Genomic DNA, 57671 nt, shown 5'->3' on the forward strand with positions numbered 1-57671 from the left:
TTCGGCGGCGGAGGCGGCGACATGGGCGGCGGCTGGGGCGGCGACTCCGGCGGCGGCGGGGACTTCTAGCCGGCCCACAGACTAGGCGGCGGCCGGTCTCGCCGGCCGCCGGGTAGAAACGGTACATCAACTGTTCACTGAATTCAGTGGCGACCACTGAGCAGGATGAAAGGCAACACCATGGTTAAGCAGTCCATTTTCGGCCGTATGGCGCAGCTGGCAAAGGCTAACATCAACTCTTTGCTGGACCAGGCCGAAGATCCGCAGAAGATGCTGGACCAGATGGTCCGGGACTACACGAACAACATTGCTGAGGCTGAATCTGCCGTAGCGCAGACCATCGGCAATCTGCGGATGCTCCAGGACGACTACAACGAGGACGTCAAGAACGCCCAGGACTGGGGCAACAAGGCCCTCGCAGCGTCCCGCAAGGCGGACGAGTACCGGAGCAGCGGCGACACCGTCGACGCCCAGAAGTTCGACAACCTGGCCAAGGTCGCCATCCAGCGCCAGATGGCGGCCGAGAACGAGGCCAAGGCTGCCGAGCCCAGCATCGCTTCGCAGACCGAGGTTGTGGACAAGCTCAAGACCGGCCTGGACCAGATGAAGGGCAAGCTCAACGAGCTGACCAGCAAGCGCAATGAACTGGTGGCCCGCTCCAAGACCGCCGCTGCGCAGTCCCAGGTGCACGATGCCCTCAAGAGCATCGACTTCATGGACCCCACCAGCGAGGTGGGCCGCTTCGAAGAGAAGATCCGCCGCGAAGAAGCGAAGGTCCGCGGCCAGCAGGAGCTCGCCGCTTCCAGCCTGGACGCACAGTTCAACCAGCTCGAAGACCTCGGCGAACAGACCGAGATCGAAGCCCGGCTCGCGGCTTTGAAGTCCGGCGGCGCGAAGCCTGCCATCGGATCGTCGGCCAATTCTTCGGCTGCTGGCTCCACTGTCGAAGAAGCTGACTTCGACAAGCTCTAGGAAGCTCATCGGTTGATACGACCGGACAGACAAAGGCCGGGGTCCCGCGAAAGGACCCCGGCCTTTCTGCGTTAGCGCATGCAGGCCGGCCTAGCTGACGGTGACAGCAGGTTCTCCTACCGACGTCAGCCCGGCCCCTGCAGCCGTGCAGCTACCGGAACGGACGTCGCCGTCGTTGTAGACCTGGCGCAGGCAGCTACGCAGGGCGAGCTGACCCCAGTAATTGGGGTGCAGCGATTCCTGGATGTAGTAGTCGCTGAAGGCCGTGCTGGCGGTCCGGACCTCGTTGATCCATTCGCTGACGTCCGCGGCGCCTGCGCTCCGCCAGTCAGTCAGCGCCGTGTTATTCAGCTTCTTCGTTGTGTCCGCACACAGTTCGTGACCGGTGAAGAGCGCGGCCACGTTCAGCGTGTGAACGCCGTCCAGACCCGAAGCGGCGATGCCGGCTGCAATGGTGGAGTTGATGGCGGGGACGGCAGTACCCGAAGCCCAATCCAGGTCCGCGTTCCAGAAACCGCAGCCGTAGGTGCTCTGCCTGCCGTACCCCGCTTCGGAGTAGGCGATGCGGGAACTCCGCGGCAGGGGCGAGACGTAGTTCTGCACCACCAGGCTGTATTCACCAGGCGAGTACCCGGCGCCGGCCATGGCCTTGGCCACGTTTGTGAGGGAGGCGCCGATCCGGGATGCCACTGCGGCCCGGTTGGTGGCCGAAAAGTTCGTGGCCACCATGGTGGAGTCCTTGCAGTAACTCGGTGCCCACGACGGGCTGGTCATGAACTTGGAGACACACGTGGCGATGATGCCGGCAAAACCCAGATCGTTGCCGCCCACCGAGACCACCACCATCCTGACCCGGTGGGCCGATGCGAAGTCCTGCAGTGCCAGTGCCTGGCCCTTATTGCCGGCAGCATCGCTATAGAAATCCAGCCCCGGCTTGAATTCCCCGGACGAGTTCCAGGACGTGGCCGTCTTGGCACCGGAACACGCCAGATTCACTGACTGTGCCTGCCCGATCCTGATCTCCGCCGAGGAGGAGCGGTGGCAGCCGGCCGTGCTCTCGGACCGGCCGGCATCAAGATAGGCCGCGTCGCCCAGCGCATCAGTCTGGCGGGAGTCACTCGAGTTGCCGGCCCAGCGGCCCGCCTCACCCGAAATGTAGGAATCCCCCACGCTGACCACCCAATCATCACCGCCGGCGGGCGCGGCGTGGGCCGGAGGGGCAATGAAAGCGGAGACGGTGGCAGCGGCTGCGATTGCCGCAACGAGCGCCCTGGTGGCTGCCAGCCACGGGTGAGCTGTTCCGGGCCGCGTGGCCGGGGAAAGGAATAGCTTCATTGGTCATCCTTTTTCTGCGCGCGGCAACATTGCGGCGAACAGGTGGCCGGCATCCGGCCGCCTCCAGCCGGGTGCCGATGTCAACAGGAAAAAGCCTGATCCGAACGGAACCGTCCGTGCGGAGAGTGAACGCAGGGGACGACTGGAGCGAGTCTACGGCCAAAGTTACCCGCCGGTAAATAGCGCTCTGCGGCGTGTACCGTGGAACCATGCCTTCCACCATTGTCTGGCTCCGCGACGACCTTCGCCTCGATGACAATCCGGCCCTTGCCGATGCGGCGGCCCTGGGCCACCCGCTGACCGTCGTCTACATTCTGGATGAAGAATCACCAGGGGTGCGTCCTCTCGGCGGGGCGGCCAAGTGGTGGCTGCACCATTCACTGGTGTCCCTGGCCGGTGCCCTTGAAGCGGCGGGCTCCCGACTGGTCCTTCGACGCGGGAGCGCGGCCGGTATCATCCAGCAGCTGGCTGCCGCCACCGGAGCCACCCACCTCAGGTGGAACCGCAGGTACGGTGGCCCCGAACGCAGCATCGATGCCGGCGTCAAAGCGTGGGCAGGAGACCAGGGACTTGATGCGGCTAGCTTCCAGGCCAGCCTCATGTTCGAGCCGTGGACCGTCCGCACCGGTGCGGGCGGGCCGTACAAGGTCTTCACGCCCTTCTGGCGCGCATGCCTCGAAAGCGGAGAGCCGCGGATGCCCTCCGACGCCCCCGGCACTCTGCCTCATCCAGCCGGGCACAGCGACGGCCAGCTGCCCCAAAGCGATGATCTGGACAGCTGGGCACTGCTCCCCCGCACGCCCGACTGGAGCGCAGGACTCGCCGAACAGTGGACGCCCGGCGAAGCGGGCGCCGACAGCCGCCTGAAGGACTTCCTGGACGGCCCTGTCGAGGAGTATGGAACCGGCCGCGACCGGCCGGGCATTGAAGGCACCAGCCGCCTCTCCCCGCACCTTCGCTTTGGTGAGATCAGTCCCTTCCGCGTCTGGCACGCGCTTCGTGAGCGCTTCCCGCGCCGGGCTCCTGCCGACGTCGGGACCTTCCGCTCCGAACTGGGCTGGCGCGAATTCTGCTGGCAGCTTCTGTACGAGAACCCGGAGCTGGCCACCCGAAACTACCGTCCCGACTTTGACCGCTTCGAGTGGCAGACGCCGTCGGACGGTGAACTGGAGGCCTGGCAACAGGGCCGGACAGGCTACCCGCTGGTGGACGCCGGGATGCGCCAGCTCTGGCAGACGGGGTGGATGCACAACCGTGTCCGCATGGCTGCCGCGTCGTTCCTGGTGAAGAACCTGCTCGCGGACTGGCGGCTGGGGGAAGCCTGGTTCTGGGACACGCTGGTGGACGCCGACTCAGCAAGCAACCCGGCCAACTGGCAGTGGGTGGCCGGGTCCGGAGCGGATGCCTCCCCCTATTTCCGGATCTTCAACCCCGTGACGCAGAGCAAGAAGTTCGACGCCGCCGGCCGCTACCTGCGGGAATTTATCCCCGAAATCGCAGGCATGGATGACAAAACCATCCATGAACCGTGGAAAGCCCCCGAACAGGCAGCCGGGTATCCCGCTCCTGTGGTCGGCTTGCCGGAGTCACGTGAGCGCGCCCTGGAGACGTACCAGAAGCTCAAGGACGGCTGAAGTCGCGAGGGGCCGGGAGCCCGGCCGGCAGACCGGTTAGCGGCTGCTGACCTTGCCCATCAGGGAAGCTATGGGGCTCAGGAAGAGCGGCCGGGCCAGGAACCACGCGGCGACCATCGCGGCGACTGATGCCGCGAAGATGCCGAATCCTACCCAGCTGACGTCGTCACTGCCGCCGTACATGTGGTTGAGGTTCCGGAGGGCGCCGGTGGCCAGCACCAGGAACACGTGGACCACAATGAACGCGACGAAGTAGATCATCACCGGGAAGTGCACGGCGCGGGCGGCCTCGATCGGGTACGCCTTGTTCAGGCCCTTGGCGTTCTTCGGCCAGGCCGAGGACATCCGCAGGCCCGTGATGAACGCCAGGGGCGCCGCAATGAAGACGGTGAAGAAGTAGGTCAGTAGCTGGAGGGCGTTGTAGTTGACCCAGCCGTTCTCAGTGGGCCAGTTCAGCGAGGCATACTGCAGCGCGGCCGAGAGCGCGTTGGGGAAGACATCCCAGCTGGTGGGCACGATCCGCGCCCACTGGCCGGTGGCGAAAATCAGGATGGCGAACACAACGCCGTTGAGGATCCACAGTGCGTCCAGCACGAGGTGGAACCACAGCGCCAGGCTGATCTTCGTCGGGGCGTTCCGGGTCCGGATCAGGCCTTTGTTGTTCCGGGTCCAGTAGGCAGCCGGACGCGTCTGCGTGCGCACCTGCCAGCCGGAACGGATAATCAGCAGCAGGAAGAAGCCGTTGAGGAAATGCTGCCACGCCAGCCAGGCCGGGAAGCCCACAGGAGTTCCCTCAGGCAGCTCCGAATGGCCAGGGTACGCCGCCATGAAGTCCTTCACCCCGGTAAGACCCGTGACCCACTTGGCGAGCAGCACCACGAGAAGCAGAGCAACGAGGGCGGCCGGCACTGCCCAGTACAGCTTGGCCCATTTGCTCTTCGCAGTTCCGGACTTCTTCTTGGTTGGTAGTGACATCGAGCAGCATTCCTCTCGAGAATGATCGACTAGTGACGTAGGCGGATCCATCCCTGCCGGGTACACCGGCAGGAGCGGCGGCTGGGTTAAGTGCGCCTTAATAGCTTGAATCATGAACAGCGGAAGAGCGAACCCGTAAGAGGCGGCGGTCATGCCCCGCAACATAGGACGCGTGTCCCGGGAGCCACGGCCTGCCCATGCCGTGATCGCCCGATCGCGGTGATCGCCATCGAACTGCCCGGTGGCACGGTAGGACGTTGCTCCCGCGAATGAGAATACTAGGAAATGCTAGTAGTTGGAGCGCCGCAGACAAGAAAAGAGGCCCTGACCGGCAATTTCCCGGTCAGGGCCTCTTACATGGTTGCGGGGACAGGATTTGAACCTGTGACCTCTGGGTTATGAGCCCAGCGAGCTACCGAACTGCTCCACCCCGCGTCGCTTGATCAACACTACCCTACTTTTCGACCCGCCCCGACCACTCCCCTGCCGGGCCGCGGACTGGTCTGCTGACCGGGCCCGCTGACGGGGTGCCGGACCCGGCCGCCGGCCGGGCAAGCACCGACGCGTCTGGCGGCAAAGCGAAAGGCCCGGAATTCTCTGTCGAGAATTCCGGGCCTTTCCTTCAGTTGCGGGGACAGGATTTGAACCTGTGACCTCTGGGTTATGAGCCCAGCGAGCTACCGAACTGCTCCACCCCGCGTCGCAAGAACAACATTACCTGCCGGTGAACTTCAGACCAAATTGAGGGGACGTGATCTGCGTCTCCGCACCAATACCTGCCTTCCGTACGGGCGGAACCGGCCCCGGGAACCGGTAAACCCGCTGGAAGCGGCAAAGGCCGGCTCCCCGTCCTAGCGGAAGGGAAACCGGCCTCTGTGGGCGGGCAGCTTACGGCGTGCCCGCCCTCCTGATCAATTGCTCGGAGACGGCGACGGCGTCGCGGCCGCCGACGGGGTTGCCGTGGGAGCCGTGGTGGCTCCCGGCGTCGGTGATGCACCTTCGGCACCGAGCTTGGCTTCGGCGTCGATCGCCTTCTGCAAGGCCGCGGACAGCTTCTTCTGCTGCTCGCCGTAGGCCGCGAAGTCGCCCTTGGCCAGGGCCTCCTGACCGGCCCGGATGGCTGCGTTCGCCTCGTCCAGCGCGGCCTTCAGCTCCGCCTTGGCGTCGGTGCCGCCGGTGGCCGGCGGCGTGCTGCCTCCGGTTGCGGGCGGCGGCGTCCGGCCGTTGTTGGCAGAGTCACCGGCCGTTGCCCCCGAATCTCCGCCAAAGAGCTGGTTCAACGCTTCATCAAGTGTCGGCGCGAACCCGATCTTGTCACCGAAGGCAACCAGCACACGCTGCAGCGTGGGGTAGGACGTTTCGCCCGTGGACCGCAGGTAGACGGGTTGCACGTACAGCAGGCCCCCGCCCACCGGGAGGGTCAACAGGTTGCCGTTGAGGACGGCGGACGCGCCTTGCCGGAGCAGGTTCAACGCCTGGGACACCGTGGGATCCGAGTTGAACTTGTTCTGCGCCTGGCCCGGGCCGGGAACCTGCGCTTCCGGCGGGATCTGCAGCAGCCGGAGCTGGCCGTAGCTTTCCGCCTTTACGCCCTTCTGGTTGCCGGCATCGGAATCCGCGGCCAGGAAGCCGTAGAGCACGTTACGGGCGGTGCCGTTGACCACCTGCGGAATGAACGACGACGTGAGCTGGAAGGCGGGCTTGGTCTGGTCCGGCATCTGCAATGACATGTAGAACGGCGGCTGCTTGACCTCTTCCTTGACCGTGGGATCGTTCGGCACGGACCAGGCGTCATTGTTCGTGTAGAAGTTGTCCGGCTGGGTGACGTGGTAGCGGCCCAGCAGTTCGCGCTGGACCTTGAACAGGTCCTCGGGGTAGCGGACGTGGCTCATAAGCGCACCGGACATCTCCGAGTACGGCTTGAGGGAGGTGGGGAAGACGTTCTGCCATGCCTTCAGCACCGGGTCCTGGTCGTCCCAGGCGTACAGCGTCACCGAACCGTCGTAGGCGTCAACCGTTGCCTTCACGGAGTTGCGGATGTAGTTGACCGAGCTGTTCGGCAAGGCGACCGTGCGTCCGGCCGTGGTCTGCGAATCAGCGGTGGCCGCGGAAAGCTGCTCCTGCTGCGAGTACGGGTAGTACTGGCTGGTGGTGTAGCCGTCAACGATCCACTTCACGCGGCCGTCCACCACCGCCGGGTAGGCGTTGCCATCGACGGTGAGGTACGGGGCGACCTTTTCGACGCGGTCCCGCGGGTTGCGGTCGTAGAGGATCTGCGACTCGTTGTTGACGCCGTCGGACAGCAGCAGGTCGGAGGACTGGAACTTGATCGCGTAGAGGACCTTGTTGAAGAAGCTGCCCACGTTCGGGCCGCCGTTGCCGGTGAAGGTGTACTGGGTTTCGCCGTCGCCTTCCTTGCCGGCGGGACGGTCCTGTTCACGGTGCGGCGAACCCTCCGGTGCCCCGACAATTGAGTACTCGGGCGAGTTTTCGCCGAAGTAGATCCGGGGCTGGTAGGTCGAATCGTTGCCGAGCACGCCGGTGGACGGGATGCCGGCCTGCAGGAACTCCGGCTTGCCGTCGGCGGTGAACTTGTTGCCCTTGGCAGCCACCACGCCGTAGCCGTGGGTGTAGACCACGTGACGGTTCAGCCAGGACTGCTGGTTGGCGCTGAGGCCGTCCGGGTTCAGCTCGCGGACGGCAATCACGGTGTCCTGCACCTTGCCGTCAACTTCATACCGGTCCACGTTGAGCGCGCTCGGGAACTGGTAGTAGGGACGGTACTGCTCGAGCTGGGAGAAGGCGTCCGAAATGAGGTTCGGGTCCAGGAGGCGGATATTGGCAGTGGTCTGCGCATCCGGAGCCAGGGCTCCCGTGGTGGCGTTGGTGGTGGCGTTGTACCGCTTCTCCTGGATCTTATCCAGGCCGTAGGCGGCACGGGTCATGCTGATGTTCCGCTCGATGAACTGCTTCTCAAGGGTCTGTTCCGAGGGGCGCACCTGGAACTGCTGGATGACCCACGGGTAGACACCGCCGGCGAGGATGGAGGTGATGACCAGCATTGCCGTGCCGATGACGGGCAGGCGCCATTTGCCGATCACTGCGGCGACGATGAAAAGGATTGCCACCAGGGCGGCGGCTACAGCCAGGATCGACTTGGTGGGGATCACGGCGTTGACGTCGGTGTAGAGGGCACCGGCCCAGCGTCCGTTGCTGTTCTGGACTGAGGAATAGCGGTCAAGCCAGAAGTTCACGCCGAGCAGCAGCAGGAACACCGCGCCGGTGACGGCGAGGTGGATTTGGGCGGCACGGCTGGTGAAGATGCCGCGTTCCATGATCCGGATACTGCCGTAGAGATAGTGCGTAAGGATTCCCGCGATACCGGCCACCACAACAACGCTGATGAGGAAGCCGGTGACGAAGCCCAGGAACGGCAGGGTCATCAGGTAGAAGCTGATGTCCAGGTTGAACTGCGGATCGTTCTGGCCGAACTGCTCCTGGTTCAGGAACAGCAGCACTTTCTGCCACTGGCTGGCGGCGGCGCTTCCGGCAAAGAGGCCGAACAGCACCGGCAAGCCGATCATGACCACCCGGCGGACGGGTTCCAGCTGGGCCTGGTAGCGGTTCAGGTTATCCCTGATCTCCGAGTCCGGAGCGTACACGGGACGCGCGTGGTAAGCGATGCGGATGGCATAGAACATGGCGAGGAACATCAGCGCGAAACCGGCCAGGAAGATGATAATCCGGGCCAGGTTCTCCGTGAGGAACACTTCAAAGAACCCAAGCTGCTGGTACCAGAGGACATCTGTCCAAACATTGGCGAAGAAGATGAATCCGACCACAACCAGTGCGACGACGATCAACGTCGGCGTCAAGGCACCTCGCCTTGGCTGGGGTCTTCCGGGCGGAGTGGAGCTGGCGGGACGGGACAAACTGGGTACCTCATAGCTGGTTGTCAGTTACTGGTCTTGTCAAAAAATCAAGGTGCGCGTGATCATGTACTGCCGGAACTGCTGCCCGCCCCCGGCAGGAGGCTCAGCAGCAGTCACTAGTGCCACGAGCGGCGCTAGTGCTTAGTTCCTGCAATTAGTCTAGTTGCTGGTGCACGCGGGAAGCCCGGATGTGTCCCCGCCTGAACCAATCACGTTGACGGCTTCCCGCGCCTCAGCCAGGTTCTCGACTTTGACCACCTGCAACCCGTCCGGAATGTGTCCCACCACTTCGGGGCAGTTGGCCGCCGGCGCCAGGAACACCTCCGCGCCGTCTGCCCTGGCCCCATACATCTTCTGACCGATCCCGCCGATGGATCCCACGACGCCGTCTGGCGTGATGGTGCCGGTCCCTGCGATGTGTTTGCCTCCGGTCAGGTCCCCCGGAGTGACGGTGTCGATGATGCCCAGGGCAAACATCATGCCCGCGCTGGGGCCACCCACCTTGTCGAGGGAAATCTTGACGTCGAACGGGAACTTGAATTCGTACTGCAGCAACACCCCGAGGATGAACTTGCCTGCCGCGTTCTCGGTGGGGGTGATGGTTTCGGTCACCGGCGTGCCGTTCCGGTCGACGACGACGGTTGCCGGCTTTCCCTGCCCGGCGGCAAGTTCCTCCTGCACTACGCTGAGCGACGTCACGGGCTTGCCGTTCACAGTGTTGAATACATCGCCTGCCTGCAGCTTGCCGGCCGACGCCGACCGCTCCGCAAGGTCCGCCACCCGCAGTTTCTGCTCAAAGGGAATATCGAGTTCCTTCAGCGCGGAAGCCGTGGCGTTCTCCTGCGAGGTGGTCATGGCGACGGCACTCTCCTGCTGGGACTCTTCCTTCGTGACCCCGGTGGGAAAGATGAGCTCTTCCGGATAAACGGCCTTGGACTTGTCCAGCCAGGCCGAGAAGGCCTCGAAGACGCTGACCGGGCCGTTAGGTCCGCCGTCGACATAAACAGTGGTGAGGTCCAGGTGGCCTTTCGCCGGAAAGGTCTCTCGGCCGGTCACGCTGATGACCGGCTTGCCGTTGTCATTGGCGAGGGTGTTAAAGGTGGGTCCCGGCGATTCCACGACATAGGGCACGGGAAGGCTCCCGGCGGTGATGCCCAGCGCCAGTGCCACCAGCCCTGAGGTCATCATGGCGGCGTAGCGGTTGTCGCCTGTTGCGGCCCGGCGCGGCTTCGTCCTGCGCGAAAGCCTGCCGCGTGTGGTCCCGCCGCCGCTTCCCGGTTCCGCGGGATCCCCCGGAACCTGCCCACCCTGAGTGATTGTCAATGAAGGACCTCTCCGTACCTGCGCCCGCGGACGCGGCACTGTGGCTGAACCGGATCGCGCTAACGGCAGCCTGCAAATATTCCGATGACTAACACTACGCGGTGAGCAGGCGGTGCCGCTCTTTGCCGACAGCGAACGGGGCCGGATTCGGCAGACAGCCGCCAACGCACCGGGGTACCGTGAAGGTGATCAACAGTCACACCGACGATCGGCGGGATCATGACCTCCAACCCACTCAATCCGTCCAATGGCGACGACGACACCCCCAAGGATCCGCTTGCGGAAATGCTGCAGAACCTCATGGGTGGCAAGGGCATGGGTGACATAGACCCCGCTGAACTGGCCAAGGCTGCAGGCCTTCCCGACGATCCGAACCTGCTTGCCCAGATGTTCTCGCAGGTGCAGGCCATGATGAGCGCGCCCTCCGAGGGGCCCGTCAACTGGCAGCTTGCCCACGACAATGCGCGGCGGGTGGCAGCGAGCGGCTCCGACCCATCTGTCACGGCGCAACAGTCGCGTGAGGTCGATGAGGCACTCCGCCTGGCCGAGCTCTGGCTTGACCAGGTCACGGACCTCCCCGCCACAGGCCTGATCGGCCGGGCGTGGTCCCGGGCCGAATGGGTCGAGGAAACCCTTGGCACGTGGAAGCGGCTCACCGAACCGGTGGCGAACAGCATCGCCAACGCGCTGTCCGCCGCCATGACGGAGCAGATGCCCGAAGAAATGAAGTCCATGATGGGCGGCGCTTCATCCATGCTGCAGAACATGGGCGGTGCCATCTTCGGCATGCAGCTCGGCCAGGCCATCGGTGCCCTGTCTGCGGAAGTAGTGAGTTCAACGGACATCGGTGTACCGCTGGCAGATCTTGAAATGGCCCTCCTCCCGGCCAACGTGGCCAAATTCGGCGAAGGCCTGAGCCTGCCTGAAAACGACATCCGGCTTTTCCTTGCCGTGCGGGAAGCCGCGCACGCCCGGCTCTTCGTCCAGGTGCCCTGGCTCCGTGGCCACCTCCTGGGGGCCATCGAGGCCTACGCCCGCGGCATCCACATTGACACGTCCAAGATCGAGGAACTGGCCCGGGAGATCGACCCCGGCAACCCCGAAGGCATCCAGGAGGCATTGTCCCAGGGCGTGTTCATGCCCCAGCGGACCCCCGCCCAGGAACAGGCACTGGAGAAACTCGAAACGGCGCTGGCGCTGGTTGAAGGCTGGGTGGACGAACTGACCGCAGCGGCCACGGAGAAGTTCCTGCCCTCGGCATCGGCACTGCGTGAGACAGTCCGGCGGCGCCGTGCCACCGGCGGCCCCGCAGAGCACGCCTTCTCATCCCTGGTGGGACTGGAGCTGCGTCCCCGCCGCCTCCGCGAGGCCGCAGCCCTCTGGGCTTCCCTCAAGGAAGAACGCGGCACCGAAGGCCGGGACGCCATCTGGCAGCACCCGGACCTCCTGCCCACCGGCGAGGACCTGGACGACCCCCAGGGGTTCAGTGCACGGCGCAAGCTCGCCGAAGCGAGCGACACGGAGGTGGACGACGCCCTGCAGAAACTGCTGAACGGCGGATTCGACGAACCGGGCGCGGACGATGCCGTTTCCGACGATAACAACGACGGCCCCGGCACGGACAAGGGCGGTTCCGGCAAGGACGACGGCGGCACGCCCCAGGCCTGACCTGCCGGCTGTGCGGTCAGTTGGCTCCGGGCACTGACGGAACGCTGGTTCCGTCAGTGCCTGTGCTTTCTCCGTCAACGTCCGGTGCCATTCCACGGGACGTGGCGAACGCTACGCCCTCAAGGAACGCCTTCGCCCGCTGGGTTTCGGGGTAGGCCTCCAGGAGGCGCCAAAAGGCGGCGTTGTGTCCGGCGACGAGCAGATGCGCCAGTTCGTGCAGCAGCACGTAGTCGATCACCCATTGCGGCATGGGCCGCAGCTTGTCCGAAAGCCGGATGGTTCCGTCCGCGGGTGTGGCCGAACCCCAGCGGGAGTTCTGGTTGCTGACCCAGCGCACGGACGTCGGCACGGAACGGCCTCCCAGGTACTTGGCCGACAGTTCGGTTGCGTGCGCGGCCAGAGCCGCGTCCGTGGCCGGCCTGCGTTGTCCTGCCCCGCGCGACCGCCGGACTCCCTGCAGCCGGAGTTTCTCCAGCATCCGGTGGACCCATTCGCTTTCCTGTGCCTTGCTGAAATGCGCCGGGATGGCCACCACGGCCGTGCCGTTCTCCCAGAACGCGGCCACGGTCCGGCGACGGCGGGCGGAGCGGCGGACCACCACCGGGGCGCCGTCGGATGTGGTCAAGGGAACCGCTCCAGGCTGCGCGCGCCCGGCCATCAGGCGCTGCCGCTTTCTGTTAGGACTCCCAGCACGGCTTCGCCATACTTCTCCAGCTTCGAGGGACCGATTCCCGCCAGCTGGGACAATTCTTCGAGGGACGCCGGCCGCGCCTCCGCAATCGCCGTCAGCGTCGCATCGGTAAAGACCACGAACGCCGGAACGTCGGCGGCAAGGGCCACGTCCTTCCGCCACTGGCGCAGCGCGTCGAAGGTCTGTTCCTCATAGCTGGGCGGGCACTGGCTGCAGCGGCCCACTTTGCGTTCCGCGCCGGTGGACAGCATGCTCCCGCAGACCCGGCACATGGCAGGTGCTGCCGCCTTCCGCCGCGGGGCGGGGCCCTTGCCGCGCGCCGTCGAACTGGCCACTGAGTCCGGCCGAAGGCCGTCCAGGAAGCGGGACGGTTTCCGGTTGGCCCTACCGCCGGGGGTCCGGGCCAACGACCAGGACAGCGACAGATGCTCGCGCGCCCGGGTGATGCCCACATAGAGCAGCCGGCGCTCTTCGTCCACATCCTCCGGGGAGTCGGCGAATGAAATCGGCATGAGTCCTTCGCAGAGCCCCACGAGGAAGACGGCATCCCATTCGAGCCCCTTGGCGGCGTGCAGTGACGCCAGAGTCACCCCTTGCACGGTGGGGGCATGCTGGGCAAGGGAACGTTCCTGCAGTTCGTTGACAAAATCCGAGAGGCTGAATTGCGGGCCGCGGCTCACCACCAGCTCATCCGCCAGTGCAACCAGCGCGGCCAGCGATTCCCAGCGTTCCCGCAGGGCTCCGCCGTTGTGCGGGGCGGACTCCGTGTAGCCCAGGGATGCCACGATGTCCCGGACCAGCTGGCCCAGGGGCTCGGGCTCCGCGGTCTCCGCAGCCGCCCGGGTGGCAGCCCTGAGCTGCAGGATGGCGTCCCGGACTTCCTTGCGGGCGAAGAACCGCTCTCCGCCGCGCAGCTGATAGCCGATTCCGGCGGAAGCCAAAGCCTGTTCATAGGCCTCGGACTGCCCGTTGGTGCGGAACAGTACGGCGATCTCGCTTGCCGGCGTGCCGGCGTCGAGCAGTTCGCGGATCTTGATCGCAACGGTGGCGGCCTCGGCTTCGTCGTCCGCGCACTCGGTGAACTGCGGGGGCGGTCCGGGCTGCCGTTGTGCGACCAGTTTGAGCGGCGCCGCCCAGGCGGCATCCGCCACCGGGCCGCCGCTGCGCCGCCCCGCGAGCAGGTCATTGGCTAGCTTGACCACCTGGGGCGTGGAGCGGTAGTCCCGGATCAGCTTGACCACATTGGCGCCGGGGTACATGGCCTTGAAACCGAGCAGGTGTTTGGGTGAGGCGCCGGTAAACGAGTAGATGGTCTGGCTGGCATCACCCACGACGCACAGCTCGTCACGTCCTCCCAGCCAGAGTTCCAGGAGCCGTTGCTGCAACGGCGAGACGTCCTGGTATTCATCCACCACGAAGTGGCGGTACTGCTCGCGGACAGTGGCTGCCACCTTCGGGTCCTCCTGCAGGATCCCGACAGTGATCAGCAGTACGTCCTCAAAGTCGATGACATTGCGGTCCGTCTTGACGTCCTCGTACGACTGGAACACCCGCGCCACGGCTGTCAGGTCGAACCCGCCGGGGTTGCCGCGGTCCTGCGCATTCTCCAGGTAGTTCGCCGGCGTCAGCATGGACACCTTGGCCCACTCGATCTCCGAGGCGAGATCCCGGATGGAGGCGCGGTCCGTGCTGAGCCGCAGGCGGCGGGCAGCTTCGGCGATCATCTGCGCCTTGTGGTCGAGGAGATTCGGCAGCGCGCCGCCAACGGCCTGCGGCCAGAAAAATTGCAGCTGCCTCAGCGCGGCGGCGTGGAACGTCCTCGCCTGGACGTTGCCGACCCCCAGGTCGCGGAGCCTGCTCCGCATTTCCGCGGCCGCCCGCGCGGTGAAGGTCACGGCCAACAGCCGCTGCGGGCTGTAGACGCCCGAGTGCACGCCATAGGCAATCCGGTGGGTGATGGCACGGGTCTTGCCGGTGCCTGCGCCCGCGAGCACGCACAGGGGTCCGTTCAGCGTGCTCGCTACCTCGCGCTGTTCGTCGTCCAATCCGCCGAGAATGCGGTCTTCCAGGGACCGGCTGTCCAGCGGGGCGGCCTCGGGGGACGCGACGTCGCCGGTTCGTTCAAAATTGTCAGTTGTCACTTGTTGCTCATGTCACTTGGTGCTCGGTGGATCGGTGGTGTCAGTCGGCGGGGCTTTGTGCAGTGGAGTCATTCGTCCGCGGGGCGGTCCTGGATAACGCCGCCGTACCAGTGCTCAATCAGGGAACGGGCAATGGACAGCCGGCTGGAAATGACGATCTCCCCGCTCAGCACAGCGGCCTGGAGTTCAGCGCGGCTGAACCAGCGCGCCCGGGTGACCTCCACGCCGTCGGGCGTTGCCTCGGTGTCCGGCGTCCTGGCCGTGAACCCCAGCATCAGGGAGGCGGGAAAGGGCCAGGACTGCGAACCAAGGTACTGTGCGGCCGTGATCCGGACACCCACTTCCTCCTGGATTTCACGGACCACCGCCTGCTCGAGGGACTCGCCCGGCTCCACGAATCCGGCCAGGGTGGAATAGTTCTTCGCATCGAGGGGTCCGCCGCCGCCCAGCAGGAGCCGGTCATCCGGGCCGACCACCGTCACAATGATGGCAGGATCCGTGCGCGGGTAGTGTTCGGAATTGTCGGCAGGACACCGCCGGACCCACCCCCCGGCTTCCACGAGCGTCGCCGCGCCGCACCGCGGGCAGTGAACGTGCGTTGCATGCCAGTTGGCGATGGCACTCGCTTCGATGAACAGTGCGGTGTCGGTGGGATCCAGGCGGGCAGCCACTTCCCGGAACCCCGTCCACACGGCGTCCGGCGGTATCCCGGCGATCCCGCGTTCAAACTGTTCCGCCCTGACCTCAAACGGCTCCGGCAGGACAAAAAGGACGATTTCCGTACCTTCGTCCAGGTGCGAACCGGCGAGGGTGGAACCGAGGTAGATGGTCATCGACGGCGGCGATCCGGCCTCGGCCAGGCTCTGCGCGAGCACGGCGGCGTCCGTCAACAGGAGGCTGTCGCCGCGGACCAAAGCCTGGCGGTGCGAGAGGACCATGGCCAGCGCCCGTCCTGAGCTGACCACGGAGTCAACCATGCCCGGTTTCATCCTGGCGCCCGATCCCCTGTCAATGAGGGCAGGACGGACCGGGAGGACTGTATCCATGAGGTGGTTCGCCGGAAGCCGCGTCAACGGCGGCGTACCGCCCCGGGACGCATTTTCTGTTAACTGGTTTTTGGATGCCGGGGACTCCGCAAGACTCATGTACCCACCGTACTGACTCCGGCTGACAATTGACATTTGCTCCGGCCGCTACAGCCGCGCGGGGAAGCGATCCCGGTGCTGCTTCGGCAAGGGAAATCGTCACGATCTGGAGACTCGCCGTAGTACATCGCCATGTTGGGCGCCAGTCAATCTACCGTGGATGGGTGAGAAGAAAACCGATCGAACTGGCAGCTGTAGCAACCGCGGCAGTCCCCGGACTGACGCCCACCGCCGTGAGTTCCGCCCCCGACGATCCGGCGGACTTCGATTCGGCCCTTCTCCTGGACTCCGAGGGGAAGCAGTGGCGGGTACGTTCGCCGCGCCACGCGGAGGCCAGCGCCCGGCTGGAAACGGAGTTCATGGTCCTCCGCGCGTTTGCCCCGGGAATCAGGGCCGAACTGCCCTTTCTGATGCCCACGGTGGCCGGCACCGTGCGGCAGGGAGCACTCAGCACCTTTGTGTACTCGCATCTGGCGGGCACCACCCGCAGCGTCGAAGAGCTGACTGCAGGACCGGAAGGCCTCGCTCGGGAGGTGGGCGCGGCGCTGGCTGCGATCCATGACCTGCCGCGGACTTTGGTCAGCAACGCCGACCTCCCCAGCTACACACCCAACGAGTTCAGGCAGCGCAGGCTCAATGAACTCGACCAGGCCGCGACCACGGGGAAGATCCCTCCCGTGCTGCTGCGCCGCTGGGAACATGCTCTGGAGGACGTGTCCCTGTGGCGCTTCAATCCCTGCGTGGTCCATGGCGACCTGCACGAGGACAACATCCTGGTTGACGGCCAGCGCGTGACGGCTGTGACCGGGTGGACCGACTTGCGCATTGGCGATCCCGCCGACGACATGGCCTGGCTGGTCGCTTCCAATGAACAGGGCTTCGTGGACGCCGTGTTGCGTCACTACACGTCGAGCCGCAGGGATGCACCCGACGCCCACCTGCTGCGCCGCGCCGCGCTCTCAGCCGAGTTCGCGCTGGCCCAGTACCTGGTCAAGGGGCTGGCTGCCGGAGACCAGTCCATGATCGGCGAAGCCGAAGAAATGCTGGCATCGCTGGCCGAGGACATCACTGAGCACGGCGGACAGCCTATCAGCGTGGAACCTTTGCCGCAGTCCGTCCCGGCCGTCCACGTTGAACCCGTGCCGCTGGACGAGCCGTCCAGTGCGGCCGCCATGCCCTCGGTGCACGTGACGCCCATCCCGGTTGAACAGCCGGCTGATCAGGCCGCCGAAAAGGCCGCCGGATCTGATGCCTCCGCTCCGGCAGCAAACGTCAGCGAAGCGGGCCAGGCGGCCGGCGGAGCAGGGGAAACCTTTCCCCCGGCCCCGCCTGCAGCCGATGACACGTCCACCGCAGCCCTCAAGATTGTGGACGCGAAGTCCCACTAGCGGAAGCTGTTGCTTTTGCCAGGGCGGTGGTTCCGCCGAGGGCGGCTGTCACGATGTCTTCGAGCTGTTCCGCCGTACCAAGATCATGGGGGCGGACCACCTGGTTTTCGCCCACGTAGTAGAAGGCTGCCCGGACACTGTCCAGCGGAACGCCCTTGAGCCGTGCCCAGGCAAGACGGTAGACGGCCAGCTGGACGGCCTTCACCTTCAGCTGTCCCGCGGCGGGGCGGCGGCCTGTCTTCCAGTCCACGAGGTCCCAGCCGCCGTCGGTGTCCCTGAACACGGCATCGATCCGGCCGCGCACCACAACGTCACCGATGCGCGTTTCCACCGGAACCTCCACGTGGGCAGGCGCCCGGTGCGCCCATTCCGAATTCCTGAAGGTCTCCACCATGGAGTCCAGCCCGTACGCCTCGTCAATGTGGTTGTCCGAACCGGGTGCCTCATCCAGCTCCAGCATGCCTGCTTTGCCGAAGTATTCTTCCACCCAGGCATGGAAGGCCGTGCCTTTGCGGGCGGACATGCCTGGTTCCCGGGGAACCGGCCGCCGCAGCCGCGCCAGCACCGATTCGGGGTCGTCGCCCAGATCCACGAACGTCGAAGCGGAAATGTGGCCGGGCAGGTGGACGTCCTGTACCGCGGCCCTGCGGAATCGGCGCTCCAGCAACAGCTCAGCTTCCTGCGCCCAGTTGGCGGCGACGCCCCGGAGCTGCCGGGGCCCCTCGCCCGCAGCTGGATCTGCCGGGGCATCACTTGCCGGGTCCGTGGACATGGCCTCGCGGACCCGTCGTGCTGCCGTTTCCATCGCTGCACGGCGCCCCGGAACCAGCCTGAGCCTGACACCTGTCCGCGGATCGGCAGGCCCTTCCAGCGGATCATACGGCCACAGGGCCACTTCGAGGTCCTGTGTCAACGGACTTTCGGCAGGCAGCGCCGGCTCCTCCACCGATGCGGGATGCACGACGGCGGCGCGTCCGGCGGCCGCTTCCGCCGGCCCCCGGGCCTGCTCCTCCGCTGCGGCGGCTTCACCGTCGCCTGCCCCGACACCTGCAAGAGGTGCCAGCTCCGAGAGGAACGGAGACATCTCCGCCATTCCGGCCCGGGAACCGACCCAGGCCGCACTCGAAACCCACAGCACGAATTTGGCCCGGGTGTACGCCACATAGGCCAGCCTGCGCTCTTCGGCTTCGCCGTGCGCCTGGACGTCGGCTTTGAAGTCTTTTTCGGCGTCCAGCCAGCCTTTTTGATCCGGCTGGTCCGTGTCCCACTGGGGCAGGTCGGCACGGTCTCCCCGCAAGGGCCAGGGCAGGGCAGCGCTTCCGCTGCTCCAGCGCGAATCCCGGCTGCTGGGAAACGCTCCCGCGTTCAGGCCGGGGACGAAGACAACATCCCACTCCAGGCCTTTTGAAGCATGCACTGTCAGCAGCTGCACCGCTTCATGATTGACGTCCGGGGCAGCGACGTCCAGCCCGCCCTCCTCCGTTGCCGCGGCTTCCAGCCAGGCCAGGAACGCCAGGACGTCAACCCGGTGCGAGGTGTGGAGGAATCCGGCCGCGGCATCGTGGAATGCGTCCAGGTTTCGCCGCGCCTGGTGGATGCTGATGCCGGGACGGGCCGCCACTTCGATATCCAGTAGCATGGCCCGTTCCACTTCGCCCAGCAGAGTGGTGAGGTCATCGCCCATAAACCCCCTGAGCTGCCGGAGTTCAGCCGAGAGGGCATCCAGCCGGTCCAGGGCGTCGCGGCTCAGCGTCCGGCCGTGGGCCGAGGTCCATCCCTCCCGGGGCAGCCAGTCCAGGGCTTCCACCAGGCTGGCGGAATCGGTGATGTCGCTCTCGATGACCGCAGCGTCCGGATCGTCAGCCTCATCCCCTTCCTTGCCCGGGTGCCCTCGGCGGCGGGCCAGGAAAGATGACCAGTCCCGGAACGCCATGAGGTCGGCCGGGCCTATGCGCCATCGTGCTCCGGCGAGGAGCCGCATGAGGGAATCCGAACGTCCCGGATCCGCGAGTACCCGCAGCGTGGCGACCAGGTCCACGATCTCCGGGGTATCCAGGAGTCCTCCGAGGCCCACGATTTCGTAGGGGATCCCGCGCAGCTCAAACTCACGCCGGATGCATTCCATCTGTGCACGGCGGCGGCATAGGACCGCCATGGCAGGAGGTACGCGGTCGGCGCCGGCGGGTTCCTCGAAGTCCGTGACGCGGTACCGCAGGACATCCGCCGCGATGGCCCTGGCCTCGTCTTCGTCCGTTGCAAAGCGCCCGATGACGACCTTCCCGTCGGCTGCAGCCGGACTCGGCCGCAGCGGCGGGACCTCCACGGAATCCGCGGACTCCCGCTCCCCCGCCGGACCGGCGTGCATCGCGGCGGCGCTGAGGGGCGCCGAAATGACGTTTGCCGCGGAAAGGATGTTGCGCCCGTTGCGCCACGCGGTTGTCAGGTAAGAGGTTGGCGCGACCGCAAACGAGCCGCCGACCTGGACCGGAAATTCCCGGACGAAATGGAAGAGCTGGCCGGCGGAAGCCCCGCGGAACCCATAGATCGACTGGTTGGGGTCGCCCACCGCCGTCACGGCATGGCCGCCGCCGAAGAGCCTGGAAAAGAGCACCAACTGGGCGTGCGAGGTGTCCTGGAATTCGTCGAGCAGCACCACTTTGAAGCGCTGGCGTTCCACCTCGGCGGCCAGCGGAATCTCGCTGGCTACCCGCGCGGCAAGCGCCACCAGGTCGCCGAAGTCCAGCGCGCCGCGGACCCGCTTCGCGTCCGCATACCTGCCCACCATTTCGGCAACGCTGGCCCTGGTGCGCAGCATGGCCCCGAGTTCGCCGGCAGCCTGCGTCGGGTTCTTTTTGGCTCCGGCCACGTAGGGCAGGGCTTGAAATTCCGCCACCCGCTCCATTAGCCATTCCTGCACCTCGGCCGGATCACGGAGGTGTTCAGCACATTCGCCCGCGAGCTGGATGACGGCCTTCACCAGAGTCGATTTGGCAGCACGGAAGTGTTCGTATTCGCCGTCGAAGGCCTCAACAACTTCGCTCGCCAGCTGCCAGGCCTGCGCTCCGCCTAACAGGACAACATCACGTTCGACGCCGAGCCGGAGCCCGTAGTCGGACACAATGCCGCTGGCGTAGGAGTGATACGTGGAAACCTTGGGTTCCAGGGCATCCTCGCTGAGCAGGCCTGCGGGGAAAATCCTGTGTTCGGAGTCCTCCGCCGCGATCCGTTGAAGCGCCGACAACTTGGACCGGATCCGGCTGGCCAGTTCACCGGCTGCTTTGCGCGTGAACGTAACGCCCAGGACTTCTTCCGGCCGGACCCAGCCGTTGGCAACGAGCCACACCACACGGTCCGCCATAGTGGCGGTCTTGCCGGATCCGGCACCGGCAATGACCAGCCGCGGAGTGAGCGGCGAGGAAATAATGGCGGACTGCTCTGCGGTGGGGTTGTTGCGTTCGCCCAGCATGGCAGTCAGCTCTTCCGGGGAAAACCGCGGGGCCGGGACGTCGGGGGGCGTGGTCATTCAGTAACCTGCTTTCCGCGCGGACAAAGGGGACAAACCTCCGGCAGCCGGCAGCCATGGCCGCCGTGACCCGATTTTGCCGGATCGTGGCGCGCCTCGAAAGCACTGCCGGACATGAGCCGGGCGGCGTCATTCACCATGTCGAGCGCCCAGTTGTTATCGGAGCCCTCCAGCGGCTCCTGGACCTGGATGCCGGGGCTCTTGTTGCTCGTGCCAAGCTGGGCCAGCACGGCACCGCCGGGCTGAACAACGCCCGGCCGGATGTCGCCATCCGCTGTGCCGGGTTCCGTAAACCCTCCGGCCAGTACCGCGGCCTGGTAGGCACCCAGCTGGGGGTGGCGGGCCAGGTCTGCCTTGGACGGCTGGCGTTTGCCGGTTTTGAGGTCCACGATCACCAGGCGTCCTTCGGAATCGATCTCCAGCCGGTCCACCTGTCCGCGGAGTACCGCGGACCTGACCTCGGGCTCAGCATCAGTTGCCGCCGGTACCAAGGTTTCCGGCTGCGGGATGTCCACGATGTCAGGCAGTTTCACTTCGAAGTCCCGCTCTACGCCGACAAGGCTCCGGCCTTCGCTGCGCATGACCAGGATGTACTGTGCGAGCTTCCGGACCATGCTTTCGGCGCGCTGGAAATCCAGTTTGCCTTCCCAGTTGTCCTTCATGCCGAGGGCCGGCCACCGCCGGACCAGTTCCGCAAGGTATTCCGCGCCGGAAGCGTCCGGGAGATCCTGCGCGATGGCGTGGACCAGCGTTCCCAGGCTCCTGGCGAAGTCGGTGGCTGCTTCACCGCCGGCAGCCTGGATGAACCAGTCCAGCGGCGATTTCTGGACGGATTCCACCTTGGACGGCGAGACGAACACTGTTCCTCCGGGCGGAACGATCCGTTCTCCGGAAGAGAGCGGCGCGAGCCCCCACCAGGAATCGGGATGGGCACCGGGGACGGGCGGTTCGGCTGCGGCCAGGCCGGCTAGGACCCTTGCCGCTTCGACGGATTCAGCGGCGGACCCCCCGTCCAGTTGCGCATGCTGCCGAAGCTCGGCCACGAGGGCACGGAGGGTCATGGGCCGTTCCACAGGGGTGAACGTACGCCGGTCCTGCCCGGGATGAAGCGGCGCGACATAGTCGAGGAAAGAGGACGGCTGTTCGTCCTCCGATGAAACGGCGGTGCAGATCAACACCTCACGGGCCCGGGAAACCGCCGTGGAGAAACTGCGGAGTTCGTCGTACCGGATTTCCCGCAACCTGCTGATCGGCCCGAGTTGCAGGGCGTGCTCCACCCCGTGCTCCACGGCATCGGCGAAGAGCGTGCTGCCCAGGAGCTCCCCCCGGAGCCTGGTGTTGGGCCACACTCCTTCCTGGAGGCCAGCGATGATGACGACGGGCCATTCACGTCCGGCGGCACTTGCCGGCGTCATAAGTTCCACTGCATCTTCCAGCTGCGCGCGGGCCGCCAGGGTGTCCATGGGCAGTTCCTGGCTGAGCAGGTACTCAAGGAACTGGTCCGGGCCCGAGCCCGGCAACTGGTCCACATAGCGCTCGGCGGTATGGAAGAGGGCCATCATGGCGTCCAGGTCCCGGTCTGCCCTGGCCCCCGCCGCGCCACCGGCCAATGCGGCGTCAGTCCAGCGTGCGGCAAGACCTGTTGAGTTCCACAGCGCCCACAGCACTGTCTCCGCGTTTCCTCCCGGTGCCCGCGCCGCCGCCCGCCCGGCCTCGATCATGCGCGCCACACGCCTGGCAGAACGGCCTTCGATACCGGTGGTGGCCAGGGCGCCCGGCTCCAGCAGCGACTCGACCAGCAACGCATCGCTGGTGCGTCCGCCGCCGCCGAGGATCTCCTCGCGGCGCAATGTCTGGCGCAGCCGGCGCAGCTCAATGGAGGTTGCTCCGCCGATCCGGGAGGTCAGCAGTGCCACTGCCGCTTCAGGGGTCAGCGCGGCGGGATCCAGCGCCACGGCATAGGCATCAAGAAGGGGCCTGACTGCCACTTCGTCCCGGACGGCGGATTCCGCCACAGGAACCCGGACGGGAATGCCGTGGCCGGCCAGGTGGCGCTGCAGCTGGTTCAGTTGCCCGCCGTTCCGCACGATCACCGCGATGTCGCCCAGCTCGCGACCGTGGTTCAGGTGTGCATCCAAAATCCGCTGCGCCACATAACGCAGTTCCTGGACCGGCGACGGAAGGACGTGGCCCTCAACACCGCCGCCTGCCGGAACCGCGCCCGCGTCGGGGCCGTTGGCCTCCGGCCCGACGCCCTCCAGCCTGCGCGCGGACTGGCTGCCTGCCCGCTGGGAGATCCGTCCCGCCACCGAAAGCCAGGCCTTGGCGACTGCAGGCGTGTGGCGGTGGGTGTACCAGAGCGGGCGCTCCAGGACCGCAACCGGGACGGCAGCGTCCCGGGGGGCGCGTCCGCTCGCATCTGCAGGAGCCAGCAGGTGCGGCAACTCGGCCGTGAGGTCGGGCCGGGCACCGCGGAACCCCTGGACGACGGTGTCCGGCGAGGATGCCACATAGACATCCTTGCCTGACGCGATATCCGCCAACAGTTCGAACACGGCCGGGTTGGCTTCCTGGATGTCGTCCACCAGGATCAGCTGAAGGCGTTCCCGTTCGGCGGCCAGGAATTCGGGGGCATCCTGGAAGATTTGGCGGGCCGCAGTGATGATTCCCGCGGGGTCGAATGCCTCCGGCATCCGAAGGTCCAGTACGTCGCGGTATTCGGCGTACAGCGCGGCGGCAGCGATCCAGTCCGGACGGTTGCACTGCCGGGCCAAAGCCACCAAATCGGCGGGCGTCCGGCCGGATTCGATGATCCGGTCAAAGAGCTGGCGTACCTCCTGGCGGAAACCACGGGTCTCCAGGGCGGCACCGAGGTCTTCCGGCCACGGCAGCTCAAGACCAGGCAGGGCATGGCCCTCGAGCAGTTCCTTGATGATGAGGTCCTGCTCGGGTCCGGACAGAAGCCGCGGCGGCCGCGGCAACGGGAGGATGCCTTCCGCCTTGGCGCGCCGGATCAAGTCAAAAGCGTACGATGCCCAGGTGCGTGCCGGCGTAGTGCTGAGGCTCCGGTTAAGCCGGGCCGTGAAGCGGTCCCGCAGGGTGTCGGCAGCGAGGCGGCTCGGAGCCAGCACGAGCATTCTTTCCGGATCAAGGCCGTCGCGCTCTGCCCGGCGCACTGCCGCTTCGATGAGCACGGTGGACTTTCCTGTTCCCGGAGCACCCGGAACCAGCACCGGGCCGGAGCCGTGCGGAACGTCCACGGCCGCCTGCTGGTCCGGTGTCAGCACCGGAACGATGCTGTGGACCTGGCGTGGAGGGAGGAGTCTCAGGCCGGCGGCCGTTCCGGCAGGCCTGGCAACCGTTAGCTGCCCGGACTGAACCTCCGGGGAATCGCTGGTAAGTGTCACACAGTCATTTCATCATTGGGGGCGGACATTTTATGGAGCCGCCGCTCCAGCCGCTCGGCAATCAGGTCAATGAGGTCAAAGTCACCGTCTACCGGGGCCCAGCGCGCCTCGGCCAGGTCAACGCGCCACCGTCCTTCGCCGGTCCGGAGGAAGTCCAGGTAGCGGCCAAGGAGCGGAGTGTCTTCCTGGAGGTAGAAAGTCAGGGCTTCGCTTGCCAGCCCCTGGGGTGCTTCCCCGGTGGCCCTCAACACGCGCCACCAGGGAACTGAACTGCCGTGGTGGCTCATCACGGACCCCACCTGCCTCGCACCGCCGGAACCGAGGAGCTCAGCAATATCGCCGTAGGCCACTGCTGATCCCGGAGGGACGAGTTGGACTACGGACAGCACCGCCTCGACATACTCCGTGCGCATGAACCCAGCGTAGCGGTTCCCGTGCGGCGGCACGCCACGGCCTGGCACAAACACGCCACGGCCTGGCACAAAACTGTCGGTGGCAGCAGGTAGTTTTGAATCATGAGCAGCAGGAACACCAGCACCACCAGCACCGTCGGCAGCATCGTCGGCAGCACCGTCACCGCTTCCGGCACGTGGGACACGCGGCCACGTGCTGCGTTCGACTTGGAGACCACCGGCCGCAACTCGCGCGCCGCCCGGATCGTTACGGCGTCGGTCACGGTGGTGGATGCCGATGGAACTGTCATCAAGGAGCACGAGTGGCTCGCGGATCCTGGAATCGAGATCCCCGCCGAAGCCAGCGAAGTCCACGGCGTCACCACCGAAAAAGCCCGTCAAGAGGGCCGTCCGGCCGCAGAAGTGACCCGGGAACTGGCCTCCGTGCTGCAGGGGTTGTTCGACGACGGCGTCCCGGTCATTGCATTCAACGCGAGCTATGACTTCACGGTGCTGGCTGCCGAGTCAGCCCGCTACGGGATACCGCAGCTGGAGCGCTTTCCCGTGCTGGATCCCTACATCATGAACAAGCAGGTGGACCGGTACCGCAAGGGCAAGAGGACACTGACCGCGCTGTGCGAGGAATACAACGTTAACCTTGATAATGCCCACACCTCCGCCGCGGACGCTTTGGCGACGCTCCGGATGCTGGATGCCATGGCGGGCAAGTTTCCCAAGCTGCGCATGGCTGCCGGCCAGCTCCACCAACTGCAGGTCGGATGGGCGGCCCGCCAGGCCGCGGACTTCCAGACCTATCTGCGCAAGACCAAGCCCGCCGCCGTGATTGAAGGCGAGTGGCCCGTCCTCCCCCCGGAAGACGCCAGCAGGGGCGATTTCTAGCCGCCGCCCCGCACCGGGCCCCGGGGGGAGGCCCGCACTCTGGGATAAGGATCACAGTTGCCGACTGGTCCACGCTCCGGCAGGTTGGTTCGTGGCAATTTTGCCTATCGCCACGAGGCTGCACGAGCACCGCCGCAATTGGCCCTAGGCGGAACTTCCTGCTGCGGTAAGTGCCTCGCGCCGAACATTATGCGGAAGTGACTCACCTAAGGCTCCGCTGACATAATTAAGTTCAAAAGCGTGCTTGTGCTATGCCCTGCCCGAGGCCGACCTCCTGAGGATAAATGATCACAGTTACCGACCTTCGAAAGGTCTACCGCCAGGGGAAAAAGGAAGTAGTGGCCCTCGACGGCGTCACCCTTTCCGTTCCCAAGGGTTCCATTCACGGAATCATTGGCCATTCAGGCGCCGGAAAATCCACCCTGGTGCGGTGCCTGACGCTGCTGGATCGTCCGACGTCCGGGTCCGTCAGCATTGACGGCACAGAACTGAGTTCCGTGCGGGCCTCCGAAATCCGTGCGGCGCGGCGCCGTATCGGCATGGTTTTCCAGCACGCCAACCTCATGGACGCACGCACTGCCGCGGGCAATGTGGCCCACCCCCTGGAGCTCGTGAAGACGCCGAAGGACAAGATCCGGGCCAAGGTTGCGGAGCTGTTGTCCCTCGTGGGCCTCGAGGGGTTCGAAAACGCATACCCCTCCCAGCTCTCCGGAGGCCAGCGCCAGCGCGTGGGCATTGCCCGGGCCCTGGCTGCCGACCCCGATGTGCTGCTGTGCGATGAGCCCACCTCGGCACTGGACCCGGCGACCACTGACGAAATCCTGGACCTGATCCAGGACCTCACCAGGCGCCTCCAGCTGACCGTGCTCATCATCACCCACGAAATGAACGTCGTGAAGCGCGTCTGCGACTCCGTCTCCCTCCTGTCCAAGGGCCGCATCATCGAGCACGGCGCCCTGAAGGACGTGGCCGGAAACCTCGAGAGCAAACTGGCCAAGGCGCTCCTGCCGCTGCCGGCGTCCGAGCCCCTGAAGGGCGCCCTTCAAGGCGGAACGGTCCTGGAGATTCTGTTCGCGGGTGACAACGCCAAGGAGCCTGTGCTTACCAGCGTTGCGCGGCACTTCGACATCGACCTGAATGTCCTGGCCGGCAGCGTCGAAACCCTGGGCGGCCAGCAGTTCGGGCACCTCCGCGTCCAGCTCGCCGAGAATGCGGATGCTGACGCCGTCCTCGCCTACCTCCACCAGCGCGGAATAGGCGCAAAGGTGGCCGCGGCCAACACACCTGCCAGCGACCCCCTTGAATTGGATTCTGCGGAATCGGACGCTGCCGAAGCGAACGCTGCTGAATTCAACGACGTGACGGGAAGGAACTCATGAACGACATCTTTAGCAACCCCGTCCTTGCCAAGGCCCTGCCCGAGGCCATCGTGGAAACCCTGCAGATGGTCGGAATTTCGGCCTTCTTTACGGTGCTGGTAGGTCTGCCCCTGGGCGTCTTCCTGCACGTCACGGCGCCGGGCGGCCTGCGTCCGATGCCGGTCACCAACCGGATCATGAGTGACGTCATCGTCAACATCACCCGCTCCATCCCGTTCGCAATCCTGATGGTGGCCCTCATCCCGCTGGCCCGTCTGCTGACCGGCACGAGCCTTGGACCCGTTGCGGCATCAGTTTCCCTGTCCATCGGCACCATCCCGTTCTTTGCCCGCCTGGTGGAAACCTCGCTCCGGGACGTCCACCATGGCAAGATCGACGCGGCCCAGGTCATGGGTTCCACCAAGATGCAGGTCATCAACAAGGTGATGCTGCGCGAGTCACTCCCGGCCCTGGTAGCCGCCACGACCACCACCGTGGTCACCCTGGTGGGGTACTCGGCCATGGCCGGCCTGGTGGGCGGTGGCGGACTCGGGAAGCTGGCGTACAACTACGGCTTCCAGCGGTTCGATGTCACCGTCATGATCGTGACCATCGTCCTGATCATCGTTCTGGTGCAGGTCATCCAGCTGGTGGGCGAACGGATCTCCCGCAGCCTTGACCACCGCTAGGCAATCGCCACCGCCAAGCCATACCACCCATCAGCCGTTGTCCAACGGCCACGGCAATCTTCACCGCAGCAGGTAGCCGCCCGCTGTATCTGTGCCGGAGCGGACGCCGGGCGCAAGCCCGCCGTCGAACTCCATGCAATTCGAAAGGAACGCATCCGATGCGTAAATCACTCTCCCTCCTGGCCGCCGGCATTGTCACCGCCCTGGCGCTGACCGCCTGCGGCGGTTCGTCCAGCCCGAGCGCCGAAACCACGACCCTTGACCCTGCCAAGCCCGCCACCCTGACCGTCGGCGCAAGCCCGGTCCCGCAGGCGAAGATCCTGGAGTTCATCAACCAGGACCTCGCGCCCAAGGCCGGCCTGAAGCTGGACATCAAGGAGATCGAGGACTACCAGACGCCGAACACTGCCCTGAACGACGGCTCGCTGGACGCCAACTACTACCAGCACCTGCCGTGGTTTGAGGACCAGGTCAAGACCAAGGGCTACAAGTTCGGCCACGGTGAAGGCGTCCACATCGAGCCTTACGCTGCTTTCTCCGAGAAGATCAAGGACATCAAGGACGTCCAGGACGGCGCCAAGGTTGCCATCACGAACGACCCCTCCAACCAGGTCCGCGCGCTCAAGGTCCTCCAGGTGGCCGGACTGGTGAAGGACATCAAGGATGATTCCTCCGTGCTGACCCTTACCGACGAGCAGAACCCGAAGAAGCTGAAGTTCTCGGAGAACCAGCCGGAACTCCTGATCAACGACCTCAAGGACCCGTCGGTGGACCTGGCGCTGATCAACGGCAACTTCATCCTGAAGGCCGGCCTGAGCACCAAGGACGCCCTCGCTGTGGAGTCCGTGGAGAACAACCCCTACGCGAACTTCCTGGCCTGGCGCGAGGACTCCAAGGATGACGTCCGCATCAAGAAGCTGGACGAACTGCTGCACTCCCCCGAGGTCAAGGCCTTCATCGAAAAGGAATGGCCCAACGGTGACGTGACGGTGGCTTTCTAAGCCTTCCGCTACTCAGCATCAGCAAAAAAATCCCCGGCTCCCGGACATTTCCCCTTCGCTTTTGGCGGGGATTCGTCCGGGAGGCGGGGATTTTTGTTATGAGCCGTTATCCCGCCGGCACCGCTGCCGCCCCAGCCGCCTTGGCTGCGGCGGGGAGGGCGTCGAAGATCCTATTCATGGCGGCGTCGTCGTGAGCCGCGGAAAGGAACCAGGCTTCGAAGACCGACGGCGGCAGGTAGACGCCTGAGTCCAGCATCGAGTGGAAGAACGGCGCGTAGCGGAACACTTCCTGGCCCTGGGCGTCGTCATAGTTGTGGACGCCCCGCGCCGAGGTGCCGAAGGCCACCGAGAACAGGTTTCCGGCCCGCTGGATGGAGTGGTCCACCCCGGCTGCGTCCAGCGCCGAGGACAGCGCAGCAGAGAGCTCCAGCGAGCGGGCGTCGATGAACGAGTAGACCTCGGGGGTGGCGTGCGTCAGGGTGGCGACGCCGGCTGCCATGGCCACGGGGTTTCCGGACAGGGTGCCCGCCTGGTAGACGGGCCCGAGCGGCGCCAGGTAGTCCATGATGTCGGCACGGCCGCCGAGGGCCGCCGTCGGCATGCCGCCGCCAATCACCTTGCCGAACGTCAGCAGGTCCGGCCTCCACGGCTCGGCGGCATCCGCCGCGCCGCCGGTGAGGCCCCAGTAGCCCGAGTAGCCGGTACGGAAACCGGTGAGGACTTCGTCCACGATGAGCAGGGCGCCGTGTTCGCGGGTAATCCGTGACAGCCCGGCGTTGAAGCCTTCGCCGGGCGTCACCACACCCATGTTGGCCGGCGCCGCCTCCGTAATGACGGCGGCGATGTTGCTGCCGTGGGCGGCGAACGCGGCCTCCACGGCGGCGAGGTCGTTGTAGGGCAGCACCAGGGTTTCGGCGGCGGTGGCAGCTGTGACCCCCGCGGAACCGGGCAGCGCCAGGGTGGCCACGCCGGATCCGGCCGCGGCCAGGAGTCCGTCGAGGTGGCCGTGGTAGCAGCCGGCAAACTTGATGACCAGGTCGCGGCCGGTGAAGCCGCGGGCCAGGCGGATGGCGGTCATGGTGGCTTCAGTCCCGGTGGACACCATCCGGACGCGCTCAGCGGCCGGCACACGTTCCTTGACGATCGCGGCCAGGTTGGCTTCGTCCGGCGTGGAGGCACCGAACGAGAGTCCGCGGTCCACGGCGGCGTGGACTGCCTCGAGCACGGCCGGGTGGGCGTGGCCCAGCAGCGCCGGACCCCAGGAGCACACCAGGTCCACGTATTCGGCGCCGTCGGCATCCGTCAGGTATGCGCCCTTGGCGGACACCATGAACCGGGGGGTCCCGCCCACGGAACCGAAGGCACGGACGGGCGAGTTGACGCCGCCCGGCATGAGCTGGCGTGCACGGTCGAAGAGTGCCTCATTGCGAGGAGAGCTGGAAGTCATGGTTCCTATTCTTTCAGTTTCCGGCTGCGTGCCCGGACAGGAGCTCGGCCACCCGGGGGGCCACCGCCGTGCCAAGCAGTTCAATGGACCGCATCATGGCGGTATGGGGCAGTGAGCCGCTGCTGTACTTGAGGTCGAAGCGGTCCACGCCGAGGTTCCGCTTGAGCAGGACGATTTTGCGCGCCACCGTCTCCGGCGACCCCACGTAGAGTGCGCCTTCGGGGGTGCACATGGCGTCGAACTCATGCCGGCTTCCCGGGCCCCAGCCGCGTTCCGCTCCGAGCCTGTTCCGCAGCCCCAGCCAGTGCGGGAAGAACTCCTCGCGCGCTTCCTCGTCCGTCTCGGCAACATGCCCGGGCGAATGCGTGGCCACCTGCTGCATCGGGTGGCCGTACTTGGCCATGGCTTCGCGGTAAAGGTTGGCCAGCGGAGCGAAGGAACGCGGTTCGCCGCCGATGATCGCGAAAATAATGGGGTAGCCGTATTCCGCGCAGCGCAGCACGGACTCCGGGGTTCCGCCCACGCCGATCCAGGCTGGCAGCAGATGGTGCTCCAGCGGCGGATAGACGCTTAGCCCGTTAATGGCCGGACGGGTCCGGCCTTCCCAATGGACGGGCTTCTGCGCACGGACCTTGTCAAAGAGCTCCAGTTTTTCCTCGAACAGGATCTCGTAGTCGGCGAGGTCCAGGCCAAACAGCGGAAAGGATTCGATGAAGGACCCGCGGCCCAGCATGACTTCCGCGCGGCCGCTGGAGATGGCATCCACCGTGGAGAAACGCTGGAAGACGCGGATGGGGTCATCCGAGCTCAACACGGTGACGGCCGACCCCAGCCGGATGTGCTTGGTCCGCGCTGCGGCGGCGGCCAGGAACACTTCGGGCGCCGAGACGGCGTAGTCCTTGCGGTGGTGCTCCCCTACCCCAAAGGCGTGGAGGCCGACGTCGTCCGCCAGTTCCGCCTGTTCGAGCAGCTGGCGAAGAACTTGGGCATGCGGCACCGGGTGCCCGTCGGGGTACACCCCGACGTCGCCGAAGGTGTTCAGCCCGAGCAGGACCTTCCCGGGTCCGACTGGAGCGGTAGGACTGTCACCGTGCGCGGCGGCGGGAGCCACGGGTACGCCGGCTCCTGTAAGGGGCGCCTCGCTCATCAGGATTCCTTCAGCCAGCCGGCGAGCTCGGACGCCCAGTACGTCAGGACCATGTTCGCTCCGGCCCGCTTGATGCCGAGCACGGATTCGGTAACGGCCGCGCGCCGGTCGATCCAGCCGTTGGCGGCGGCGGCCTCGATCATGGAGTACTCCCCCGAGATCTGGTACGCAGCCACGGGCACGGGGCTCATGGCGGCGACGTCGGCGAGGATGTCGAGGTAGCTCATGGCGGGCTTGACCATCACCAGGTCGGCGCCTTCGGCCAGGTCCAGCTCCACTTCGAGGATGGCTTCGCGGCGGTTGGCGGCGTCCATCTGGTAGGTACGCCGGTCACCCTTGAGCTGCGAATCCACGGCCTCGCGGAAGGGGCCGTAGAACGCTGACGCGAACTTTGCGGCGTAGGCCACCACGGCGGTATTGACGTGCCCTGCGTCTTCAAGCGCCTGCCGGATCACGCCGATCTGGCCGTCCATCATGCCGGAGGGGCCCAGCATGTGGGCGCCCGCGTCCGCCTGGGCCACGGCCATCGCCGCGTAGATTTCCAGCGTTGCATCGTTGTCCACGTAGCCGTCGGCATCCAGCACACCGCAGTGTCCGTGGTCGGTGAATTCGTCCAGGCAGACATCGCTCATGACCACCAGGTCATCGCCCACTTCAGCGCGGACATCCCGGATGGCCTTGTTGAGGACACCGTCGGGATCCAGGGAGGCGGTGCCCCGGGCATCACGTTCGGCCGGGATGCCGAAGAGCATGATTCCGCCCACGCCGAGCTCCACGGCCTCGGCCGCAGCCCTTTTCAGCGAATCGGTGGTGTGCTGGACCACGCCGGGCATGGAGGCAATGGGGTTGGGTTCGGTGAGCCCCTCGCGGATGAAGGCCGGAAGGATCAGTTCGGGCGCCGCCAGCCGGTTTTCGGCCGTCATCCTGCGCATGGCCGGCGTGGTGCGGAGGCGGCGGGGGCGATGGTTCGGGAAGCTCATGTTCTGTCCTTCACGGGTGTCTCGGGGGCGGGCGGTGGTGTGGATTGTCCTGGTGCAAGGGCCTGGATGACGGCGGACACCAGGCCGGAAGCTGTGGGCTCCTCGGCGACGGCGGCCACCGGCAGCCCGAGCGATTCCGCCTCGGCCGCAGTTGACCGCCCGATCGCCACGAACCGGCAGTCTCCCAGCGGTGACAGTCCGGCATGGATGCGGCGTGCGGCGCTGGGTGACGCGGCGACGACGGCGTGGAGCCGCCCGGCGTCCAGCTCGGCTTTCGCTTCGGCGGGGGTGAGCACTTCCGTTCCCGCCTGCGCGACGGCGGAGGAGGGTTCGGGGGGAAAGCTGCGGGCCGGATCGGCGGGGTAGTCCACCGTGTGGTAGGCAGTGACGGCCTGAACCCTGGCGCCAAGTGACTCGAGTCCCTCGGCAAGCCTGCTGTCGGCGATGTCCGCCTGCGGCAGGAACACACTGCCCTGGCCCTCCGGCCAGATGTCCAGGAGCCCGACGCCGGACTGGAGGCGGGCCGGGGCCAGGTCAACAGTGATTCCCCGCAGCTCCAGTTCGCGCCGTGTGGCCGGTCCGATGGTGGCCACCTGGACGGAACCGGGCAGCCACCGGCTCAGCGTCACGCCCCGTTCCCGGGCCAGTTCCTCGAGGGCCTGCACCGTGGTGACGCTGCTGATGACCAGCCAGGTGTACGCGCCGGCGCCCAAGGCGTCGAAGGCGACTTCGAGGGAATGCAGGTCCCGGGCCCGTTCGAAGTCGATCAGCGGCAGCAGCAGCGGTTCGGCCCCGGTTTCCCGCAGGGCCGCTAGCAGGGCCCCGGCCCGGTCCGGGCTCCGCGTGACCAGGACACGGGCACCCTCGAGCACGCGCGGCCCGTGCCGGCCCTCAACGCGGGCACTGCGCCGCCCCATCATCTGCCCGGCTCCGCCGGTTCAGGAAGCGGCAAGGTCCGCGATGTCGGCTGCGCCGGCCGCCAGCAGGGCCTCGGCCAGTTCGATGCCAAGAAGCGTCGCGCCTACCTCGGTGAGCCCGTCAGTTGCCCGCTTGTCGCGGACCGAAGCTGTCCCATCGACGGCGCAGACGGCGGCCTCCAGGTACAGCAGGCTTCCCTTGCGGAAGGCGTAGGCGCCCACCGGGGCGGCACAGCCCGCCTCAAGCCGGGCCAGGAGTGCCCGCTCGGCCGTGACTGCGAGCCTGGTGTCCGTGTCGTCCAGGGCTGCCAGCGCCTGGGCCAGCGGCCCCTGGGACCCCGCGGGGGATCCGGGCCTTCCCGGAGCGTCGGCGGTGCGGCATTCGATGGCAAGCGACCCCTGGCCGGCGGCTGGAAGCATGACATCGGTTTCGAGGTATTCGCTGACGGTGTCCAGCCGGCCGATGCGCTCAAGGCCGGCAGCCGCCAGCACGACGGCGTCGAGGTCGCCGGATTTGCCCTCCACCACGGCGTCCGTAACGTTGCCCGGCAGGCCGGGGACCCGGCCCAGGCGGGTATCCACGTTTCCGCGGATGTCCACGACGTCCAGGTCGGGACGGGCCGCACGGAGCTGCGCCGCGCGCCGAGGGGAACCGGTTCCCACCCGGGCGCCCTGCGGAAGGTCGGCCAGCTTGAAGCCATCGCGCGCGCAGAGCACATCCCGGACGTCGACGCGCTTGGGCGTCGCAGCAAGGGTCAGCCCGGGAGCGGCGCCGGTGGGCAGGTCCTTGAGCGAGTGCACGGCAACGTCGCACTGGTCCCTCAGGAGCGCGTCGCGGAGGGCCGCAACGAACACGCCCGTGCCGCCCATCTGCGAGAGCGAGCCGGTGAGGACGTCGCCGTCGGTCCTGATGTGCACCAGTTCCACAGGGAAGCCGCCAATAGCGGCAAGCTGGTCCCCTGTTTGTTGGGTCTGGGTCAGTGCCAGCTTGCTGGCACGCGTCCCGATGCGGACTGTCACAGGGAGTCCTGTCCCGCCGCCTGCGCAGCCGGGGCGTCAGCCGAACCCGAAGGGTAGGGGTCGTGGCCCGTACCCACCGAGGTGTCCGCTCCTGCGATGGTGGGCTTCTCGCCGCGGAAGTTGGCGCAGCAGCCCGGACGGCAGATGTCGTACCAGGGGCCCAGGTCGGTCAGGTGGGGCCGGTCGGCAATATTGTTCGCGGCGGTGCGCTCAGAGATGAGGTCCACGATGCCGCTCACGAATTTGCGGTGGGTTCCGGGCGTGGGCACGCGCGTTGCGGACAGGCCCAGGTTTCGGCAGGTCTCCAGTGCTTCGGTGTCCAGATCCCAGACAACCTCCATGTGGTCGCTGACAAAGCCAAGGGGTACGATCACAATTCCCTTGACCCCCTCGCCGGCGAGCTCTTCGATGGCGTCGTTGATGTCCGGTTCGAGCCACGGCACGGACGGGGCACCGGAGCGGGACTGGTACACGAGGGACCATGGCGCGGTCAGGCCCGATTCTTCCTCGACCCGGCGGATGACCTCGGCGCCGGATGCCAGGTGCTGCGCCACGTAGGCCGAGCCTTCTGCAAATGTGCGCGGCTCGCCCTCGGAGCGTCCTGCGGCTTCGGCGTCGCGCGTGGGAATGGAGTGCGTGGCGAACAGGATGTGGACCGGCGCATCCGGGGTGCCGGCCGCGGCCAGCTGGGCGCGGACGTCGGCAAGGCCGGCGGCGGTACCCTCGACGAAGGGCTCCACGAAGCCCGGGTGGTCGAAGTACTGGCGGACCTTGTCCACCTCCAGCTTCCCGTCCAGGCCGGTTTCGGTCAGGGCCATGCCGATGTCTTCGCGGTATTGCCGGCAGCTGGAGTAGCAGGAGTAAGCGCTCGTGGTGACCATGAGGACCTTGCGGTGGCCGGCGTCGTACACATCCTGCAGGGTCTGCGGGATGTACGGGTCCCAGTTCCGGTTGCCCCAGAAGACGGGCAGGTCAATGCCGCGGGCGGAAAGTTCCGCTTCGATCCCGGCCTTGAGATCGCGGTTCTGCTGGTTGATCGGGCTGATGCCGCCGTTGGCGCGGTAGTGGTGCGAGACTTCCTCAAGCCGCTCGTCCGGAATGCCGCGCCCGCGGGTCACGTTGCGAAGGAACGGGATGACGTCGTCCTGGCCCTCGGGGCCGCCGAATGAGGCGAGGAGGACGGCGTCGTACTCCTTCGGAGCCATCCGGCCGGATTCCGTAACGGGGTTGACGGCCGTCACCGCTGCCGGTGCTTCCGGTGATTCAAGCGGGCTCATGCGAGGACCTCGGCGATCTCGGCGGCGGTGACCCGCCGGCCGGTGTAGAAGGGAATTTCTTCGCGGACGTGGTGCCGGGCCTCTGTGGCGCGCAGGTGGCGCATCAGGTCCACGAGGTCCACCAGTTCGGGTGCCTCGAGGCCCAGGATCCATTCCCAGTCGCCCAGGGCGAAGGAGGAGACGGTGTTGGAGATGACCTGCGGGAAGTCGCGGCCCAGCAGTCCGTGGTCGCGCAGCATGGCACCGCGTTCCGCATCGGGAAGCAGGTACCACTCGTAGGAGCGGACAAACGGGTACACGCACAGCCATTCGGCCGGTTCCACGCCACGTGAGAATGCCGGGGTGTGGTTCTTCGCAAACTCCGCCTCGCGGTGAACGCCCATGGCGGACCACGCGATTTCGGTTCCGGCAAAGAGCTTGCTGCGGCGGATGTCGCGGACGGCCTGCTGCAGCGCTTCGGGCTTGGGGCCGTGCAGCCACACCATGATGTCCGCGTCTGCACGCATTGCCGAGACGTCGTAGCTGCCCCGGTGGACTACTCCGGAGTCCGCCAGGCGGCCCAGCAGTGCTTCGAAGTCCGCGGCAGCATCGTCGCTGCGGGTAACGTCGGAGGAGCGCTTGAACACCGTCCAGAGGGTGAAGAACTGCTCTGTTTCTTCGGCTCCGGAATTTTCGGTTTTACTGACAGATTCGGCAGAAGTGTGGCTCATGGATACCAGTCTGCCCCTTCAATGCCTCCTAAGTCGAAACAGCGCACTTCTACAACGTGTAGAAGTGCGCAATTTCACATCCGGCCCCGATGAAGCGCCTTGGGCGGCACCAGTCCCTAGATCCGGCGCATCCGGACATAGGCAACCCCTGCGGCGCACGCCAGTGCCACGAGTCCGGCGCCCCACCAGACCTGGGGCGACACGTCGCCCATGGGCGAAACGCTGACGGCAGAGCGCATCACCGGCGCACTGGAGACGCCGTAACCGGGGCCCGACAGCGGGACGACGCCGGCCGACGTGAGGACGGCCATGTTGGCAGGACCGAACATGTTCGTGGTGGTCCACGCGGACGCCGGAGCGGCGCCCGCTGCGGCTTTGCTGCCTGATGGCCGCGACGTTCCAACCGAAGCGGGCACATCAGCGGACGGGCCGGGAGCGGTTGCTCCGGTTGCGGGAGCACCAGGAGCGGCAGTTCCGGGGAGCAGTGACGGCGGCGCCGCCGGAGTGCCGGCCGGAACCGTTCCGGTGGCCGGTGCAGGTGTGGCGGGCGCCTGCGCCGGATCTGTGGACGGAGCCACGGAACCGTCGGCGGGCGGCGGTGCCGGCGTGCTCGACGGCGGAACGGTACTCCCGCCAGGAGAAGGGGCCGAAGGCGACGGGGAGGGTTCAGACGGCGACGGGGAGGGCGACGTTGGAACGGGAGAGGGCGAGGTCCATTCCGGCTCAGTCGTCGGAGACGGTGACGGCGTGGGCTGCGTCCGCTGTCCGGGGGGCGTCAGCTTGCCGGTGCCCGGTGCGGAGGGGCGGGTGGGATCCGGCTTGGGTCCCAGGACCACGGATGCCCAGGCGTCCAGCGCGGGAACACCCGCTTCCACGGACGTCGTGGCGGCGGCGTCAGCGCCGTCAGTGGTGTCCGGAGCCGGGACGAGGGAGGCAGCGTTGGATGCAGGAACACCTGCGGAAAGGACTAGTACCGCTCCGAGCGCCGCTGCTGCAGTGCCGCGCCGAAGACCCCCATGGAAACCAGTCAGCGTTCGAGTTTCTTCGGACTTCTGAATGACCATAGTGATCGACCCTAGCCAGAATTCCTTGCCATTAGAAACTTGCAAAGAAGCCCTGCACGCGGTACTCGCGGGCTAGCGGAGAATGTCCGCAATCTGCCTTTTGGTGTCGTCAATGACGGCGGCCAGGCCGTTGCCCGCCAGCCACCCGCCCACCATGACGAGCCTTCCGTCCGCGGCGCAGACCCTGCGGACCTCCGCTACCCGCTGACGGTGGCCCACGGCGGCAAACGGCAGCACTCCGCCCCAGCCGACAACGTCCCAGTCGAGCACGTCATTAGCCGTGACAGGCACTGTCAGGAGCGCGGAAGCATCCCGTAAAGCGGCCGCAAAAAGTTCCTTGTCATCCGGCCCCTGCCCGCCGCGGCCGGGCAGGGCGGCGGACGCATCCTGCCCGTCGAAGCCGCCGGTCCTCCGCGGGCCCTCGCCCCGGCCGTAGGACAACCGGACAATGTGGGTGCCGGGCCCTGCCGCGGCCGCCAGCCAGTCCCATTTGGCCGTGGCGTGGGTCAGCGCCTTGGCCTGGATGCCGGGAGTCTGCGGAGCCACCAGGATGCCTGTTCCGCGAGGCCGCCGGTCCAGTTCCGGAAGGTCAACAACGAGCGTCACAAGCTTTACATCCGGACCGGCGTCCGGCCGGTGCGCGGTCAAGCGGGGGACGGCGTCCTGCAGCAGCCGGACTGCGGAAGGTCCGTCAAGGGCCACCACCAGCAGGCCGGCGTCGTACGTCCGCTCCCCCGCCGATACCCGCCAGCCGTCCGCAGTCCTGGCCACGGACTCGGCCCGGGTAACGGAGGAGAGCGTGACGCCGCGGTGCCGCAGCTCGGCCACGAGCGCAGTGATCAGCGTGTGCATGCCGCCCTGCAGGCCGGCGACGGCGGATCCGGCTTTGGCGCCCTCGGGGGCGGTCCCCCGGCGCTGGGCGGCGACGGCGGCTGCCAGGGAGCCGTGGGCACGGATCCCGGCGCGGAGTCCGGGCGCCACCATGTCAACGTCGAGCAGTGCGGGATCGGCCGAATGCACGCCGCCCACCACCGGCTCCACGAGGCGTTCCAGGACACGGCGCCCCATCCGCTGCCGGACCAGGGCCGACACGCTGGTGATGGCGGCACTGGTCCCCACGGAGGACGGCAGGAACCTGTCCAGGGAGGCGCGCAGGGAGCCGGCGAGTCCCAGGGTCCTTCGAACTTCGGGATCCCACGGGTTGGCCGGAATGCCCAGGACACCGGTTTTGGGCAGTTCCCGGGCGCCTTCCGGGAGCTGGACCCAGGCTCCGCCCGGGTGGGGCGCAACAATCGAGCCGGCGATGCCGAGCTCAGCCGCGAGGTCCGCCACGGCACTCGAGCGGGTGGCGAAGGACTCCGCTCCGCTGTCCAGCGTCAGGCCTCCCACCACATGGCTGCCCACGCAGCCGCCCCAGGCTTCGCCGGCTTCCAGGACGGTCACCTGCCGGCCGGCTTTGGCAAGCTCGAGGGCAGAGAGCAGGCCGGAGATGCCGCCGCCCACCACCACGGCCGTGGTAACGGACGGTTCCGGCGTGGCTGCGCTCACCGGTTTACTCCGGGGAAATGGAGTGAATGAGTTCGACGACGCGCGTCAGGACGTCCGGGTCGGTTTCCGGCGGCACGCCGTGCCCCAGGTTCAGGACGTGGCCGGGCGCGACGGATCCTGCCTTGATGACGTCACGGACGTGAGCCTCGAGGACGGCCCACGGCGCGGACAGCAGCGCGGGATCGATGTTGCCCTGCAGCGGAACGGTTCCGCCCAGCCGGCGGTTCGCTTCGTCCAGCGGCAGCCGGTAGTCCACCCCCACGACGTCGACGCCGACGTCGCGCATCGCCACCAGGAGCTCCGAGGTGCCGGTACCGAAGTGGATCAGGGGCGCCCCCAGGTGCCGGACATGGTCCAGCGCGCGGGCGGAGGCCGGGGCCACGAAGCGTTCGTAATCGGCCAGCCCCAGCGAGCCGGCCCAGGAATCGAACAACTGGGCAGCGGAAGCGCCGGCCTCGAGCTGGGCGCGCAGGAACATGCCGGAGGCGTCGGCGGCCCAGTTTGCCAGCGCGTTCCAGGTTTCCGGATCGGCGTGCATCATGGTGCGCGGGCCGAGGTGGTCACGGGAAGGCTTGCCTTCCACCATGTACGCGGCCAGGGTGAACGGCGCTCCTGCGAAACCGATCAGCGGGGTCTTGCCGAGCTGGGCCACGGTGAGCCGCACGGCTTCGCGGATCGGCTCAAGTGCCTCCCAGGTGAGCTGCGGGAGTGCCGCCACGTCCTCCGCCGTCCGGACCGGCTTGTCCAGAACCGGGCCGACGCCCGGAACGATGTCGACGCCCACACCGGCGAGCTTCAGCGGAATCACGATGTCCGAGAAGAAGATGGCAGCGTCGACGTCGTGCCTGCGCACCGGCTGCAGCGTGATCTCTGCGGCCAGCTCGGGGCGCAGGCAGGAATCCAGCATGGCAACGCCCTCGCGCACCTTCAGGTACTCGGGCAGGGAGCGGCCGGCCTGGCGCATGAACCAGACCGGACGGCGGGACGGCTTGCCGCCGCGGTAGGCGGTGATAAGCGGTGAATCAGCCGTGCGGCCGTCCATCAGCGGGTGTCCTGCATCCAGGGGGGCATCGGAGAACGGGACGTCGGAAGCCGTGCCGTTGGACGTTGCAGCGCTTGAAGTCATGACTCCGATTGTCCCTAAAATCGCCTCCAAAAGATAACGACAGGCTGTCATCCGCGGCCCGTTGCAGCCCTCCGTGGCGGGAATCACAGCCCGCCGTGGCGTTTGCCACCGTGCATAGTTGTTCTACGCCGCGACGCAAAAGCTATGATTGTGATGCTGTGGTTCTTTTTTCATTGGTGGCTACACACGCCGACATCGACCTCGAGACCGTTGCTCAACTGAGCACCGGTGCTTCCGAGCTAGCTACATCCGCACTCTCCGGGTCGCCGGCAGTGACGGGTGCGGTGGTGCTTGCCACCTGCAACCGCTTCGAAATTTATGGTGAAGCGCCCCATCCGGATGACGTGGAAGCGGCCCGCGCCGCGCTCGTCGCCCAGATCAGTGAACGCACCGGCCTCAACGAGCAGCTGGTCTCGCGGTCATTCAATACGCGCACGGGCGGCGAGGTCAGCCAGCACCTTTTCGCCGTGAGCTCCGGCCTTGACTCCGCCGTGGTGGGCGAACGCGAAATCGCCGGGCAGGTTCGCCGGGCGCTCATCAACGCCCAGCATGAAGGCACTGCCAGCTCAGGCCTCGTCCGGCTCTTCCAGGCTGCGTCCAAGACCGCCAAGGATGTCGGCGCCCAAACGGCCCTGGGATCACGCGGGCTGTCCATCGTCTCGGTGGCCCTGGACCTGGCCACGGACCTTTCCGAAAACCCCGACTGGTCCGCCAAGAAGGCCGTCATCTTCGGTACCGGCGCTTACGCCGGCGCCACCATGTCCTTGCTCCGCGAACGCGGCTGCACGGACATCTCCGTTTTCTCCTCCTCCGGACGCGCTGAAGGATTCGTGGCCACGCGCGGAGGAACGGCCCTCGACGCCGACTCGCTCCCCGCCGCTGTTGCCGCCGCGGATGTCATGATCGGTTGCAGCGGTTCCGACACCCGCGTTGAAGCACAGGACCTCGCCCGGGTGCGCGCCGGGTCCCCCCAGACCCTGATCGCCATCGACCTTGCACTCACCCACGATTTCGATCCGGCCGTCGGAGAGCTCGACGGCGTTGAGCTGCTGACGCTCGAATCCGTGCGGCTCGCGGCTCCCCAGGAGCAGGCCGAATCACTGGCGCAGGCCAGTGGCATCGTCACCGGCGCCGCCGCAGCTTTTGAGCAGGAGCGCGAAGCCAGGTCCGTGGACTCGGCCATCGTCGCCCTGCGCCGCCACACCATGAACGTCCTCGACGCCGAAATGGAGAAGGTCCGGGCACGCCACGGCTGCACGGCCGCCGCAGAGGAAGTCGAGTTTGCGCTGCGCCGGATGGTCAAGCAGCTGTTGCACGTGCCCACGGTCCGCGCACGGGAGCTGGCCTCCAACGGCCAGCAGGAGCAGTACATCGCGGCCCTCGATGCGCTCTACGGGATCACCGTGGAGCAGCCCGCCGCGGCCGCGGCCGCCGAATGCCCGGTGGACCACAGCCAGGCCCGCCCGGCCGCAGCCGACACCCGCCGGGAAACCGCCTAACACCCCGGCACCCCGCCCGGCAAAAGCATCAACCCGGCAAAAGCATCAACCGAAGGCGTTTACGCCGGTCATCTCCGCCGAGAGCGTCCACAGGCGCGCGGCATCCGACGGATCCACCGCGTGCGCGTCCACTCCCCTGATCCGCGCTTCAGGGCTTCCGGTCCGGGTGGGTTCCGCAATGTCGCAGTCCTCGCAGTACACCCCGCCCATGCCACGCAGCGCCGGGGACGTTGCGGCCCACACGGACGTTGCGGCGCCCTGTTCCGGTGTCTTGAACCGGGCATCGACGTTACCGTGGTCATCCATCCAGCCGGCGGCCACCATCTCGGCGCGCGGCAGGTGGCGCTGCAGTTCAGTCATGATGCCGCCCGGATGCACGGCGAATGCCCTCACGCCGGAGTCCCTGCCGAGGAAGTCCAGGTGCACGGCAAAGAGCGAGTTGGCGGTCTTGGCCTGGCCGTAGGCCTTCCACTTGTCGTAGCCGGTGTCGAAGTTGATGTCGTCGAAGCGGACGGGCGAGAGCTTGTGTCCGGTGGAGGACAGCGACACCACCCTGGCGCCCTCCCCGGCCGAGAGCGCGGGCCACAGCAGGTTGGCCAGGGCAAAGTGCCCCAGATGGTTGGTGGCGAACTGGGACTCCCAGCCGGGGCCGACCCGCAGCTCGGGGCAGGCCATCACTGCGGCGTTGTTGACCAGGATGTCCAGGCCCGCGCCGGAGCCCCCGGACCCAAGGGCCAGGAAGCCGTCCGCGAAGCTTGTCACGCTGGCCAGGTCGGCCAGGTCCAGGGCGGCCACGCCCACACTCCCGCCCGACGTTGAGCCAGCAGGTGAGCGTGCTGTTGAGCCCGGCTCCCGGGCGGTAATCCCGGCGGCCTCCAGCACCTGCCGTGCGTGGTCCGGCCTTCGGGCCCCGACCAGGACGCGGGCCCCGGCGGACACCAGCGCCCGGACCGTCTCCAGCCCGAGGCCGGAATACCCGCCCGTCACAATGGCCGTCTTCCCGCTAAGGTCGACGCCGGCAATGACGTCGGCGGCCGTCGACTCCTTGCCGAATCCGGAGCCCGTCTTTCGCTGCGGGGTCCTGCTGTGGTCCTGGTTCATGCCGGGGCCTTCCTAGGGCGGTGGTTCGGCTGTTCAGTCGGCTGCCCGGTGATCCGCTCAGTAAACCGGCTTGCCCGGCTCCACTTCCCGGACCCAGGCGAGGATACCGCCGTCGAGGTGGCTGACCCGCTGGTAGCCCGCCTTGCGGGCCGCGGCCAGGACGGCTGCCGAGCGTGTGCCCGCCTTGCAGTGGAACACAATGTCCTTGTCCTGGGGCAGCTCCGTCCAGGCCTCTCCTGCCAGGATCCTTCCCTGCGGGATGAGGACGGACCCGTCAATCCTGACGATGTCGTGCTCACCCGGCTCCCGGACGTCCACGAGGTCGAAGTCCTTCAGCCCGGCTGTGCGCGATGCCAGCATGGTGGCCAGCTGCGTGGCCGTCACAGTGTTCTCCTTGGCCGTGGCTTCCTCCGGAACTATTCCGCAGAACGCCTCGTAATCAGTAAGTTCCGTGATGCGCTCGGCCGCCGGATCGCGTGCCACCTTGATCTCCCGCCAGCTGCCGCCGAGGGCGTCGAACAGCGCCACGCGCCCCAGCAGGGAACGCCCGACGCCGGTGATCAGCTTGACCGCTTCGGTCACCATGAGGGACCCCACGGCCGCGCACAGCATCCCGAACACGCCGCCCTCGCCGCAGGACGGCACCGAGCCGGCCGGCGGCGCCTCCGGGTAGAGGTCGCGGTAGCTGGGCCCGTGCTTCTCCCAGAACACGCTTACCTGGCCGTCGAAGCGGAAGATGGAGCCCCACACGTAGGGCTTTCCGAGGATGGCTGCGGCGTCGTTGACCAAGTAGCGCGTGGCGAAATTGTCCGCGCCGTCCAGGATGAGGTCGTACTCGGCGAACAGTTCCAGTGCGTTCGAGGCGTCGAGCCGGACGTTGTGGAGCCGGACGTCTACCAGGGGGTTCAGCGCGGCAATGGAGTCGCGGGCTGACTCGATCTTGGACCGGCCCACGTCCGCGACGCCGTGGATGACCTGCCGCTGCAGGTTACTCAGGTCAACGGCGTCGTCGTCGATGATTCCCAAGGTTCCCACCCCCGCCGCGGCGAGGTAGAGGAGTGCCGGCGAGCCCAGGCCCCCGGCCCCGATGACCAGTACCCTGGCGTTCTTGAGCCGGCGTTGGCCCAGCGTGCCGATCTCCGGAATGATGAGGTGGCGGGAGTACCGCTCCACCTCTTCGGCGGTCAGGGCATCAGCCGGTTCCACGAGCGGATCCAGGGTTGCAGGGACAGCAGTTGCGGTGAACGTGGAAGCCATACTTCAATGTATGCCCGAAGATGCCGCAAGGTCATATTACCCGCGCGTAAAGTGTAGGTAACTGCAATGGAAAGAAGGCCAACAGTGGTTCATCATGCACCGGTTGATCGGACACACGCCGGGAAGGCAGCCGCGGGACAAACGCGGGCCGGCGGTGCGCGTTCGGCGCGGCTCCCGCGTGACGAACGCCGCGCCCAGCTGCTGGCCGCCGCCCAGGAAGTCTTTGTGGCCAACGGGTACCACGGCGCCGCCATGGACGAAATTGCTGAAACCGCGCATGTCAGCAAGCCGGTCCTGTACCAGCACTTCCCGTCCAAGCGCGAGCTCTACCTTGCCCTGCTGGACAGCCACCTCAGCGCACTCACCGATCTCATGATGGGCGCACTGAATTCCACCAACGACAACGACGAGCGCGTCCAGGCGGTCATGCGCGCCTACTACCGCTTTATTGCCAGCGATGACCAGGCGCACCGCCTGGTGTTTGAATCGGACCTGATCAATGACACCGACGTCAGTTCCAGGCTCGAAACATTCAACAAGGCTTTTGCCGACGCCATTGCGCGGGTCATCGCCGAGGACACCAAGCTCCCCATGCTGGAGGCCCAGCTGCTGGGCCGCGGACTTGCCGGCATGGCGCAGGTCAGTGCACGGTACTGGCTCGAAACCGACGGGAACCTGGACCTCGATGTGGCCAGCGACCTGATCTATCGTTTAGCTTGGCGCGGAATCTCGCGCTTCCCCAAGGAAACCTAGACTACAAATAGAGAACACCTTTAGAACTTTGATTGGCTGGGAGGCCTCGCTGTGGAAGTAAAGATCGGCATTCAGAACATTGGCCGCGAAATTGTGCTGGAATCGGCTCAGGATGCTGACGATGTGGCAAAGCTCGTTGGGGAATCCATCGCCAAGGGCGCCGAGCTGCGCCTGACTGACGAAAAGGGCCGTGTGGTCATCATTCCCGCCAACGTCCTGGGCTACGTCGAAATCGGTGCCGAGGAAGCCCGCCGCGTCGGTTTCGGCCAGCTCTAGGCCGCCGCTTCACCTGGACCTGTCCCGCTCTGCAGCAAGGAGTTCGCCGAATGCTTTCCCTGGTAATCGTGGCCCTCGTCACCGTGGCCGCAGGCTTTGTTGTCTGGGCCAACGACCGGCGGCATGCGAAGTACGGCATCGCCGTGCCTGCGGGCGTGGCCACTGCCGTGGGAATGCTGAGCTGGATCATCTTCATGGCAGCAGGACTTGGTTACCAGCCCGGCCTGACGTGGATTCCGTGGGTGCTGCCTATGGTCCTGGGCACCGGGGCGGCACTCGCCGCCGCGGTGTACCTGGGCCGGAAGCGTGCCCTGCATGACACGAAGGAACTCACAGCCGCGCTGCGGCTCTGATTGCTGCGGCTCGGGCGCTTAGGCTTTGCCGGGCTCCGCTGCCGCCGACACAGCAGCGGCTGCCCGGCTGACGGCCGCGGCGGCGGCGGCGTCACGTTGCGTCACCTGGGTGCCGGCGTCGTGTGAAGTGAAGCGGATGAACACCCTGTTATAGCGCCAGTCCAGGTCCGGATGGTGGTTTTGTTCCTCTGCCAGGCGCCCGACGGCGGCAATCAGCTCTAGCGCAGCGGCCGCCGTCGGCGTCTTAAAGACGGAAACCAGCCCGCCGAGCCGGTACCGCCAGTCCGGAAGTTCCGCCAGAGCGGCGTCGATCTGGGGTTGGGTAAGAATGTCTTCCTTGCCGGTCACCGCTGCTCCTTGGATGGTCCGCCTACAGGAACTCCGCCCGGCCTTCCATGGCCGAGGACGCCAGAGCGTGCTCGCGGCGTGGAATCCGTCCTGCCGCCCTCGCCAGCCTACCTGCGATGACGGCGTGTTTGAAGGCCTCCCCCATCATCGCCGGGTTCTGCGCCCGGGTCACTGCCGTTGCCAGCAGCACCGCGTCACAGCCCAGTTCCATGGCGAGCGCGGCGTCGGATGCCGTGCCTATACCGGCGTCCAGCACCACGGGAACGGATGCCCTGGAGACGATGAGTTCGATGTTGTGCGGGTTCAGGATCCCGAGCCCGGTGCCGATGGGTGACCCGAGCGGCATCACAGCGGTGGCGCCGAGGTTCTCCAGCCGCAGCGCCAGCACGGGGTCGTCATTCGTGTAGGCGAACACCTTGAACCCCCGGTTCACCAGTTGCTCGGTGGCGTCCACCAATTCCACGGCGTCCGGGAGCAGGGTGTGCTCGTCCGCAATCACTTCCAGCTTCACCCAGTCCGTCTCCAGGGCCTCCCGCGCGAGTTCCGCCGTCATCACGGCGTCCCGTGCGGTAAAGCAGCCGGCCGTATTGGGCAGGACCCGGATGTTGTGGTCGACCAGGAGCTGGAACAGCGAGCCTGTTTCGGCCGGCGAGTAGCGGCGCATGGCCACCGTGGTCAGCTCCGTGCCCGAAGCGATCAGGGCCGCCCCCAGTCCGTCGAGGCTGGGCGCTCCGCCGGTGCCCGTGATCAGCCGCGATCCCAGCGCGACACCGTCCACAATGAAGGGATCCGCCGCCTGCTGCGCCGTCCCTGCCGCACCGGCAACCGTTGTTCCTGCCATGATGCTCAACCTCCCTGTACTGCGGTAACAAGTTCGACGTCGTCGCCCTCGGCGAGTGCCGTGACGAACCACTGGCTGCGCGGCACCACCTCGGAATTCCGCGCTACCGCAACGCCCAGTTTTTGTCCGTCGGCAGCCTGCCCGTTGGGAGCGAGATTCCGGCCGGTGACCTGGCTGACGAGCGTCGTGACGGACGCGCCGTCGTCCACCGCATGTGCGGTGCCGTTCAGTGTGATGTTCATGCTGTTTCCTTGTTCGGGTCAATTGTGACGGTGTGCGCGGTCGTTGCCCGCGTTGCCGGTGTTGCCGCAGGGCGGGAAAACCGGTCGGGCCGGAACGGTGCCCAGCGAGGATCGGCGTCGCCGTCCATCAGCTGCCTGCAGATGGACGCTGCCGCAGGAGTCAGCAGCACGCCGTGCCGGAAGAATCCGGTGGCGATGATGAGCCCCCCAACATCCCGGCCGGTTGCGGCGTCCGCTACGCGGCCCAGCAGCGGCGCATTGTCCGGCGTTCCCGGACGGGCCCTCGCCGTGGCTTCCAGCAGTTCCAGTTCGGCGACGGCGGGAACCAGTACCTGCGCGTCGCGCAGCAGCTGGTACACGCCCCCGGCGGAAACGGCTGAACCTGCCGGTGTTGCGGTTCCTGCAGGCCCGGGAGCGGCAGCTTCAGTGCCCGCTCCGGAGAGCGCATCTTCGCGTTGTGTGGCCCCGATCACCACGGTGCCGTCCTGCCGGGGCACGATGTAAACGGGAACTCCATGGACCATCCCCCTGACTGTTGACGTCACCAGGGGCTGCAGGTAGGCGGGGACCCGCAGGCGCAGGATATCGCCGTACACGGGGCGGAGCGGCAGCTGAAGCCCGGATGGCAGACCGCCCAGCGATGCGGATTCCAGCCCGTTGGCGATGACGGTTTCGCCTGCGTGCACGGTGCCTCCTCCAGCCAGGCTGACGCCGATGACGCGCCCGTCCTCCCGGAGCAGGCCGGCGGCCCGCTCACGTACGACGGACCCCGGCAGGGAATCCGAGATCACGGCAAGGAGCTTGCGGGGATCCACCTGATGGTCGGCCGGAATCTCGAAGGCGCAGGATATTCCAGGGCTCAGCAACGGCTCCCGTGCCCGGGCTTCCCTGACTGTCAGCGGCTCCACCGTGAGGCCGCTGGACTGCTGGACTCCGCGCAGGTCGGCGAGCGCCCGGCGGTCGGCGGCGTCGGCGCCCACGGCGAGGGTCGACGTCGTGAGGTAACCGGTGCCTGAGCCGCCGGCGCCGGGCTCCCGGGAAGCACCCGCGGATTCCAGGCCGGCCGCGAAGGCCGGCCATAGCCCCGAGGAGTGGAGCATGAGTTCCAGGAGGTCCTCCTCCTGGTAGTGAAGTTCGCTGACCGGCGCCAGCATGCCCGCGGCGGCCCAGCTCGCCCCCGTTCCCGGTGCGTCGTCGATGATCACCACGGACCTGCCGGACTGCCGGGCCTCCCAGGCGATGCCGTGGCCGATGATTCCCCCGCCGATCACGGCGACGTCGGCGCGGATGTCCGGGCTGCGCTCGTCGCGGCTCCGCGTGGCAGGGTGCCCTGTTGGGGATTGCGGGGTCATTGTCATCCTTCCCTACGCCGGTACTAACCGGATCAGGTCAAGCGGTCGGCTCTGACGCCCTCTCAGCCCGGCAGCTTTGTGACAGCTGCGGCGGGCTCCCGCGGTACCCACCCAGTTTAGGGGAACTAGGCTTGAGCCATGACCGAGCAAGCTCTCCTGACCGACGCCCGCCTGTACCTCTGCACTGACGCCCGCACGGACCGGGGCGATTTCGCCGACTTCGTCAATGCCGCCTACGCCGGCGGCGTTGACATCATCCAGCTCCGGGACAAGAACCTGGAAGCGGCCGAAGAGCTCGAGTTGCTCGAGGTGCTGGAGGCCGCAGCCCGCCGCCACGGCCGTCTTTGGTCAGTCAACGACCGCGCGGACATCGCCTCGCTCTCCGGCGCGCCGGTGCTCCACGTCGGACAGAAGGACCTCCCCCTGGCCTCGGCCCGGAAGTTCCTTGGCAATGAAGCAGTGATCGGCCTGTCAACGCACAGCCCCGGCCAGATCGACGCCGCCATCGGCGCATCCCGCGGTCCCGGCGGACTGGATTACTTCTGCGTCGGGCCGGTGTGGGCCACTCCCACGAAGCCGGGCCGCGCCGCCGTCGGCCTCGACCTGGTCCGGTACGCGGCGCAGGCCGCCGGCACAACAACTGCCGCAACAGCTGCCGGCGAGACCGGGGACGGGCCGCTGCCGTGGTTCGCTATCGGCGGCATCGACCTGGGCAATGTGGAGCAGGTGGTTGATGCAGGGGCGCGGCGCATCGTGGTGGTCCGGGCCATCACCGAGGCCGACGACCCCGCCGCGGCCGCGCAGTCGCTGCTGGCAGCGCTCGACGCCGGCGCCCCCTGACTATCCCGTCAGGCCGAGCTGCGTCATCCGCTTGGCATGCTTCTCCGCGAGGCCGGCGATCAGCCCGCTGACCTGTTCCTTGGCTGCGGCGCTGTCCTCGCCGCCGATCAGGCTTCCCAGGAACGCATGCTCGTAGCTGACGCGCTGTGCCTGGGTCAGTGCTTCGCCCAGCAGCCGCCGGCCCCACAGAGCCAGCCTGGAAGCGAGCCTGGGATCATCGGCGAGGGCGCCCCTGAGCCGTTCACGGAGAACCTCCGTTGTCTCATCGGAGGCCTGGATCTGTTCGATGAGTTCGCGCGTGCCGGCGTCAACGTAGCGGGAGATGGCCCGGTAGAAGTCGGCAGAGACTGTGTCGATCACGTAGGCCTTCATCAGTGACTCGTACCAGTCGGCCGGGCGCGTCCGCGAATGGAAATGGTCCACGGCTGCCTGGAAAGGCAGCATGGCGTCCTCGGCATCGATCCCCATGGCCTCGAGGCGGGCGCTCACCAGTTCGTAGTGCCGGAACTCCACCACGGCAATCCTGCCGAGCACGGCACGGTCGTGGAGAGTGGGCGAATACCGCGCGTCAGCGGAGAACCTCTCGAAAGCTGACAGCTCTCCGTAGGCCATCATTCCGAACAGGTCTGCGACGAAGCGGTTGTAACCAGCGGTGTCAGCCGGGGTTGAGCTCATCGTCCAAGACTAATGGCGCAAATCGAGCTAATCTGACTTTCGTGTCACATCATCGCCTGACTCCAAGTGTCCATGAACAGACCAACCGGCTGGCCGAAGCGCTGAATTCGCTCCGCACGGAACTGGAGCTGCCCGGACCCTTTCCCGAGGATGTCCTGCAGGACGCGCTGGCGGCCATCGCGGAGCACAAGATGCCGGACCTGGACCTCACCGATGTGGGCTTTGTGACCATAGATCCTGCGTCCTCCACCGACCTGGACCAGGCCCTCTTCATCGAGCGGTCAGGCGACGGGTACAAGGTCTTCTACGCCATCGCCGACGTGCCGTCCTTCGTGGCACCGGGCGGGTCGCTCGACGCCGAGACGCGCCGCCGGGGGCAGACGTTCTACGCCCCGGACGGTCGGATTCCGCTTCACCCGGAAGTCATCAGCGAGCAGGCCGGCAGCCTGCTTGCCGGCCAGTTGTGCGCCGCTTTCGTGTGGGAGTTCGACCTGGACACGGCAGCCAGGGTGGAATCAGTGCTGGTGCGCCGGGCCAGGATCCGGAGCCGGGCGAAACTCAGCTACAAGGGCGTCCAGGCCGAGCTGGATTCCGGCAGTGCCACCCCCGTCCTCCAGCTCCTCCGGGAGGTGGGCCTCAAGCGGGTGGAACTCGAGAGGCTGCGTGGCGGCGCCAGCCTGAACATGCCGGAACAGGAAATCGAACAATTGCCCGACGGCGGCTACCGCATCGTGGCGGCGCCACCCCTCCCGGTGGAAGACTGGAACGCCCAGATCTCCCTCATGACCGGCATGGCCGCGGCTGACCTGATGCTCGAAGGCAAGGTGGGGATCCTGCGTACCATGCCCGCCCCCGACGAGAGGTCCCTTCTTCATTTCAAGCGGCAGACCCATGCGCTCGGCAAACCGTGGGACGGAGAGGCGAGCTATGGCGAGTACCTGCGGTCGCTTGATCCCACCCACCCCCGGCAGCTGGCCATCCTGCATTCCGCGGGAATGCTGTTCCGGGGCGCCGGGTATACGCCCTTTGACGGCACAGTGCCCGCGGATGCCATCCAGTCGGCCATCGGGGCCGCCTATGCGCACACCACGGCACCGCTGCGACGGCTGATCGACCGCTTCGTCCTGGTGATCTGCGAGGCGCTGAGCAACCGCACCGCGGTCCCCGACTGGGCCCGGGAGGCACTGCCGTCCCTGCCGGAAATCATGGCAGCCTCGGACCAGCTGGCGGCCAGGATGGAACGGCTGGCCCTGGATACGGTGGAGGCCGCCCTGCTCGTCAACCACATCGGGCAGGAGTTCGACGCCGTGGTCATCTCGGGGTCGAAACCGGGCAAGCCGAACGGGAACGGCGGCAACGGCAACGGACCGTCCGGCATCATCCAGATCGCAGACCCCGCGGTGACGGCCCGGTGCCCCGGCGAACTCGAATCCGGCACCACGGTCCGGGTCAGGCTCATCTCTTCAGACATTCACACGCGCGTGATCCGGCTGGAACTGGTGGAGTGATTGCAGGCTGATTGTGTGCTGCGTCCGGGGCGTCAGTCGGCGGTGGTTGCCGTCAACAGCTAGACTGAGGGGGTAGTAATGGATGCCCGGTCGTTGATTTCCATGATTTTTGAATTCAACAAGCCCGCCCCTACGCGATCTTGAGATACGCCCGCTGGTCCCAGTGCCAGCATTTAGATAGCCCGCGATCGGCTTCCACTGGATTTGCTTGCGCGCCCGAGCGTGCTCCGGAACGGCCTCCCGGCCGGCCCCGTTGAGCAAGCAGCGCCAATGCCCAAATGAATAAGGAAACTCCCCTGTGAGTGAATTGCACACGCACCAACTTCTGACCGACGACACCGGCACCGAAACGATCGAGCCGGAAGAGACCATCATCTCGGACGAAAAGCCGCACGAGATCGCGGAGAAATCCTTCGCTGACTACAACGTCCGTGCGGACATCGTGGAGTCCCTGGCCGACGCCGGGATCACCCACCCCTTCCCCATCCAGGCAATGACGCTGCCCGTGGCCCTCGCCGGCCACGACATCATCGGCCAGGCAAAGACGGGCACCGGCAAGACCCTGGGCTTCGGCATCCCCGCGCTGCAGCGTGTCGTGGGACGCGACGACCCCGGTTTCGACAAGCTGGCAGTCCCGGGCGCCCCGCAGGCCCTGGTCATCGTGCCCACCCGCGAGCTTGCCGTCCAGGTTGCCAAGGACCTGGAAAACGCAGCCCGCAAGCGCAATGCCCGCATTGCCACCATCTACGGCGGCCGCGCCTATGAGCCCCAGGTGGATTCCCTGCAGAGGGGCGTCGAGATCGTTGTCGGGACCCCCGGCCGCCTGATCGACCTGTACAAGCAGAAGCACCTGAGCCTGAAGAACGTCAAGATCGTCATCCTCGACGAGGCCGACGAAATGCTGGACCTCGGCTTCCTGCCGGACGTCGAAACGCTCATTGCAGGTACCCCGGCCGTCCGCCAGACCCTGCTGTTCTCGGCAACCATGCCCGGCCCCGTCATCGCCATGGCACGCCGGTACATGACCCAGCCCACCCACATCCGTGCCGCCGATCCGGATGACGAGGGCCTCACCAAGCGCGACATCCGTCAGCTGATCTACCGCGCCCACAGCATGGACAAGATCGAAGTTGTGGCCCGCATCCTGCAGGCACGCGGCCGCGGCCGCACCATCATCTTCACCAAGACCAAGCGCACCGCCGCCAAGGTCGCCGAGGAACTGGTGGACCGCGGGTTCGCCGCAGCCGCCATCCACGGCGACCTCGGCCAGGGCGCACGCGAGCAGGCTCTCCGGGCCTTCCGCAACAACAAGGTTGACGTCCTCGTGGCCACCGACGTCGCCGCCCGCGGCATCGACGTCGACGATGTCACCCACGTCATCAACTACCAGTGCGTCGAAGACGAAAAGATCTACCTGCACCGCGTGGGCCGCACCGGCCGCGCCGGCAACAAGGGCACCGCCGTGACCTTCGTCGACTGGGACGACATGCCCCGCTGGGGCCTGATCAACAAGGCCCTGGGGCTGAGCGTGCCGGAACCGGTGGAAACCTATTCCTCATCGCCGCACCTCTATGAAGAGCTGGACATACCGGAAGGCACCAAGGGCCGCCTGCCCCGCGACAAGCGCGTTCTTGCCGGCGTGGACGCGGAGGTCCTGGAGGACCTCGGCGAAACCGGAAAGAAGACCGGGCGCGGCAGCGCAAGGGACGGCGGACGCGACACTGCCCGCGGCGGAAGCACCGGAGGCGGACGTGACAGCGCCCGCTCCGGCGGACGCGATTCCCGCCGCAGCGAAGCCGGCAGCAGCCGGGACAGCGCCGGACGCGAGGGCGGACGCTCAGGTGACCGCCGCCGTCGTTCCTCCGACACCACTGCGGCAGCCGCTCCGGCGGCCGAGGCAGCCCCCGTGGCCGCTGCGGCATCCGCACCGGCCGAGGTCGACAGGGCAACCCGCGCCCGCCGCCGGACCCGCACTCGCCGCCGCAACGGCGAAGTGGTGGGCGGCGGCAACGCACGCCAGGACGGCACCCAGCCTGGCAACGCCGAGGCCTAAACCCCTCAATGACTGACACCGTCTGGGCGCCGGACGGCAGCAACCTGGTGGTACACGCGGATAACGCCGAGTACCTCCCCACGCTGCCGGACGGCGCCTTCACACTCATCTACGTCGACCCCCCGTTCAACACGGGGCGGGCCCAAAGCCGCCAGCAGACCACCATGGTGCGCAACGCGGACGGCGGCGGCGACCGCGTGGGCTTCAAGGGCCGCTCCTACGACACGATCAAAGGCGCCCTGCACAAATACGACGACGCCTTCAGCGACTACTGGTCCTTCCTGGAACCCAGGCTCGTGGAGGCGTGGCGGCTGCTGGCCGATGACGGCACCCTGTACCTCCACCTGGACTACCGGGAAGTCCATTACGCCAAGGTGATGCTGGACGCCATCTTCGGCCGGGAATGCTTCCTGAACGAAATCATCTGGGCGTACGACTACGGCGCCCGGGCCAAGTTCCGCTGGCCCACCAAGCACGACAACATCCTGGTGTACGTCAAGAACCCGGCCAAGTACCACTTCGACAGCGCTGAAGTGGACCGCGAACCGTACATGGCGCCCGGACTGGTCACTCCGGAAAAGCGGGAGCTCGGCAAGCTGCCCACCGACGTCTGGTGGCACACCATCGTGTCCCCCACCGGCAAGGAGAAGACCGGCTATCCGACGCAGAAGCCCGAGGGCCTGGTCCGCCGCGTGGTGGCCGCTTCCAGCAGGCCCGGCGACTGGTGCCTGGACTTCTTCGCCGGCTCCGGCACCCTGGGTGCCGTGGCTGCCAAACTAGGCCGGAAATTCGTCTGCGTGGACCAGAACCAGCCGGCCATCGACGTCATGACGGACCGCCTGGGAGCGCACGCTACCTTCACCTCGTTCCCGCCCAACTAGGTAGCAGCAGGTGTCGTTTGGGCGGCCAAAACGACACCTGCTGCTACCTACTTGGGTTTAGGGGCGGACGACGGCGGTTCCGCTGGCTTGCTCTTCGATCCTCGCCAGGACCTCGGGTGCCGTGAGGTTCTCGCCCAGCAGGTTCGGTTTGCCGGTGCCGTGGTAGTCCGAGGAGCCCGTGACCAGCAGGCCGTGCTCTTCAGCGAGCGCACGGAGCATGGTCCGGCCGCGCTCAGTGTTGTCGCGGTGGTCGATTTCCAGGCCGGCCAGTCCGGCGTCGATCATTTCCAGGTAGGTGTGCCTGCCCACCACCCTTCCGCGGGCGGACGCCACCGGGTGGGCGAACACGGGCACGCCTCCCGCCTCCCGGACCAGTGCAACGGCGAAGGCCGGATCCGGGGCGTAGTGCTGGACAAAGTACCGGGACTGCGATGTCAGGATCGAGGCAAAGGCCTCGGTCCGGTCCGCGACCACCCCGGCCGCCACCAGGGCGTCGGCGATGTGCGGCCGTCCCAGCGTTGCACCCGGCGCCACATGGTGGATGACGTCGTCCCAGCTCAACGGGTAATCCTCTGCCAGGAGGGTGACCATGCGTTCGGCCCGGATGAGGCGCGCGTCCTTGGCCTTGGTGATCTCTTCCAGCAGGCCGGGATGCGCCGGATCGTGGAGGTAACTGAGCAGGTGGACGCTGATGCCTTCCTCCGTCCGGCAGGAAATCTCCATGCCGGGCACCAGGGCAACCCCTTCGGCCCGGGCAGCCCGGGATGCCTCAGCCCAGCCGTCGGTGGAGTCGTGGTCGGTCAGGGCCACCACATCCAGTCCTGCAGCTGCGGCGGCCGCCATCACCGCTGCGGGCGCCTCCGTGCCGTCGGAAACATTCGAGTGGGCATGCAGATCAATCCTCACCTGCCCAGCCTAGTTGATGGCCGGCGTGGACGGCCGGCGCAGTGGTCAGTGGAGTGGCCGGTGCAGGGTTCGGTGGCCCCGGCCACGCCGCTGGTGAGACTATGGGACGGTGAACGATGCAGACAACACCTACACCGGTGAAACGACAGCAAACCAGCCCCTCGAAGAGCGCGTCAACAACCGCTCGCAGCGGCCCAGTTCCGACGCCTTCAAGGCCTTCATGGCCAGCAACTGGGCGCCCTCGGCACAGGAGCTCCCGGACCGGGACGCCGTTGCCGATCACGCCGCCGCCCGGCGCCGGACCATTTCCGGCCTGTTCAAAGGCGAACGCCTGGTAGTCCCTGCCGGGCCGCTGAAGGTCCGCTCCAATGACTGCGACTACCGTTTCCGCCCCCACTCGGGATTTGCCCACCTGACGGGCCTGGGCCTCGACCACGAGCCCGACGCTGTGCTCATTTTCGAACCGGTTGAAGAAGGAAAGGGCGACGACGGCGGGAACCACCGCGCCACTCTTTACTTCCGCCCCCTTGCCGGCCGGGACACCGAACAGTTCTATGCAGACTCCCGCTCGGGTGAATTCTGGATCGGCGCCCGCCCGACGCTGGCAGAATTCGAGCGCCGGCTGGGCCTCCCCACGGCTCCCATCGACGAGCTCGAACTGGCCATCACCAAGAACGTGGGCGCCCCCGAAATTGGCGGCATCTCCATCCGGCTGGTGCGCAAGGTGGATGAGAACATCGACGCATTGGTGGACACGGCCCGCTACAACACCGCCAAGGATCCGGACAACCTGGACCTGGGCGTGCTGGACGCCCTCGACGAGAAGCTCACCGAGGCCCTCTCCGAACTCCGTCTGCTCAAGGATGCGTGGGAAGTCGAGCAGATGAAGATCGCCGTGGCCGCCACGGTGGAAGGTTTCACCGAAGTGGTCAAGGCCCTCCCCCGCGCCCTGACGCACCAGCGCGGCGAACGTGTGGTCGAGGGTGCCTTCTTTGCCCGTGCCCGGGAAGAGGGCAACGAGCTGGGCTACGACACCATCGCGGCCTCGGGCAACAACGCCACGGTGCTGCACTGGACGCGGAACACCGGAAAGGTCAACGCCGGCGAACTGCTGCTGCTGGACGCAGGCGTTGAGGCGGATTCCCTCTACACTGCGGACGTCACCCGCACCCTGCCCGCCAACGGCACGTTCACCGAGGTCCAGCGCAAGGTCTACGAGGCTGTCCTGGACGCCGCGGACGCCGGCTTCGCCGCGGCTCAGCCGGGCACCAAGTTCCGCGACATCCACACGGCCGCCACCACAGTCCTGGCCGAGCGGCTGGCCGAATGGGGCCTGCTGCCCGTCTCCGTCGAGGAAGCCATCAGCCCCGAGGGCCAGCAGCACCGCCGCTGGATGCCCCACGGCACCAGCCACCACCTTGGCCTCGACGTGCACGACTGCGCCCAGGCCAAGCGCGAGCTCTACCTGGACGGCGTCCTCACCCCGGGCATGGTGTTCACCATCGAGCCGGGCCTGTACTTCAAGAACGAAGACCTCGCGATTCCGGCGGAATACCGCGGCATCGGCGTCCGGATCGAGGACGACATCCTGATGACGGCCGACGGCCCCGTCAACCTCAGCGCCGCCCTTCCCCGCAAGGCGGACGACGTCGAGGCCTGGATGGCGGGCATCTACCAGGAAGTCGAGCACCCGCAGCCGTAAGCTGCTTACACAAAGGCCTCCGTCCGGATTCTTCCGGACGGAGGCCTTGGTGTAGCGGGGCTAATGCTGGTTGCCGCCCTCGGCGGTTTCCTGCCTGGGAGCGTCCTCCTGTTTGGGGGCGTCGCTCACCCGGACACCGTACTGCGGCCGGCCGTCCGGGAGGTCCGGGTAGCGCACTGCGGGTGTTGGCACGGCCCGGTGCTGGCCCTGTTCACCGGCGGGGGCCTGCGGCCCGTGGCCCGCTGCGGGCGCAGCGTGCGCACCCGTGGACGGCTGGCTCCCGGCCTCTGGCGCTTTTTGGCCGTAAGGATCACTCCAGCCCGCGGGGCGCTGGGGACCGGATCCCTGCTGCGGGCCGTGCTCCGGCCCCTGCTGTTGGAACGGCTGGTTCTGGTAGCCCCCCTGACCGTAGGATGCGGCCCCGGCGGAGGCATCCGACGTGGTCATGGGCAGCTGCTGCAGCATGCGGCGGGCCTCATGGGATGCCTCAAAGGCCACGACGACGTCGTAGTTGGTGGCCACCACCTGGCTCGTGGAGGTAAAGTCGCGCTTCCCCCGCTGCATGGCGTAGGTCACGATGCCGAAAAGCATAAAGAACGCCGCACCCATGAGCACTGAGGTCACGATCGAGAAGTAGCCGCCGGTGGGCGAGAAGAAGGACAGCATGACGCCCACGAACAGGCCGAACCACATTCCGCTCAGTGCGCCCGACAAAGCGACCCGGGGGTAGCTCAGCCGGCCGGTGACGCGCTCAACCATCTTCAGGTCGTTACCCACGATGGACACCAGCTGGACGGGGAACTGCTGGTCTGCCAGGTAGTCCACCGCCTTTTGGGCGTCCAGGTAGGAGGAATACGAACCGACGGTGTCCCCGGCCGGAACCGTGCGGAACTCGTCCGGCCCGTTCGGGACACCGGCCTTGGGGGCACCAAAAATGTTTGACATACCTCTATTCTTGCCCATCCGGCTGTGAGCGGGCTGAAATTCAGCTAAAAGAGAGCAGACTCGGTAGCCTGTAGTGGTGAGCACAAATATTTCGCGGGTGTTTGTTGCGCGCCTCCTCGGACTGGATGTTTTCGACCCCCTGGGCGACCGTCTCGGCAGGCTGCGCGACGTCGTCGTGCTCTCCCGCGGCACCCGGGGCGCCCCGCACGTGGTAGGCATCGTCGTGGAAGTACCCGGCAAGAAGCGCGTCTTCGTGCCGATGACCCGAATCACCTCAATCGACCAGACCCAGATCATCTGCACGGGCCTGGTCAATTTGCGCCGCTTCGAACAGCGCGGCGCGGAAACCCTCGTGGTGGCTGAGATGTTCGACCGCCGCGTGACCCTCGCCGATGGCAGCGGCGACGCCACCATCGAGGACATCGCGAT

The 57671-nt window shown here is 66.8% G+C and carries 47 protein-coding genes, 2 tRNA genes and 1 riboswitch (1 of these 50 running past the window's edge); of the genes, 18 read left to right on the forward strand and 31 right to left on the reverse strand.

Annotated elements, in window-relative coordinates; translation table 11 throughout:
* Positions 1 to 180 precede the first annotated feature (180 nt).
* On the forward strand, positions 181 to 972 hold the full coding sequence (locus TV39_RS14215) for a PspA/IM30 family protein (RefSeq protein WP_043483150.1): 792 nt from the start codon (positions 181 to 183) through the stop codon (positions 970 to 972).
* A gap of 90 nt (positions 973 to 1062) precedes the next feature.
* Here TV39_RS14215 and TV39_RS14220 read toward each other — a convergent pair whose 3' ends face one another.
* Positions 1063 to 2307 (reverse strand): hypothetical protein, encoded by a 1245-nt coding sequence (locus TV39_RS14220; protein ID WP_043482697.1) that lies wholly within the window; start codon positions 2305 to 2307, stop codon positions 1063 to 1065.
* A gap of 209 nt (positions 2308 to 2516) precedes the next feature.
* Here TV39_RS14220 and TV39_RS14225 point away from each other — a divergent pair, with 209 nt between their 5' ends.
* The gene (locus TV39_RS14225) at positions 2517 to 3941 is read left to right on the forward strand and encodes a cryptochrome/photolyase family protein (RefSeq protein WP_043482698.1); all 1425 of its coding nucleotides are present in this window, start codon (positions 2517 to 2519) and stop codon (positions 3939 to 3941) included.
* 36 nt (positions 3942 to 3977) lie between these two features.
* Here TV39_RS14225 and TV39_RS14230 read toward each other — a convergent pair whose 3' ends face one another.
* From TV39_RS14230 to TV39_RS14250, 5 genes are all read right to left on the reverse strand, one after another.
* The gene (locus TV39_RS14230; protein ID WP_043482700.1) at positions 3978 to 4916 is read right to left on the reverse strand and encodes a cytochrome b/b6 domain-containing protein; all 939 of its coding nucleotides are present in this window, start codon (positions 4914 to 4916) and stop codon (positions 3978 to 3980) included.
* 358 nt (positions 4917 to 5274) lie between these two features.
* Positions 5275 to 5351, reverse strand: a tRNA-Met gene (locus TV39_RS14235).
* Positions 5352 to 5542: 191 nt separating this feature from the next.
* Positions 5543 to 5616, reverse strand: a tRNA-Met gene (locus tag TV39_RS14240).
* A gap of 211 nt (positions 5617 to 5827) precedes the next feature.
* Positions 5828 to 8848 (reverse strand): UPF0182 family membrane protein, encoded by a 3021-nt coding sequence (locus TV39_RS14245; RefSeq protein ID WP_200891026.1) that lies wholly within the window; start codon positions 8846 to 8848, stop codon positions 5828 to 5830.
* 159 nt (positions 8849 to 9007) lie between these two features.
* Positions 9008 to 10171 carry a YlbL family protein gene (locus tag TV39_RS14250; RefSeq protein WP_043482703.1) on the reverse strand — a complete coding sequence of 388 codons (1164 nt, stop codon included), beginning with the start codon at positions 10169 to 10171 and terminating at the stop codon, positions 9008 to 9010.
* Positions 10172 to 10390: 219 nt separating this feature from the next.
* Here TV39_RS14250 and TV39_RS14255 point away from each other — a divergent pair, with 219 nt between their 5' ends.
* The gene (locus TV39_RS14255; RefSeq protein WP_043482705.1) at positions 10391 to 11839 is read left to right on the forward strand and encodes a zinc-dependent metalloprotease; all 1449 of its coding nucleotides are present in this window, start codon (positions 10391 to 10393) and stop codon (positions 11837 to 11839) included.
* A 16-nt stretch (positions 11840 to 11855) separates the two neighbouring features.
* On the opposite strand, the gene TV39_RS14260 is transcribed toward TV39_RS14255, so the two are convergent.
* From TV39_RS14260 to nudC, 3 genes are all read right to left on the reverse strand, one after another.
* The gene (locus TV39_RS14260; protein ID WP_043482706.1) at positions 11856 to 12497 is read right to left on the reverse strand and encodes a M48 metallopeptidase family protein; all 642 of its coding nucleotides are present in this window, start codon (positions 12495 to 12497) and stop codon (positions 11856 to 11858) included.
* A complete protein-coding gene (locus TV39_RS14265) occupies positions 12497 to 14671 on the reverse strand; it encodes an ATP-dependent DNA helicase UvrD2 (RefSeq protein ID WP_442853500.1) in 2175 nt (724 codons plus the stop codon). Before TV39_RS14265 ends, TV39_RS14260 begins: the two co-directional genes overlap by 1 nt.
* Before the next feature lie 68 nt (positions 14672 to 14739).
* A complete protein-coding gene (nudC, locus tag TV39_RS14270) occupies positions 14740 to 15717 on the reverse strand; it encodes an NAD(+) diphosphatase (protein WP_235347398.1) in 978 nt (325 codons plus the stop codon).
* Between the two features lie 263 nt (positions 15718 to 15980).
* Here nudC and TV39_RS14275 point away from each other — a divergent pair, with 263 nt between their 5' ends.
* Complete coding sequence (locus TV39_RS14275; protein ID WP_043482709.1) at positions 15981 to 17204, forward strand: macrolide 2'-phosphotransferase; 1224 nt, start codon at positions 15981 to 15983, stop codon at positions 17202 to 17204.
* Here the strand turns inward: TV39_RS14275 and TV39_RS14280 are convergent.
* The 3 genes from TV39_RS14280 to TV39_RS14290 are packed head-to-tail and all read right to left on the reverse strand — an operon-like array spanning position 17176 to position 24547.
* On the reverse strand, positions 17176 to 20727 hold the full coding sequence (locus TV39_RS14280; protein WP_043482712.1) for an ATP-dependent helicase: 3552 nt from the start codon (positions 20725 to 20727) through the stop codon (positions 17176 to 17178). The genes TV39_RS14275 and TV39_RS14280 overlap by 29 nt on opposite strands.
* Entirely contained in the window at positions 20724 to 24134 is a 3411-nt protein-coding gene (locus TV39_RS14285; RefSeq protein WP_043482713.1) for an ATP-dependent DNA helicase, read from the reverse strand. The genes TV39_RS14280 and TV39_RS14285 overlap by 4 nt, the downstream gene beginning before the upstream one ends.
* Entirely contained in the window at positions 24131 to 24547 is a 417-nt protein-coding gene (locus TV39_RS14290; RefSeq protein ID WP_043482714.1) for an MGMT family protein, read from the reverse strand. Before TV39_RS14290 ends, TV39_RS14285 begins: the two co-directional genes overlap by 4 nt.
* Positions 24548 to 24649: 102 nt before the next feature.
* On the opposite strand from TV39_RS14290, the gene TV39_RS14295 reads away from it, so the two are divergent.
* The 4 genes from TV39_RS14295 (at position 24650) to TV39_RS14310 (ending at position 28474) form a co-directional block, all read left to right on the forward strand.
* On the forward strand, positions 24650 to 25426 hold the full coding sequence (locus TV39_RS14295; RefSeq protein ID WP_235347399.1) for a 3'-5' exonuclease: 777 nt from the start codon (positions 24650 to 24652) through the stop codon (positions 25424 to 25426).
* A 284-nt stretch (positions 25427 to 25710) separates the two neighbouring features.
* Entirely contained in the window at positions 25711 to 26805 is a 1095-nt protein-coding gene (locus tag TV39_RS14300) for a methionine ABC transporter ATP-binding protein (RefSeq protein WP_043482716.1), read from the forward strand.
* Positions 26802 to 27473 carry a methionine ABC transporter permease gene (locus TV39_RS14305; RefSeq protein WP_043482717.1) on the forward strand — a complete coding sequence of 224 codons (672 nt, stop codon included), beginning with the start codon at positions 26802 to 26804 and terminating at the stop codon, positions 27471 to 27473. Before TV39_RS14300 ends, TV39_RS14305 begins: the two co-directional genes overlap by 4 nt.
* A gap of 158 nt (positions 27474 to 27631) precedes the next feature.
* Positions 27632 to 28474, forward strand: a complete 843-nt coding sequence (locus tag TV39_RS14310) for a MetQ/NlpA family ABC transporter substrate-binding protein (RefSeq protein ID WP_043482719.1) — start codon at positions 27632 to 27634, stop codon at positions 28472 to 28474.
* A 106-nt stretch (positions 28475 to 28580) separates the two neighbouring features.
* Here the strand turns inward: TV39_RS14310 and hemL are convergent, their stop codons facing one another.
* The 10 genes from hemL to hemE all read right to left on the reverse strand — a co-directional run bounded on the left by hemL (position 28581) and on the right by hemE (position 39710).
* Positions 28581 to 29921, reverse strand: coding sequence for a glutamate-1-semialdehyde 2,1-aminomutase (hemL, locus tag TV39_RS14315; RefSeq protein WP_043482721.1), 1341 nt, complete (start codon positions 29919 to 29921; stop codon positions 28581 to 28583).
* Between the two features lie 13 nt (positions 29922 to 29934).
* Positions 29935 to 31068: an LLM class flavin-dependent oxidoreductase gene (locus tag TV39_RS14320; RefSeq protein WP_235347400.1), complete on the reverse strand. Its 1134-nt coding sequence runs from the start codon at positions 31066 to 31068 to the stop codon at positions 29935 to 29937.
* On the reverse strand, positions 31068 to 32048 hold the full coding sequence (gene hemB / locus TV39_RS14325; RefSeq protein WP_043482723.1) for a porphobilinogen synthase: 981 nt from the start codon (positions 32046 to 32048) through the stop codon (positions 31068 to 31070). The genes TV39_RS14320 and hemB overlap by 1 nt, the downstream gene beginning before the upstream one ends.
* Entirely contained in the window at positions 32045 to 32968 is a 924-nt protein-coding gene (locus tag TV39_RS14330; protein ID WP_082049748.1) for a uroporphyrinogen-III synthase, read from the reverse strand. Before TV39_RS14330 ends, hemB begins: the two co-directional genes overlap by 4 nt.
* An 18-nt stretch (positions 32969 to 32986) precedes the next feature.
* Positions 32987 to 33985, reverse strand: a complete 999-nt coding sequence (gene hemC, locus TV39_RS14335; protein ID WP_043482724.1) for a hydroxymethylbilane synthase — start codon at positions 33983 to 33985, stop codon at positions 32987 to 32989.
* The gene (locus TV39_RS14340) at positions 33982 to 35262 is read right to left on the reverse strand and encodes a ferrochelatase (protein WP_043482726.1); all 1281 of its coding nucleotides are present in this window, start codon (positions 35260 to 35262) and stop codon (positions 33982 to 33984) included. Before TV39_RS14340 ends, hemC begins: the two co-directional genes overlap by 4 nt.
* Positions 35259 to 35972 carry a hydrogen peroxide-dependent heme synthase gene (gene hemQ / locus TV39_RS14345; RefSeq protein ID WP_043482727.1) on the reverse strand — a complete coding sequence of 238 codons (714 nt, stop codon included), beginning with the start codon at positions 35970 to 35972 and terminating at the stop codon, positions 35259 to 35261. The genes TV39_RS14340 and hemQ overlap by 4 nt, the downstream gene beginning before the upstream one ends.
* Before the next feature lie 116 nt (positions 35973 to 36088).
* The gene (locus TV39_RS14350; RefSeq protein WP_043482728.1) at positions 36089 to 37036 is read right to left on the reverse strand and encodes a hypothetical protein; all 948 of its coding nucleotides are present in this window, start codon (positions 37034 to 37036) and stop codon (positions 36089 to 36091) included.
* A gap of 72 nt (positions 37037 to 37108) precedes the next feature.
* Positions 37109 to 38584 (reverse strand): protoporphyrinogen/coproporphyrinogen oxidase, encoded by a 1476-nt coding sequence (locus tag TV39_RS14355; protein WP_043482729.1) that lies wholly within the window; start codon positions 38582 to 38584, stop codon positions 37109 to 37111.
* 4 nt (positions 38585 to 38588) lie between these two features.
* On the reverse strand, positions 38589 to 39710 hold the full coding sequence (hemE, locus tag TV39_RS14360; protein ID WP_043482730.1) for a uroporphyrinogen decarboxylase: 1122 nt from the start codon (positions 39708 to 39710) through the stop codon (positions 38589 to 38591).
* A gap of 158 nt (positions 39711 to 39868) precedes the next feature.
* On the opposite strand from hemE, the gene TV39_RS14365 reads away from it, so the two are divergent.
* Positions 39869 to 41209 carry a glutamyl-tRNA reductase gene (locus TV39_RS14365; RefSeq protein WP_043482732.1) on the forward strand — a complete coding sequence of 447 codons (1341 nt, stop codon included), beginning with the start codon at positions 39869 to 39871 and terminating at the stop codon, positions 41207 to 41209.
* Positions 41210 to 41254: 45 nt separating this feature from the next.
* Here TV39_RS14365 and TV39_RS14370 read toward each other — a convergent pair whose 3' ends face one another.
* Positions 41255 to 42310: an SDR family NAD(P)-dependent oxidoreductase gene (locus TV39_RS14370; RefSeq protein ID WP_043482734.1), complete on the reverse strand. Its 1056-nt coding sequence runs from the start codon at positions 42308 to 42310 to the stop codon at positions 41255 to 41257.
* Between the two features lie 57 nt (positions 42311 to 42367).
* Positions 42368 to 43567, reverse strand: a complete 1200-nt coding sequence (gene moeB, locus TV39_RS14375; RefSeq protein ID WP_043482735.1) for a molybdopterin-synthase adenylyltransferase MoeB — start codon at positions 43565 to 43567, stop codon at positions 42368 to 42370.
* Between the two features lie 66 nt (positions 43568 to 43633).
* Here moeB and TV39_RS14380 point away from each other — a divergent pair, with 66 nt between their 5' ends.
* The 3 genes from TV39_RS14380 to TV39_RS14390 are packed head-to-tail and all read left to right on the forward strand — an operon-like array spanning position 43634 to position 44949.
* A complete protein-coding gene (locus tag TV39_RS14380; RefSeq protein ID WP_200891027.1) occupies positions 43634 to 44320 on the forward strand; it encodes a TetR/AcrR family transcriptional regulator in 687 nt (228 codons plus the stop codon).
* Between the two features lie 51 nt (positions 44321 to 44371).
* On the forward strand, positions 44372 to 44596 hold the full coding sequence (locus TV39_RS14385; RefSeq protein WP_043482738.1) for a DUF3107 domain-containing protein: 225 nt from the start codon (positions 44372 to 44374) through the stop codon (positions 44594 to 44596).
* 50 nt (positions 44597 to 44646) lie between these two features.
* Positions 44647 to 44949, forward strand: a complete 303-nt coding sequence (locus TV39_RS14390) for a hypothetical protein (RefSeq protein WP_043482739.1) — start codon at positions 44647 to 44649, stop codon at positions 44947 to 44949.
* An 18-nt stretch (positions 44950 to 44967) separates the two neighbouring features.
* Here the strand turns inward: TV39_RS14390 and TV39_RS14395 are convergent, their stop codons facing one another.
* The 4 genes from TV39_RS14395 to TV39_RS14410 all read right to left on the reverse strand — a co-directional run bounded on the left by TV39_RS14395 (position 44968) and on the right by TV39_RS14410 (position 47732).
* On the reverse strand, positions 44968 to 45297 hold the full coding sequence (locus TV39_RS14395; protein WP_043482740.1) for a 4a-hydroxytetrahydrobiopterin dehydratase: 330 nt from the start codon (positions 45295 to 45297) through the stop codon (positions 44968 to 44970).
* Positions 45298 to 45319: 22 nt separating this feature from the next.
* On the reverse strand, positions 45320 to 46138 hold the full coding sequence (locus TV39_RS14400; RefSeq protein ID WP_043483161.1) for a thiazole synthase: 819 nt from the start codon (positions 46136 to 46138) through the stop codon (positions 45320 to 45322).
* A 5-nt stretch (positions 46139 to 46143) separates the two neighbouring features.
* On the reverse strand, positions 46144 to 46380 hold the full coding sequence (gene thiS / locus TV39_RS14405; protein ID WP_043482741.1) for a sulfur carrier protein ThiS: 237 nt from the start codon (positions 46378 to 46380) through the stop codon (positions 46144 to 46146).
* On the reverse strand, positions 46377 to 47732 hold the full coding sequence (locus TV39_RS14410) for an FAD-dependent oxidoreductase (protein ID WP_442853501.1): 1356 nt from the start codon (positions 47730 to 47732) through the stop codon (positions 46377 to 46379). The genes thiS and TV39_RS14410 overlap by 4 nt, the downstream gene beginning before the upstream one ends.
* Positions 47725 to 47844, reverse strand: a riboswitch (TPP riboswitch). It overlaps the preceding gene by 8 nt.
* Positions 47845 to 47870: 26 nt before the next feature.
* Here TV39_RS14410 and thiE point away from each other — a divergent pair.
* Positions 47871 to 48572, forward strand: coding sequence for a thiamine phosphate synthase (gene thiE, locus TV39_RS14415; protein WP_043482743.1), 702 nt, complete (start codon positions 47871 to 47873; stop codon positions 48570 to 48572).
* On the opposite strand, the gene TV39_RS14420 is transcribed toward thiE, so the two are convergent.
* A complete protein-coding gene (locus TV39_RS14420; protein WP_043482745.1) occupies positions 48573 to 49247 on the reverse strand; it encodes a ferritin-like domain-containing protein in 675 nt (224 codons plus the stop codon).
* Positions 49248 to 49288: 41 nt separating this feature from the next.
* On the opposite strand from TV39_RS14420, the gene TV39_RS14425 reads away from it, so the two are divergent.
* The 3 genes from TV39_RS14425 (at position 49289) to TV39_RS14435 (ending at position 53689) form a co-directional block, all read left to right on the forward strand.
* Complete coding sequence (locus tag TV39_RS14425) at positions 49289 to 50755, forward strand: RNB domain-containing ribonuclease (RefSeq protein ID WP_043482746.1); 1467 nt, start codon at positions 49289 to 49291, stop codon at positions 50753 to 50755.
* 298 nt (positions 50756 to 51053) lie between these two features.
* Positions 51054 to 52808, forward strand: coding sequence for a DEAD/DEAH box helicase (locus TV39_RS14430; protein WP_043482747.1), 1755 nt, complete (start codon positions 51054 to 51056; stop codon positions 52806 to 52808).
* An 8-nt stretch (positions 52809 to 52816) separates the two neighbouring features.
* Entirely contained in the window at positions 52817 to 53689 is an 873-nt protein-coding gene (locus TV39_RS14435) for a DNA-methyltransferase (protein WP_043482748.1), read from the forward strand.
* A 57-nt stretch (positions 53690 to 53746) separates the two neighbouring features.
* Here TV39_RS14435 and TV39_RS14440 read toward each other — a convergent pair whose 3' ends face one another.
* Complete coding sequence (locus tag TV39_RS14440; RefSeq protein WP_043482749.1) at positions 53747 to 54595, reverse strand: PHP domain-containing protein; 849 nt, start codon at positions 54593 to 54595, stop codon at positions 53747 to 53749.
* A 109-nt stretch (positions 54596 to 54704) separates the two neighbouring features.
* On the opposite strand from TV39_RS14440, the gene TV39_RS14445 reads away from it, so the two are divergent.
* Positions 54705 to 56297, forward strand: a complete 1593-nt coding sequence (locus tag TV39_RS14445; RefSeq protein WP_043482751.1) for an aminopeptidase P family protein — start codon at positions 54705 to 54707, stop codon at positions 56295 to 56297.
* 60 nt (positions 56298 to 56357) lie between these two features.
* Here TV39_RS14445 and TV39_RS14450 read toward each other — a convergent pair whose 3' ends face one another.
* A complete protein-coding gene (locus TV39_RS14450; protein WP_043482752.1) occupies positions 56358 to 57242 on the reverse strand; it encodes a general stress protein in 885 nt (294 codons plus the stop codon).
* A 76-nt stretch (positions 57243 to 57318) separates the two neighbouring features.
* Between TV39_RS14450 and TV39_RS14455 the strand changes: the two genes are divergently transcribed.
* A protein-coding gene (locus tag TV39_RS14455; protein ID WP_011692630.1) for a magnesium transporter MgtE N-terminal domain-containing protein crosses the window boundary here: on the forward strand, positions 57319 to 57671 show its start. Its footprint extends 931 nt past the window's final position; 353 of the gene's 1284 nt are visible here — the first part of the coding sequence; its start codon is at positions 57319 to 57321; its stop codon lies off the right edge, out of view.

The sequence above is a fragment of the Arthrobacter sp. SPG23 genome (genome assembly GCF_000876655.1).
Classification (GTDB): Bacteria; Actinomycetota; Actinomycetes; order Actinomycetales; family Micrococcaceae; genus Arthrobacter.

Coding starts and splice junctions, on each gene's coding strand:
- TV39_RS14390 (WP_043482739.1), top strand. CDS start 44,647: ATGCTTTCCCTGGTAATCGTGGCCCTCGTCACCGTGGCCGCAGGCTTT.
- moeB (WP_043482735.1), bottom strand. CDS start 43,567: ATGGCTTCCACGTTCACCGCAACTGCTGTCCCTGCAACCCTGGATCCG.
- TV39_RS14215 (WP_043483150.1), top strand. CDS start 181: ATGGTTAAGCAGTCCATTTTCGGCCGTATGGCGCAGCTGGCAAAGGCT.
- TV39_RS14330 (WP_082049748.1), bottom strand. CDS start 32,968: ATGATGGGGCGGCGCAGTGCCCGCGTTGAGGGCCGGCACGGGCCGCGC.
- TV39_RS14450 (WP_043482752.1), bottom strand. CDS start 57,242: ATGTCAAACATTTTTGGTGCCCCCAAGGCCGGTGTCCCGAACGGGCCG.
- TV39_RS14310 (WP_043482719.1), top strand. CDS start 27,632: ATGCGTAAATCACTCTCCCTCCTGGCCGCCGGCATTGTCACCGCCCTG.
- thiS (WP_043482741.1), bottom strand. CDS start 46,380: ATGAACATCACACTGAACGGCACCGCACATGCGGTGGACGACGGCGCG.
- TV39_RS14230 (WP_043482700.1), bottom strand. CDS start 4,916: ATGTCACTACCAACCAAGAAGAAGTCCGGAACTGCGAAGAGCAAATGG.
- hemL (WP_043482721.1), bottom strand. CDS start 29,921: ATGACTTCCAGCTCTCCTCGCAATGAGGCACTCTTCGACCGTGCACGC.
- TV39_RS14400 (WP_043483161.1), bottom strand. CDS start 46,138: ATGGCAGGAACAACGGTTGCCGGTGCGGCAGGGACGGCGCAGCAGGCG.
- TV39_RS14435 (WP_043482748.1), top strand. CDS start 52,817: ATGACTGACACCGTCTGGGCGCCGGACGGCAGCAACCTGGTGGTACAC.
- hemQ (WP_043482727.1), bottom strand. CDS start 35,972: ATGAGCCACACTTCTGCCGAATCTGTCAGTAAAACCGAAAATTCCGGA.
- TV39_RS14290 (WP_043482714.1), bottom strand. CDS start 24,547: ATGCGCACGGAGTATGTCGAGGCGGTGCTGTCCGTAGTCCAACTCGTC.
- TV39_RS14370 (WP_043482734.1), bottom strand. CDS start 42,310: ATGAACCAGGACCACAGCAGGACCCCGCAGCGAAAGACGGGCTCCGGA.
- TV39_RS14350 (WP_043482728.1), bottom strand. CDS start 37,036: ATGGTCATTCAGAAGTCCGAAGAAACTCGAACGCTGACTGGTTTCCAT.
- TV39_RS14340 (WP_043482726.1), bottom strand. CDS start 35,262: ATGAGCCCGCTTGAATCACCGGAAGCACCGGCAGCGGTGACGGCCGTC.
- thiE (WP_043482743.1), top strand. CDS start 47,871: ATGACCGAGCAAGCTCTCCTGACCGACGCCCGCCTGTACCTCTGCACT.
- TV39_RS14295 (WP_235347399.1), top strand. CDS start 24,650: ATGAGCAGCAGGAACACCAGCACCACCAGCACCGTCGGCAGCATCGTC.
- TV39_RS14420 (WP_043482745.1), bottom strand. CDS start 49,247: ATGAGCTCAACCCCGGCTGACACCGCTGGTTACAACCGCTTCGTCGCA.
- TV39_RS14305 (WP_043482717.1), top strand. CDS start 26,802: ATGAACGACATCTTTAGCAACCCCGTCCTTGCCAAGGCCCTGCCCGAG.
- hemE (WP_043482730.1), bottom strand. CDS start 39,710: ATGACTTCAAGCGCTGCAACGTCCAACGGCACGGCTTCCGACGTCCCG.
- TV39_RS14280 (WP_043482712.1), bottom strand. CDS start 20,727: ATGACCACGCCCCCCGACGTCCCGGCCCCGCGGTTTTCCCCGGAAGAG.
- hemB (WP_043482723.1), bottom strand. CDS start 32,048: ATGAGCTTCCCGAACCATCGCCCCCGCCGCCTCCGCACCACGCCGGCC.
- TV39_RS14320 (WP_235347400.1), bottom strand. CDS start 31,068: ATGAGCGAGGCGCCCCTTACAGGAGCCGGCGTACCCGTGGCTCCCGCC.
- TV39_RS14260 (WP_043482706.1), bottom strand. CDS start 12,497: ATGGCCGGGCGCGCGCAGCCTGGAGCGGTTCCCTTGACCACATCCGAC.
- TV39_RS14300 (WP_043482716.1), top strand. CDS start 25,711: ATGATCACAGTTACCGACCTTCGAAAGGTCTACCGCCAGGGGAAAAAG.
- TV39_RS14380 (WP_200891027.1), top strand. CDS start 43,634: ATGGAAAGAAGGCCAACAGTGGTTCATCATGCACCGGTTGATCGGACA.
- nudC (WP_235347398.1), bottom strand. CDS start 15,717: ATGGATACAGTCCTCCCGGTCCGTCCTGCCCTCATTGACAGGGGATCG.
- TV39_RS14255 (WP_043482705.1), top strand. CDS start 10,391: ATGACCTCCAACCCACTCAATCCGTCCAATGGCGACGACGACACCCCC.
- TV39_RS14220 (WP_043482697.1), bottom strand. CDS start 2,307: ATGAAGCTATTCCTTTCCCCGGCCACGCGGCCCGGAACAGCTCACCCG.
- TV39_RS14410 (WP_442853501.1), bottom strand. CDS start 47,732: ATGACCCCGCAATCCCCAACAGGGCACCCTGCCACGCGGAGCCGCGAC.
- TV39_RS14225 (WP_043482698.1), top strand. CDS start 2,517: ATGCCTTCCACCATTGTCTGGCTCCGCGACGACCTTCGCCTCGATGAC.